Origin of the sequence: Streptomyces sp. NPDC090106 (assembly GCF_044747265.1) — a bacterium.
Lineage (GTDB): Bacteria > Actinomycetota > Actinomycetes > Streptomycetales > Streptomycetaceae > Streptomyces.
In genome coordinates, this window is the sequence record NZ_JBIVDS010000031.1 from 1 (window position 1) to 44,906 (window position 44,906).

Genomic DNA, 44,906 nt, shown 5'->3' on the forward strand with positions numbered 1-44,906 from the left:
TTTCTGGTCGCCGATCTGAAGCATGGTTCCCCCGATTCCCGGCGGACTCCCCGGCCGCCGTGTCCGGCCCACCCATCTGGAGGCGGGACCGCACTCACGTTCCCACGGGAAGGGCTCGGAAGGCACCGTTCCCCCAATAATGTGACATATGTTCTCGGGCGGGGTCTGCAGTGTCTAACGGGTGCACAGCTCATACGTTGACGCCTTGCTCCAGACTCGCTGCTCCTTGAGCACCGTGGCCAGACAGCCTCACGGGCAAGCGTGATATCGACCATGCCTTCACCGGAAGCTTGGTCCCTTCGGTCCCTCAAGTTCATGTGTTGGCGAGGGAGCGCAAAGACCGGCATGAGCACTGCAGGGCGAAGCGCGAGGTGTAGGTGCGCTACCTTGCTGCTCACGCCGAGAGGTTCATCCAACTCTGCTGCTGATGATGAGAAGCGAAAGTATCGGTTAATGAGTCCGATCGTGGTGCGTCGAGTGGTGGTCCTCAGTGCTGTTCAGGCGGGGCGTGACTAGCGCTTTGTTTGAGAGCTGCACCATGTTTAGTATTAAGCTGCTTGTACCCCTCTCTAACAAGAGGACGCTGCTATGGCTCAGCGCATTGTGACCGTCTATACCGATGACCTGACCGGTACCGAGGGTGAGGACATCGCCACCCATGCGTTTTGCCTTGATGGTGTCAATTACGAAGTTGATCTGAATCCTGACAGTTATCAGAAGTTGCTGGATGCCCTGGGGCCGTTCGTCCAGGTGGGACGCAAGGTAGGGGGCGGTTCCCGCCGCGGAGGCGGGAAGAAGGGGGTTGCGGGGCCAGATCCGGTGAAGGTTCGCGAGTGGGCCCAGAGCCAGGGCATCGACGTGAATGCTCGTGGTCGGGTAGCCCGGGATGTCATCGAGAAGTATGAAGCCGCTCACTGACCTTTGACATTGCGTTCAGGTCAGAGGCAGGGTGCTGGAGATTCATTGGCGGTCCGGCCCCCTGTCTTACGCCGCAAGGTGAACTCTGACGTTCATGAGAGATTGATGTCTGACGGATTTGCAAGATGAGCTCGCGCGGCTTCCAGTTCTGCTGCTCACGAAGGAGCGTCCGAGCCATACCGCCCCCGCAGCTCACGGAGGTAGGAACGATCGTTTCGGTGTTCGCGCCCCAGCGACAGATACGTCCTGTGCAGCCGTTCCAGAACGGTTCGGTCCAACTCGACACCGAGTCCCGGTCTGCGGGGGACCGCCACAGAGCCGCCAACGAACTCAAGCCCGCCGGGGACGACGACGTCGTCCTCGGCGTTCCACGGGTAGTGGGTATCGCAGGCGTGGCTCAGCGCCCGAGTGGCCGCCGATGCATGGGTCATGGCGGCGAGACTGATTCCGAGGTGGGAGTTGGAATGCATGGACAGCTCCCAGCCCACGGCAGTGCACACGTCCCCCAGGGCGACCGAAGCCCGTAGCCCGCCCCAGATGTGGTGGTCGCCCAGAACGATACGCAGGGCATTCAGGTCCACGGCGGCTCGCACATCTGGCAGCGAGGTCACACACATGTTGGTGGCCAGCGGAAGGCTGGTGTGCGCGGCGACGGCGGCCATGTCCCGTACCCCGGCCACGGGGTCCTCCAGATACTCCAGCAGCCCTTCGAGTTCCCTCGCCGCTTTCAGCGCGGTGGACAGGTCCCACACGGCGTTCGGGTCCAGGCGCAGCGGCATACCCGGGAACGCCTCCCGCAGTGCGCGGATCGCTGCGATCTCCTCCTCCGGCGCGAAGACTCCACCCTTGAGCTTCAGTGATCGGAAACCGTACTGGTCCACCATCCGGCGAGCTTGGGCGACGATCCCCTCGGGGGTGAGCGCCTCGCCCCAGGGGTCCGGAGTCATGTCTGGGTGACTGGCCCATTTGTAGAACAGATAGCCGCTGAAGGGCACGGAGTCCCGAACGCGCCCTCCGAGTAGATCAACCACGGGCACCCCGGTCAGCTGTCCCTGGGCGTCCAGACAGGCGACCTCCAGCGCGGAGTACACCCGGCCTATGTCGAAGGCCGGAGCCGGCAGGGGGGCCGGGCCTCGCGACTCGGGGGGATCGGCCCGGTCGGACCAGCAGCGCCAGGAAGCCTCGGGGCCGATGTCGACGCCGTCCGCCCGGCCGGAGAGCAGATGGTGCACGAACTGCCGCAGCCGCTCGGTGTCGAAGACGCCGGTGCCGGGCAGCCGGGAGCCGACCAGCTCCAGCCAGTCCAGCTGCCAGGCGTGGCCGGCGCACTCGCCGAGCCCGGTCACCTGCCCGCCCTTGCCGTCGTCGACAACGAGTTCGAGGACGGCGCGCAGCACGTGCGGCTGATGGATGCCGTCGGCATTGAGCAGAGGAGGGTCGGTGAAGGCGATCGGGGTGAGGCGGAGTTCACGGATGAGCATGTGCAGGGATCTCCTGACTGAATCCTGTCCGGTGGTGGTCTCAGCCCTGGGGAACGGTGGTGTTGAACTTCTCGAACATCTCGGCTGCGGCATCGGCGATGCCCTTGCCGAACAGGACATCCTCGTTGACCCGCTTGAACTCGTCCTTGTCCTCGGAGGAGCCCGAGGGCGGCATGGGGTTCTTTGAGAAGCGGCTCTCCAGAGCGGAGACGTATTCGTAGACCAGACGGTCGCCGCCCTCCAGGCCCGACGCGATCCGGTTCATGGTGGTGCGGTTGGGCGGTAGCCCGCGGACCACACCGAGAGCAGACCCGGCAGCGGGGTCGTTGAGCAGGAAGTCCAGCAGAAGGGCGGCCTCTCGCTTGTGGGCGCTGCTCTGCCGGACGCACATCATGCCCGCGCCCACCGTCAGCCCGAGCGGGGCCCCGGAGGACACGGTCGGGAACGGGACGGCGGCCAGTTCGCCGTAGCTGCTGAAGTACGGCGCGGCGCTGGAAGTCAGGTTGAACTCGGCCGTCGTCAGGTGGCGTACCAGTGGGGAGCTCGCGGGTGAGCCGTCGTAGGAGGCGGTGACGGAGGGTTCGGTGAAGACGCGCTCGTCACGCAGGCGTGCGGTCAGGGTCCAGAACTTCAGCAGGTCGGACTTGGTGAAGCCAAGGGAGCCGTCCGCCCGATACATGGATTTGCCGTGCTGGATGAGCCAGACGTTGAAGGTCTCGCTGTAGCCGCCGAAGTCTGTGAGCGGGGCGCGGTCGGGGGATGCCTTGCGCAGCGCGGGTGCCACGTCCTCCACGAGGTTGTCCCAGGTCCAGCCAGGTTTGGGTAGTCCGCCGGCCTTATTCCAGATGACGGGGTCGACCAGCAGGGCTTGTGTGATCAGTCCGGTTGGTACCGCCCACAGTTTGCCGTCGACGCGATTGTCCTCAACGTATGCCTTGGGAACGCCGTTGAGGCGGATGCGGGAGAACTCGGACCCGCCGAGGTTAGCGATCAGCCCGTTAGCTGCGTAGTCGCGCAGCTGGTAGTAGTCCATCTGTAGGACGTCGGGGCCGGTGCCCGCGGCGACCTGGGTGGCGAGCCGCTGAAAGTAGGGGTGGATGCCGCTGAAGGAGGTCTCCACCTTGATCTCTGGGTGAGCCTTCTCGAAGAGCTGGACGGCCTTGCGGGTGGCGAGGTTGCGGGCGTCGCCGCCCCACCACTGGAAGCTGAGCGTGATCTGGCTGTCCGCAGCGCCGGATGAACCGGTGCCGCAGCCGGTGGCGGCGGCACCCAGGCCGAGAGCGCCCAGTGAGGCGAGGATCCGGCGGCGTGAAGGGCCTCGGGGCGGTACGGACGAGGCGGCGGAGCGGTGCTTGGGGGACATCGGTGGCCCTTCGCTCGGTGGTTCGGGCGGCTCGGGGGGAACAAGGTGGCTCCGGAAGGAGCCCATCAGGCTGCAAACGTTGCCACTCTGTTGCGGCTGGCCTGGAAGGTACGGCCGAAAGGAGTCCCGCGTCAACGGTGCCGACCTGGAGGGTCCGGTAAAAATCGGCTCACTGCAGCCCCTTGCGGCATTGACGATCGCATGCAAACGTTGCCGCCGTCATCCATCCTCGATGGAGAGGAGTACTCCACGATGGCCCAGGCGACTGCACCGCCTCGCCCCGTGTCACCCCGGCAAGGCGACCCTGCCGACCGTCCCGCCCGGCGCCGCTCCCAAGGTCTCGCGGCGCATGTCTTCCTCGCACCCTGGCTGATCGGCATGATCGCCCTCACCCTGGGCCCGATGCTCGCCTCGCTCTACCTGTCCTTCACCGACTACGGCCTGTTCACCGCACCCAAATGGGTGGGACTGGCCAACTACCGTTACATGCTGGAAGACGACCGCTTCCTGTCGTCCATCGGCGTCACCCTCCAGTACGTCCTCATCGGTGCCCCGCTCAAGCTCGCCGCCGCGCTCGCCGTGGCGGTGCTCCTCAACCGCGCAAGCCGCGGCGTGGGGCTGTACAGAGCCGCCTTCTACGCGCCATCCCTGCTCGGCGCGAGTGTCAGCGTCGCCCTGGTGTGGCGGTCCTTGTTCGCCACCGACGGGCTCACCGACCGGGGCCTATCCCTCTTCGGGATCGACGTCGGCGGCTTCACCGACAACCCGGACTTCGCCCTCTACCCGCTGATCACACTGACCGTCTGGCAGTTCGGCGCGCCCATGGTCATCTTCCTGGCCGGCCTGAAGCAGATCCCCCGGGAACTCTACGAGGCCGCGTCGCTGGACGGCGCGAGCCGGGCCCGGACCTTCTTCTCGATCACCCTGCCGATGCTGACACCGGTGCTCTTCTTCAACCTGGTCATGGAGATCATCCACTCCTTCCAGTCGTTCACCTCGGCCTTCGTCATCAGCGGCGGCACCGGTGGCCCATCCGACTCGACGTTGCTCTACTCGCTTTATCTGTATGAGCAGGCGTTCACCAATTTCCACATGGGCTACGCGTCCGCCATGGCCTGGGTCCTGCTCGCCGTGGTGTCCTCGGTCACCTATGTCGTCTTCCGCACCTCCCGCAAGTGGGTCTACTACGCACAGGAGGACGCCTCGTGACGACGACTACGGCGGCCGCCCCCGCCGCACCCCGGCACCGCTCGCTGCGCACCGTGCTCTGGCACGTCACCTGTCTGGCCATCGGGCTGGTCCTGCTCTATCCCGTGCTGTGGCTGCTGACGGCCTCGGTCAAATCGGGCACCGAGATCATCTCCAACCTCAGTCCTGTCCCGAAGGCGTTCACCCCGGACAACTACGCCAACGCCGTCGACGGCGTGAGCGGCATCTCGCTGTGGCGGCTGTTCGGCAACTCCCTTTTCATCTCGCTGGCCACGGTCGTTGGCAACGTTGTCGCCTGCTCCATCACCGCGTACGCCTTCGCCCGGCTGCGCTTCCGGGGCCGGGGTATCTACTTCGGCCTGATGATCGGCACCTTGATGCTGCCTATGCACGTCGTGCTCATCCCGCAGTACATCATCTTCCAGAAACTCGGCATGGTCGGCACCTACCTGCCGCTGATCCTGCCGAAGTTCCTAGCCACCGAGGCATTCTTCGTCTTCCTCATCGTGCAGTTCATCCGCTCCCTGCCCAGGGAACTGGACGAGGCGGCCCTGATCGACGGCTGCGGCCCCTACCGCACGTTCTGGCACGTGATCATGCCCCTGCTCAAGCCTGCCCTTGTCACCACGACGATCTTCTCGTTCATCTGGAGCTGGAACGACTTCCTGCCGCAGCTGATGTACCTGGCCGACCCCGACACCTACACGCTGCAACTGGGGTTGCGCACATTCGTCGACCAGTCCGGCGACGCCGCGTTCGGCCCCATGTTCGCCATGTCGGTGCTGGCGCTCATCCCAGTACTGCTCTTCTTCCTCGCATTCCAGCGCCTGCTGGTCGAGGGCGTGCAGACCTCCGGATTGAAGGGCTAGGTGTCGTCGTGCGGAGTCCCCGATTCCAGCTGTTCGCCGACTGCCTCCTCCTCGGTGTCCTGCTCCTGCTCTGCTCGCTGCCCCTGGTGACGGCCTTCGCTGCCCTCACCGCCGGCTGCGCGGCCCTGCGGGAACTGGCCCACGGTGGCCCCGGCGTCACCCCGGCCACACTGCTGGCCGCCCTACGCCGGGTCCTGCGCTCCGGCCCCGTCGTCCTGCTAGCCCCCACGCTGCTCCTCACCCTGCTCTGGCTGGACGCGGTGATCCTTGAGGCCCACGGTGGCACGGGCCTTCCTTTCGTTCTCGCTGGGACCCTCGCGGCGGCGCTGCTGCTGCGGTGCGCCGCCGGCTGGCGCGAGGGCACGCCCTGGCGGCTCACCGTGGCCGCGGCGTTCCGTTCCGTCCCGCAGCAGCCGCTGGTCCTCGTCTTGCTGGCCGGGGCGTGCGCGGCGGTGGCCGCGCTCCTTGCCATGTCGCCGGTCTTGATCGTGATCCTCCTGGGCCCCCTCGCCCTCGCCGCGACTGCCGCCGACGCCTGGCGTCCTCTGAGCGTCGGCCGGCCTCTTTCCCGACGGACTGCCACTACGGCATCCTCCTCACGCTGATCGGAGTTCTCATGCCTTCCGAAGCCGTACGCCGACGAGCCGCCGTGGTGGGACTGGGTGCACGCGCCAGGCTCTTCACCGAGGCACTCACCGGTCCGTACGCCGACCGCTACGACCTCGTCGGGTTCTGTGACGTCAACCCTCACCGCATGGCGGTGCACAACGAGTGGCTGGGGACGTCCGTGCCCTCGTACGCGGCCGAGGACTTCACCCGGATGCTGAAGACCGAACGCGTCGACACCGTCGTGGTGTGCACAGTGGACCGCACCCACGACCACTACATCGTCGAGGCTCTCGAAGCCGGATGCGACGTGGTCACGGAGAAGCCGATGACCACGGACGCGGACCGGGCCCGACGCATCCTCGACGCCCAACGGCGCACCGGCAGAGACGTGCGGGTCGCCTTCAACTACCGATACAACCCCGTGCACACTGCCGTTCGCGAGGCCATTGCCGACGGCCGTATCGGAGAAGTCGGCTCCGTCCACTTCGAATGGCTCCTCGACCTGCGGCACGGAGCCGACTACTTCCGCCGCTGGCACCGAGAGAAGAGCAACTCCGGCGGCCTGATGGTCCACAAGGCCACCCACCACTTCGACCTGGTCAACTGGTGGCTCGGTACCGAACCCGAGAGCGTCTACGCTCTCGGTGACCTCTTTTTCTACGGCGACCGGGCTGGCACCCGCAGAGGGCTGGCCCACGACTACGCCCGAGCCCACGGATCACCCGAGGCCAGCAGCGACCCGTTCGCGGTACGGCTGGCCGACTCGCCCGTGCTGACTGCCCTGTACCTCGACGCCGAGGGCGCCGACGGCTACCACCGCGACCAGAACGTCTTCGCGCCCGGCGTCACCATCGAGGACGACATGGCCGTCCTGGTCCGCTACACCTCCGGCGCCACGCTCAGCTATCACCTCACCGCCTACTCCCCGTGGGAGGGGTACCGGGTCACGTTCAACGGCAGCGAGGGCCGCCTGGAACTCCTTGTGGAGGAGTCCACCTGGGTCCAGCCGGAGGCGCGGATCCAGGGCGACACCGCGGTGATGCACGGCGAGGCGGTCGGCGACAGTACAGGCCGGACGGAACTGCTGCTGCGGCGCTTCTGGGAACCCCCGCTCACCCTCGACGTCTCCGTGGAGGAAGGAGGCCACGGCGGCGGCGACGTGCGCATGCTCGCTGATCTCTTCGGGCCTGCCACCGCCGACCCGTTCGGCCGGGCAGCCGACGCCATGGACGGCGCACGTTCCCTCGTCACCGGGCTCGCCGCCAACGTCTCGTTCACCACCGGCCTACCTGTGCGCACCGAGGACCTCCTCGACCTGTGAACACCCTCGCTGCCCTCACCCGTCACACCCTCCGGACTCCGGAGCCGACACGCGAAAGCACCTCATGACCGAGAAAGCATCGCCCGTACGGGTGGCCGTAGTCGGTGCCGGAGGCATCGCTGAAGCCGCCCATCTGCCTGCCGTCCGGGCCCAGGGCGGCGAAGCGACCACCGTCGCCGTTGTCGACGTTGACCTCGACCGCGCCCGTGCGGTCGCCGCACGCTGGGACGTGCCCCACGCTTACGGATCGGTACCCGAAGTGCTGGCCGAAGCCCGCCCCGACCTGCTCATTGTGTGCACACCCCCGTCCGCCCACCAGGAGGCGATCGTCACTGCGCTCGACGCCGGAGTCTCCGTGTGGTGCGAGAAGCCACCGGCCCTGTCGCTCGCCGAGTACGACGAGACGAGCGCCCACGAGGGCCCTGCCGGACCTTACGTGTCCTACGTCTTCCAGCACCGGTTCGGCTCCGGCGCCCGTGCTCTGCGCGAGCAGGTGACCACCGGTGGACTTGGCCGCCCGCTGGTCGGCATCTGCCACACCCTCTGGTACCGGGACGCCGCCTACTACGACGTCGAGTGGCGCGGCCGGTGGGCCACCGAAGGTGGCGGCCCGTCCATGGGACACGGAATCCACCAGATGGACCTCATGCTGTCCCTGCTCGGCGAATGGACTGAGGTCCGCGCCCACACCGCGACACTGGACCGCGCCATCGAGACCGAGGACGTTTCCATGGCCACCGTCCGCTTCGCGAACGGCGCCCTGGTCTCCGTCGTCAACAGTGTCCTGTCCCCGCGCGAGGTCAGCTACCTGCGCTTCGACTTCTCCGAGGCGACCGTGGAGCTCAACCACCTCTACGGCTACGACAACTCCCACTGGACGTGGACTCCCGCACCCCACCGGCATGGCGCTTCACCAGCCGACCTCGGCGCACCTGACAACGACGAACCCAGCTCGCACACCGCGCAGTTGCGCGCACTGCTGGCCTCGTTGCGGGCCTGTGAACGCCCCGCCGCCAGCGGGACGGACGGACGCCGAGCACTGGCCCTCGTTGCCGCGCTGTACCAGTCGGCGGACACCGGCCAGCCCGTCACCCCGGACGACCTCACCCCCGACAACCCCTACTACCACTCCATGAGCGGGAAACCGGCCACCACGAGGTCCACCGGAGACAAGGAAGCCCACCATGTCTGACACCTCCTTCCGGATCCGCCACGACGAAGCGGCCACCGCGTACACCGTCTCCGTCGCAGACACGGACGTCGCCACCTACGTGTACCGGCCCGACGCCCCGGCCGAGGAGTCGCCCAAGCCCTACTTCCACCCCCTGCGTACCTTGACCGGGGCGCCGCTGACCGTCTACCGGCCCTGGGACCACCGCTGGCATAAGGGACTGCAGATGACCCTGTCCCACGTCAGCGGCCAGAACTTCTGGGGCGGTCCGACCTTCCGCGCCGGAGCACCCGGCACCGGCTATGTCTGGGGTGACAACCACGGCCATCAGTTCCACCGTGACTTCGCGGACCATGCGGCGAGCGCGAGCGACCTGACCGTCACCGAAACCCTCGACTGGGTGGCCTCCCACGGTGAGAAGTGGCTCGACGAGACACGCACCGTCCGCTTCCACAGTGCCGACACCGCCGCAGGCCTGTGGGCCCTGGACTTCACCACGGAACTCACCAACGTCCGGGACACCGAACTGGACCTGGGCAGTCCCACCACCCACGGCCGCCCGGCGGCCGGTTACACCGGGCTATTCTGGCGCGGGCCGCGAGCCTGGACCGGCGCGGAGCTGTTCGCCGCCGACGGCCAGGGCGGAGACGACCTCATGGGCAGGGCCGCCGGATGGGCCGCTGTCACCTCGGAGCACGACGACATTGATGGCGGAGCCACCGTCATCGCCTGCGCGGGCACCAGCAGCGCGGCTCCCTCTCTGACCTGGTTCGCACGCAGCACGCAGTTCGCCGCGCTCAACCCGTCCCCCGCCTTCTACGAGGAGATACGGCTCCTGTCCGGAGAGACCTTGACCCTCAGCCACCGGTTCGTGTTTGTCGACCGAGTGCTGGACCGGGCCGAGACCGAGGCGATTGCGGAAAGGCACGCGCTGTGAACCTCGCATCCCCCACCCCTCGACCCGCCTTCCCCGGTTCCGTTGGGCTGAGCGGTCTGGAGGTCTATCCCTGGCCCACGGCCGACGGGCTGCATGGAGGCTCGCCCCATCTGCACCTCACCTGCACGGAGGGGTACGTGGTCGTCGGCGGCCAAGGGCGCCTGGAGACCCTCAACCATGACGAGCACGCCGTCCACGACCTGTCCGCGGGCGACGTTGTCTGGTTCACTCCTGGCACCATCCACCGCGCCGTAAACGACGGTGACCTGCGGGTGATCGTCGTCATGCAGAACAGCGGGCTGCCCGAGGCGGGCGACGCAGTGATGACGTTCCCGCCGCAGTACCTCACCCACGAGCGTTACGCCAGCACGGCCTCCGTGCTCGGTGCGAACGGCGATCCCGACCCGGGACGGGCCCGGGCCCGACGAGACCTGGCCGTTGAGGGCTTCACCGAACTGGCCCGGCAGTGGGACCGCGGCAACCGGCAGCCGCTCGCCGACTTCCACGCCGCCGCCGCCGGGCTTGTCACGCCACGGCTGCGTGAATGGACCCAGACCGTCACCGATGGGGCCCTCGCAGCGGCGCAAGACTCGCTGCGCCAGATCGATGCCTTGAGCCGGGGTGACCACAGCTATCTGACGCGGGCCACGGTGAGCAGCATCGGCCGGCCGGACACGCAGAGCCTTGGCATGTGCGGCCTGTTGCACGCGTACGACTCGTTGCGTCGAGCGGGCGGGCCGCAGTCCGCATGAGGGACGAAGCTCCGGGGGCAGAGCCGCCAGGAACAGGGACAGCCACGTCCCCGGAAACGGCACCGCGACCGCTGCCGAAGGGCACTGAGTCCGAGGGGCGCGTTGACGCTCAGCAGGGAGAATGCCAGTCTCGGCACGTGCAGGTGACAATTCGAGAAGTTGCTAGAGCAGCCGGGGTCTCGCCCTCCACGGTCTCCCGGGCGCTGGACCCCGACGGTACGGTCAGCGCGGCCACCCGCGAGCGGGTCCAGGCGGCCGCCGAGGACCTCGGCTACCAGCCCAACCGGGCGGCACGAGGGCTTATCACCGGACGCACCGGCCACATCGGGGTGATCGTGCCCGATCTGCTGAACCCCTTCTTCGCGGACATCTGCAAAGGCGTACAGGCCAGGGCTCGTGGCCTTGGGCACGCCGTATTCGTCAGCGATGCCGAACGCGACGAGGGCCTTGAACTGGACGCGATCCGGACGATGACACCAGAGGTCGATGGGATCATTCTCTGTGCGCCCCACCTCAGCGCCGAGGAGTTGGGCTCTCTTCACCGCTTGACGTCCAAACCGGTGGTGCTACTGCACCGCAAGGAGCCGGGCTTTCCCAGCGTCACTGCCGACATGGCCGAAGGCATCGCCGACGCTTTGCGCCACCTCCACGCCCTCGGCCACCGACGGATCGCGTATGTCGGCGGACCGCGCAGCACATGGACAGCCCAGGAGCGCACAGCGGGCATCGACGAGATGGCTGCCGCGCACAACGTCGAGATCGTTCATGTCGGCAGCGTCGCTCCGCACTTCGACGGCGGAATTACTGGTGCCGCTGATGTTGTGCTGGCTTCGGGCGCCACGGCGGTGGTGGCGTTCAACGACATCGTCGCCTTCGGCCTCATAAGCAGGTTCACCGCACGAGGTGTGCGGGTCCCGGACGAAATGAGTGTGACCGGGTGTGACGACATTGCCCTCGCAGGTATGGCAGCCCCGCCCCTGACCACCATTCACGTCCCCAAGGCACATGCGGCTCGCGCCGCCGTCGATCTGCTCTTCCGGATCCTGGGCACACCGGCAGGGGAGGAGCCCTCCGAGCCAGTGCAGCGGGTCCTCCCGACCCACCTAGTGGTGCGCGGTTCCACCGGCCCGATCGAACGGGATTAGGCAGTGGAGAGCGGGATGCACGGTTCGTAGCGGCGCAGGACGCTGGACGGCCGGTCGCACGGTCCGTTCGGGCGGGACCGTGCAGGGTTCTACAGACCGCTCGACACAGAACAGGGCCGTACGCCTCTACGAGCAGCCGAACCGGTCCTGCAGTCGGCTGCAAAGGGTGTGACGACTGGTTGCCGCACCTGCAGACCGGGCGGGGGAGCGGTGTATGGGGTCACAGATGTTGGAGCAAGGCAGTCAGCGCCGGATTGTCGTTCATTCTCCGCCATACGTAGTCCAGCTCGACTGGTCGGGACTGGCCGGGCATGTCCACTGGCCGGTAGACGACACCGGTGTGACGCATCTGTACTGCGGCTTCGGGCACGAGTGCCATGCCCCAGCCTGTGTTCACCAGGGCGAGGATGCTGTGGACCTGGCTGAGGTACTGGGTGAACACTGGCCGCACGTCCGCGCTGCGAAATGTGGCCAGGAGCAGTTCATGGAAGTAGCGGGCTTCCACGGGCGAGTACATCAAGAAGTCCTGACCGTCGAGGTCTGACAGGTTGATGACGCCTTCGCGTGCCGCCAGCGGGTGGTCCGCCGGAAGCGCGGCCAGCAGCCCTTCGCGTACGGCATTGCGGGCCGTGAGGTCGGCGCCGACCGCGGAGGGGCGGATGAGACCGAGGTCCAGGGAGCCCTCGCTGAGGGCTTCGAGCTGATCCCTGGTGACCAACTCCTGGAGATGGATCTCCACCCCAGGCAGTGCGCTGCGCGCGGCTTCCAGTAGTCCGCCCAGTGCGGAATAGGCGCCGACGGCGGTGAAGCCGACAGCGATTGATCCTGCCTCCCCCGCGGAGACCTGCCGCACTGTGAGAGTCGCGTGTTCCGCCTGGCGCATGATGCGCCGGGCTTCCGAGAGGAAGGCGCGGCCGGCCGGCGTCATCCGTACGGTGCGGTTGGTGCGGTCGAGGAGCTTCACCTTCAGTTCGGCTTCGAGGAGCTGGATCTGTCGGCTCAGTGGCGGCTGTGTCATACGCAGGCGCTCTGCAGCCCGAGTGAAGTGCAGTTCTTCCGCTACGGCCACGAAGCAGGTGAGCTGGGTCATCGTGAACACTGATGCACTCCTTGTATGGATACATCTAAAATTTATGTTGGACGTAAATTAATCGCGCACGTAGCGTCGCACGTATTCGACGGCGCCCTTCTTGCCGCGCACTACGCCATGACGGTCTGGGCGGACCGTCACGGAAATACGTGCCATGGGACGACCACGCGGCCGACAGCCGGTCCTCTCGCGGCCTCAAAGGGCTGCACGCTCTCACGCACCGACCCTAGGGACACGATCTGGTGACCATGACGAACCAGCCCACGCATGCCGCAGGTGACGCCACGATCGACCGCATCGCCTGGCTTCGTCTTTCCTCAGTGGCGCTGCCGCTGGCGACACCGGTCAGCGACGCCAAGGTACTCACCGGCCGGCAGAAGCCGATGACGGAGGTGGCCTTCCTCTTCGTGGAGATCACCACCGAGCAGGGGCACGAAGGGGTCGGCTTCAGCTATTCCAAGCGGGCTGGTGGCCCCGGTCAGTTCGCCCATGCCCGGGAGATCGCCGAGAACCTCATCGGTGAAGACCCCAGTGACATCGGAAAGATCTGGACCCAGCTTGTGTGGGCGGGCGCCTCAGTTGGCCGCAGCGGTTTGGCCACGCAGGCCATCGCCGCCTTCGACGTTGCCCTGTGGGATCTGAAAGCCAAGCGCGCTGGGCTGCCCCTCGCCAAGCTCTTGGGCGCCCACCGGGACTCGGTGCGCTGTTACAACACCTCCGGCGGTTTCCTGCACAGCCCTACCGAACAGGTCCTGGACAACTCTTCCGCCTCGCTGGGCCATGGCATCGGCGGCATCAAGATCAAGGTCGGCCACCCTGACGGCAAGTTCGACCTGAAGCGCCTCGCCGCGGTGCGTGAGCACATCGGCGACGCTGTTCCGCTGATGGTCGACGCCAACCAGCAGTGGGACCGACCCACCGCCCAGCGCATGGGTCGAGCCCTGGAAGAGTTCGACCTGGTCTGGATCGAAGAGCCTCTCGACGCATATGACACCCAGGGACATGCCGCGCTGGCCGCATCCCTGGACACCCCGGTCGCCACCGGCGAGATGCTGGCCAGCGTCGCGGAGCACGCGGAACTCATTCGGCATAACGCTGCCGACATCATCCAGCCTGACGCCCCCCGCATCGGCGGTATCACTCAGTTCCTCAAGCTCGCCGCACTTGCCGAGCACCACCAGTTCCAACTCGCCCCGCACTTTGCCATGGAGATCCATCTCCATCTGGCCGCGGCCTACCCGATCGAACCCTGGGTGGAGCACTTCGACTGGCTGGAGCCCCTGTTCAACGAGCGCTTGAAGATCCGCGATGGACGAATGTACGTCTCCTCCCGGCCGGGCCTCGGCTTCACCCTCAGCGACCAGGTCCGGGCTTGGACTCTCACTCAACACGAGGTCGGCTCCCGCCCCTGACCGCAGCCTACGGGCCCAACGCTCGCATCGCGACCGCCGCCGTGTCCGGGCACAGGCACCGCCGTAATGGACGGCCGTGCCCGCATCCACCGTCCTCTGCGGGCATTGGCCGCTCAGCTCGGCCATGTGCCTTATGCAGCCACTTCCTCTGACCTCGTGATTACCAGGAGCGCCCACCCCATGACGTTCTACACCCCGGCCGACCTGCGTACCCGACTCGGCTCCGGACTGCTCTCCTTCCCCGTGACACACTTCAAGGATGACCTGTCCTTCGATGACAGCGCCTACAGGGACAACATCGTCAGATTGGCCAAGTACGACGTCGGCGGCCTCTTCGCCGCGGGTGGCACCGGCGAGTTCTTCTCCCTCACGCCCACCGAAGTCGAAGCCGTCGTCACAGCAGCGGCAGACAGCGCCCCGGACGACACTCCCATCCTGGCGCCGGCCGGATACGGCACCGTAACGGCGACGGAGTACGCCGTTGCCGCCGAACGCGCCGGCGCGGACGGCATTCTGCTCTTCCCGCCATACCTCACCGAAGCCGGGCAGGAAGGACTCGCCCGCCACGTCGAGGCGGTCTGCCGCTCCACCTCGCTTGGCGTCGTCGTCTACAGCCGAGCCAACGCCGTCTACTCCGCCGACACCGTCGCCCGCCTCGCCGAGACCTGCCCCAACCTCATCGGCTACAAGGACGGTGTCGGCGACATCGACACCATGACGCGCATCTACACACAGCTGGGTGAACGGCTGACCTACATCGGCGGTCTGCCCACGGCCGAGACCTTCGCCCTTCCCTACCTTGAGCTCGGCGTCACGACGTATTCCTCGGCCATCTTCAACTTCCTGCCCGAGTTCGCGCTCGACTTCTACGCTGCGGTCCGGGAGCGCCGCCACGGTGACGTCACCCGCATGCTCACCGACTTCGTGCTCCCCTACACAGCGATCCGAAACCGCCAATCCGGCTACGCCGTCAGCATCGTCAAGGCCGGCATGACCGCCACCGGCCGCAGCGCAGGTCCCGTCCGGCCCCCGCTGACTGACCTCACCACACCGGAACAGGACGAACTCGCCGCACTGATCCGCAACCTGCCTGCCCGCACCGTCTGACCGGCTTCCCGCACAGAAAGACGCCACTGTCTGGCAATACCGTCTCCTCAGCCCGTCCGGCCGGAAGACATCCCACCGGTGTGGGCGTCGAAACGCGGCCCTCGACGCCTGCACCGGACAGCCCTCGCCGACCTCGTGCACGGTAGGGGCCAGGGCGAGGCACGAGTCCGTCCTCATTGACCGGCTGCTGGCCACCCGGGTGAGTTCGCGCCCAGGTGAACTGCTCCTCTGCTTCCGTCAGCCGCCCGAGGCGGGCGAGGCTCATGCCCAGTCACGAGGGACGGCTGGCTGCGTGGTGCCGAGGCCCGCCTCGGTGAGGCGACGGTAGATCCGTACGGTGGTATCACCGGCCTCGACTGCACCGGCGAGGTCGCCGCTGTCTGTGGCGTCCAGAGCGACCTGGTAGGCCGCGTCGGCGAGTCGCTCCTCGTCCAGAACTCCTCGGTGCACGGCAGCCTCGACTTCGGAGAAGTTCTCCTTCTCTGCGGCAAATGCCTGCCGTAACAGGCCTTCGTCGTAGAAGAGGTCGGCGAGCGCGTACCGGGTGTGCATCCGTATCTCCGCCTGCTCGGAATCCTCCGGCTCGGTCAGCCGGTCCAGAGCCTGTGTGCACAGGTAGCGTTCCTCGTTCCGTGTGCCGCTGTGGCCGCGCGGAACCGCCAGTTCTCTCAGGAAGGAGGCCGCGACCATGGAACTGGCCGCAGAGGCGGGGTAATCGGGGTGGCGGGTTGCTGCGAGGCCTTCTCGATAGCTTGCCTCGGCTTGTTCGCGTTGTCCGGTTCTGCTGTGAGTGACTCCGGCCTTGCGGTGTCCTTCGGCCAAGGAAATGCCCTACCGTGCCGTTCCCTTGCTCTCCGTCATCCGCGTACACAGGGCCACAGCAGCGTCAGCTGCTTCGCGGGCCGCGCCGCGGAACAGTCCCAGAGCGTTGCTGCCGCATGGCCGCGGACCAGCGCAAGGTCCTTGAGTGGAGGGGCGTGACCCTCCTGCGGCGCGCGGCCCAGATGCTCGTATGCCGCCAGGACCGCGGTGGTCGCCGCTGCGTGGGTGCCGAGTCGAGGAACTGACGTCACGTACCCCTCACTCTCCCGAACTCAGCTCGCCGTGCATTGAGTTCGGACCGTCGTCCCGAGACCACAGCTCCCTGGATCGGGTCCTATTCGACGATCCTGCGGGGAAGCGAACGGTCGAGGGCGGAGAGCAGCAGCAAGAGCAGGCTGCTGCCGAGCATGATCCAAGCGATCAGGTGGAGACCTGAGTCGCTGACGCTCGTCTGGAAGGCCAGCCCGATCACGGCCGACGAGGCGATCGAGCCGACGTAACCGGAAGAACGCAGGAGCCCGGAGGCGGTGCCGAGTTGCTCGGCGGGTGCCTGCGCATACAGTGCGGTCTGATTGCCCGCACCGGTTAGGCCCACCACCAGGCCGAAGCAGACCGTGATGGCCACGACCCAGCCGATCCAGGCGGATGAAGTCAGGAAGAGCATCCCCGCCGAGCCGATGACGCAGGCGATCGCCGCGGCGATGACCGGCCCGCGGACGAGGTTGCGTCGTGAGACGGGCACGATGGTCAGGCCGGAGACCAGTGTCATCGGCAGCAGCATCAGACCAGCCTGCGTCTCGCTCTGGCCCCGCGCGCCGTCGAGCCACTGCGTGATGCCGTACAGCACCACGTACTGACACAACAGGGCCAGGCCGAATCGGAGATAGGTTCTGGAGAGCGGTCTGTTGGCGGCGAGCATCCGTAGGTCGAGCAGGGGGGAGGTGGCGCGCAGCTCCCACAGCACCAGTGCGACCCACAGGACGGCGGACAGGCCCAGCAGAAACCAGTGCGCAGTGGGGAGGGAGAACAGGAACAGCAGGAGCGCGATCATCGCCGCGGCGAACCCGGCGATGCCACCGACATCGAATCGCGCCGCCAACGTACGCCAGGGGAAGGGGCGCTCGAGCGCATCGTCGGGGGCGACCCACAGAAGAGTCGTCGCGAGCGCGAGGAGCGCTGCTGGCACGTTGACGAAGAACACTGAGCGCCAGCCGAGAGTCCCGACGAGTAGACCGCCGACCGGCAGTCCGAGAGCCGCGGTGCCGATACCGGCTATCTGAAGCCCGCCCAGCACACTGCCTGGCGGCTTCTCCAGCCCTGCGTCGCGGGCCCGCCGTCGGATGAGGAGCATGGCGGTCGGGTAGGCGCAGGAGGTGCCCAGACCGATCAGGACGCGGCTGCCCAGAAGCGTCACCAGGTTGGTGGCGCATCCGCCGATCAGCCCTCCGACGGCTACCAGGATGATGCCAGTGAGGAACACCCGGCGCGGACCGAGTACTTCGGCGGCCTTGCCAGCGGTCGGTTGCGCGATGGCGCTGGCGAGGTAGAGAGCGGTCACCAGTGCTGCGGTCTCGCCGACCGGTACGTCGATGCCATGTGCGATGGGCAGCAGCGCGGTGGCGATCAGCGCACTGTTGACCGGGTTGAGTGCTGATCCGATGAAGAGCGGAGTGGTGAACCGCCACGAGAACGCGCGGCCCCGCGGCTTGAGGTCGTCGCGGTCGGTGACCGAGGTGCCGTCCTCGGACGGTGCGTGCATGGCAGCTCCCAGAGCATGTCGAGAGTCGGCGTTGCCCGGTGGATAAGAGACTTATGGTCCGTGTCCAATGGCAGCGTCGACGGCCAGCGTCGTGACGCGAGAAGAGCCTTGTCCGGACCGAACGCGGGGGAGAGCACGGGTCGGGGCTAGGCTCGGATCGTGTGGTCGACCCTGATCAGACCTGTTGGACCACGGAATGCAGCTCGGGCCTGTTCTTGGAAACGCCGGCCCGGTCTGCGGTGCTCCTGGTGACCTCGCCCGTGCCGAAGAACTCGGCGAACACCTGCGTGAAGATCTCCGGCTGGTCGCTCTGCCCCTGATGGCCGCAGTTGGCAGGGTAGAAGAACTGGATATTGGGCAGTGCCTTTTCCTGCAGGTAGCCGTCCTCCACCGGCTGCATCACGTCGTCCTGTCCGTAGAGGTAGATCGCCGGAATCGTGATCCGGTCCAGCCTGCCTTTGGTGCTCAGGCGAACCGCGTTGTTCGTGTCCTGGTCACCACCGCGCGCCGCGGCGAAGGACGCTTCCATGTGCTTCCCGTACGCCTCCTGGTGCGTGTTCGCTGCCAGGGTGCGCATCTCCAGCAGGTCGGAGCTGATGGAGCCCTGACGGTGGGTGATCGCTCTCAGCAGCTTCTCCATGGACTCTGCTGTGCCGTCGAAGATCCCGGCCAGCTGCACCGGTTGGAAGCCGGTCTCCTCCCGGACCGCGATGTACTCCTCCATGCTGACCAGGTCGCCGACCCGGCCGGCGATGAGAGCGAAGCGCAGCACGCGGTCGGGGTGGGCGACGACGTACTGGACCGTGGCCAGGCACCCGGCTGAGTTTCCCGCCAGATGGAATCGGTCCAGGCACAGCGCGGAGGTGAAGTCGTGGACGAAGTCGACGTGTCCCTGGATGCCCGGCTCGTAATAGCCCGTCCGATCCTCGGTCAGTCCGAAGGACGGGAGGTCCGGGCAGTACACGCGGAAGCCTTTGCGGCCGAGTTCCGGAGCCAGATGCTGCCAGCCGGCGGCACCGGACGAGCCCATCAGGCCGCCGTGCAGCAGCACGACCGCGGGCCCTTCGTCGCCGGCCGTCATGTAGTGGGCCTTCACACCTCCGGGCAGCCGCACCCAGCGGCTCGCGAAGCCGTCGACTCTGATGACGCCTTCATCGGTGAGTGCCATCGCAACTGCCCCTTTCAAGACGGCCATGCCACGGTGTCGGACCACTGGTTCGGGTCCGCGGGCAGCCATCGGTCGTAGAGATGGACGAAGGGTTCGTGCCGGTAGAACTCCATGCCGCTGGAACCGGTGCCGCGGTCAGCCACGGGACCTGACGCGGGGCTCGACCCGGTCTGCATCCGCAGCCGCCAGTGGCGGTCGTAGTGCTGCTGGTCGGACCAGAGCTCCAGCAGGAGGCAGTCCTGGGCGAACTCGGTCCCCTGGAACCATTCGAACTGCAGGCACCCTGGTTCACGCAGGGCGGCGACCGAGTTCGCGAGGAGCGCTGGCCGGGCCGCAACCGGGTCCGGCAGAGCGCCCTGAGCGAACACACGGACTGCTCCGCGTCCGGGCCACGAGATCGCGGGCGTCGAGCCGTGCAGTGATTCGGCCAGCCACATTCCGTCCTTGCGGAACTGCTGGTGCAGGTAGAACTCGGATCCTGTCCTGTCCTGATCTCCTTCGGCGGCACACCGACGCAGAGGGTCCTTCTTGTCGTCCCGGTCACCGGAGAGCCAGTACGTCCCATAGGCCTGTTGGTCGGTCCAGAGCTGTACGACCACAACCCGTTCCGGAGCGTCGAGGGAGGTGTACACCTCTGCCTCTGCCACCTCGGACAACAGACGCAGTTCGGAGACCTGCTGTGTCAGGTCGGCCACGTCTGCGGCGGGCTCCGTGAAGCTGTGGATTATCCGTAGGTTGGACACAGGTCGTTTCCCATCTCCCGTATCGGTCAGTAGAAGTTGCTGAGGTTCTTTACGGTGAGAACCGCGACGTCGAAGAGCACGGTGCGCTTCGCGATCTCGAAGCCGAATCCGTTGTGCGCCCGGCGGATGATGTCGTCGCGCCGGCCCACGATGTAGTCCTGGTCGCGTTCGGCCCGGCTGCGGTGATTGATGAAAGAGGACCGGACGGTGAATACCGCCGGATCGTCGGTCTCCGCCACGCGGATGTTGGTCACCAGTTTGCGGGTGCGCGAGGGCGGGTCCTCGGCCCAGGCCATGCGGGTGTAGAGCCGGTCCACACGCTGCTTGAGTTCCTCGAAGTCCTCGTCGAAGTACGCCGATTCGCCGGGGGCGGCGATCTCCAGGGCGCGCTCGCGATAGGTCCTGTTGGTTCGGACCGGTGCCCAGTAGTGAATGTCCTCAGCGAGCATCCCGAGCCAGTCCCGGAACTGCCAGGCGTCCAGGACATCGGCCTCTTCGAAGAGGAACTGCTCGATGTCGCGCTGAACTTCCAGCGAGACCGATGTGGTTGAGCTTTTCGCTCCGGGAGCCGGTGTGATGGGCGAATGTGTTGTCACTTCTCTTCTCCTCAGCTCGCTGGGGACACCTCAGCGAAGGGCCGTTGAAGACGGAGGGCCGCTCAGGACATGGATGAGCGCTGCCTGACGTCAGGAAAGAAGCTTCTCCGTGGAGAAGTCGACCACGTACTCGGGCGGCGTGGGCGGGGACGACGGGTCCGGCATCCGGCGAATGAGCGCGGCCTCCAGAATGAATCCGCCCAGGGCGTCTGCAGTGTCGTAGTAGCAGAAATGACCGGCGCCCTCGTTCAGATCCGCGCCCATGGCGAGTGGAACGTTGATGGAGGCGAGCCAATGCCTGGTGCGGTCCCAGTCTTCGACGTCGGCGCCCACGGTGAGCAGCATGTGATGCAGCCCGGGTCCCCACCGGTCGCGGAACTCCCGGTTGTAGTGGCTGGGACCGAGAGTCGGCTGGATGATCTCGAACCCGAAGTCGGAGACGACCGGCGAGCGGCCGGTGAAGTACTCGTGGTTGACCTGTTCTCCCCGGTAGTACGGCTCTTCGAGCAGTCCCGGTTCGGTCCGCCAGTTGCGTATGTTCCACGCGGGGACACCGAGAATCTCGTGGTACTGCTTGAGGCTCGTCATGAGGTCGTCGACCACCACGCCGACATGGTTGACGCCTCCAACAACGATCGGGCCCACCCCACCGGGCCGCCGGTAGCGGTCGCCGTGGTGCCAGCGCTCGGTTACCTCGACCGTCGTCTGCGCACTCGGTTGCAGGGGGACCTGGACTTCGACGAGGTAGCCCCCGAGTGCCCGCCGTGTGTCGAAGAAATGCCGTTCGAGCGCACCGTCAACTGTCATCGACGCCGCCAGCAGAATGCCTTTGCCGGCCATGGCGGTACGCAAGGTCTCGAACGCGTCCGCACTGCGTACCGCCACGGTGAGGTGGCTGACTCCCTGACGCCTGACGAAGCGAAACTCCTGGAAAGGGCTCTCACCCCGCAACGGCTGGATGAGCTCGAAGGTGACCGGTACGGTCGGATTGCCCAGAGGTTCGACGCCCTTTCCGCCCGCAGGAGGCGTCGTGGTGCCGGTGGCCGTTCGGAAGAAGGGTGTGGTGGGGCGTCCGTAGGACCTGCTCTCTGTCAGCCTGTCCGCACCGAACTCACGGACGTCCCATGCATCGATGCCGAAGATCTCCGCGTATTTGAGCGTCGCTTCCTCAAGGCTGGTCACGACGACTCCGATGGAGTACAGCCTGTCGATCTCTATGATGTCCGCCATGCTTTTCCCTTTTGTCTCGCGTCCCGTGCTCGGGTGGTGACCGGCCTATTCGTCGGGAAGGTCTACGTAGATGCCTCCGTCAACGACGGTGACCGGATAGGTCCGCAGGTCGGTTGTCGCCGGCAGACACATCGCTTTGCCCGTCCGGACGTCGAAACGCGCCATGTGCCAAGCGCACTCGACTTCACACCCCTCGACATAGCCCTCGGCCAGGGAGGACTGTCCGTGGCTGCAGGTGTCGTCGATCGCGTAGAACTCCCCTTCGACCCTGAACACCGCGATCACGGGGAGCGTGTCCGCCTTGAATCCTTCGTCCTCGGGTACATCGCCGACTTCGCAGACCTTGGTCAATCCCATGGACGGTCCTCCTGGTCCGGCTGTCAGTGCTTGCCTGGTGTGTGTTCGCGTCGGCGCGCATGGCCCCACAGGTCGCCCCTGGCGTAGTGGGCGGTGGTCCACGTCGTGTCGTCGACCGGACGGCCGTCCCAGCCGTACTCGACTTCGCACGATGAAGGGGATTTGACATAGAACGACACGACATGGTCGTTGCTGTGCTTGCCCAGCGTGGCCCGCAGCTCGATTCCGTTGGCCAGGACCCTGTCCAGAGCCATCCCCACGGTGTCCAGGTCATCGACTTCGAGCATGAAGTGGTGCAGGCCGGCTTCACCGGGGGCGCGTCCGACGGCCAGGCTGTGATGCCGTGGGTTCACATGGAGGAAGGTGAGGGAGTTCGGTCCGGTACCCAGGGAGTCGCTGACCCGGAACCCCAGTGTCCGCTGGTAGAAGTCGAGCTCCGCCTCCTTGTCCGGCACTCCGATGACGATGTGGCCCAGGCCCTGTTCGGCGGTTCGGAAACGTGCACCGCGGGGGGACACGAACCGTTCGGTCTCCACCAGAGGGCCGTAGAAGATCTCCACCTGGTTGCCAGCGGGGTCGGTGGTACGCACGAGCCCTGCGACCCGCCGCTCCTGTGCGAGGTCGGCGTCGTAGGCGAACTTCACGCCGGCCGTCGCGAGGTCCTCGGCGGCCTCCTCCAGGTCCTCTTCTCCGGAGACCTCCCAGCCGACGTAGCTCAAGGCCCCCTCCCCAGGCGTGATCGCTATACGCCAGGACCGCTCGTCGCAGCGCAGGAGGAGTTGCTCCGGGGTCGTGCCTTCAGCGACCTGCAGTCCGAAGACATCCGTCGCGAACGACCGCCATTCGTCGAGGTCGGGAGCGGCCAGTCCCAGGTAGCCGAGGCTACGGATTTTGGTCCGCCGTATCGTGGTGGGCTTGGGGTTCAATTCAGCAGTCATCGACTTCCTCTGAATCGTCGGCTTTCGGCAAACGGAACTCAGGACGTGGAAGGCATGCGCGCCTCACTGCGGCGACGTTCGGCCGCTACCCGCTGCCGTTTCGTCTCGACAATGTCCGACCAGGGCATTCCGGACATCATGTCCATCCAGTGCTCGTACAGCCCCCGCGGCCCCATCTCGGCGAAGATGTGCGGTGCCGTTTTTCCGGGGAAACCGTTCACGTCGTAGTCACCGGCACCGAGATGCTGCATGTAGACGAGCTGGTTCTGGCGGGCGACATAGCCGCGCAGGATCCGCTGCTCCTCCACCCAGTTCTCCGCATCGTCCTGTTCGAGCATGCCTCCCGGACTGAAGGTGCGGAGAACCTCTTTGCGGATCTCGTCCTTCACCTCGGGAGGTGCGGCGACCGGGACAAAGGTCCAGGACCACACCTCCATCTCTTCCGGTCCGCGGGGATGGGTCACCCGCATGGTGCCGTTCCCGAGCATGCTGAAATTCGGGAAGATGTTGGCGTGCGCGGCCACAGCCACCGCCCGCACGGGCCCTACGCGACTGACCGCTTCGGGGCGCATTTCGCGCCGCCACTTCTGTTCGAGAGGCCCACTGGGCTGGAAGGACGTGTTGAGCCAGCCACCGCCGTGACCGTAGGGAGCGCTGAACTGAGTTCCGAACGGGAAGCCGTCGAACGTGTTGGAATCGTGGTCGGCTAGCTTGTCGCCACCCTCCTCGACTATTTCGTGCCCTAGGACCTGGAACGCGGACGCGTGGGTGATTTCGCCGTGGTAGGCGTCACCGCTGGGCTGCTCCGCGTTGAACTTCCAGTTGCAAGGCATCACCCACTTGTGAAGCGCCACCGCTTCGACGCCGCCCTCATAGCGACCGTGGTAGGCGTCGAAGTACCACGCCATGTCACCGAGATACTCCTCGAACGGAGGTGCGGTGGGGTCCCAGTTGCCGAAGATGAAGCCTTTGTAGTTGGCCATCATCGGGACCTGCCGAGGCCCCAGCCGACTCGTGTCGAGTCCTTGCGGATAAGCCTCCTCCTGGTGCGGGACATGCGTCAGGCTGCCGGCCGTGTCGTAGGTCCAGCCATGGAACGAGCACATGAACGCCTTGGTGTTCCCACGGTCCACGCGGCAGATCCGCATGCCCCGGTGCCGGCACTGGTTGAGGAACGCCTTGACCGAGCCGTCTCGCTGGCGCACCACGACGACCGGGTCCTCACCCATGTACACCTGGATGAAGTCACCGGCCTTCGGAATCATGGAATCGTGCGCGAGGAAGAGCCAGGAACGGGCGAACACCTGCTCCAGTTCTGCCTGGTAGATCTCGGAGCTGTGGAATATTTCGCCCCGTATCAGACCTTGCTCGATATCGACGAGCTGTGAGACATCCGGAGTCGTCACCTTGCCTCCAAATCTCGGGCTGTGCGTGTGGATTCAGACAGCCGTGAGGGCTGTCAGTGCCGATTTGAGTGAGGCGCGAGAAGGAGATACTCGATCTATCGGCAGGATGATCGAGACGGCGTCATCAATTCGCCGCTACTAGATCTCATCGCGTTGCCTGACGGACCAGCAAGTTCCTTGTGCCGTCCACCGGAACGAACTGCGCGGCGGGAGGAGAGCGGGTCGGACGGAACGTCCGGTGAGGCTGACCGCGGCGGCCTTTGGGTGGGCCTATTGACCCACCGATCTGCCTGGGACGAGGGAAACGTCTATCAGTTGCTGGGGATCGACCGGAGCTCCGGAGGCGATGAGCTTGCTCGCGATGCGGACGTGCTTGGGGAAGTTGACCGCCAGCGCACCGCTCAGCCGACCGTTGCGGTGGAAGAGCGCGCAGAGCCGCCCCGAGTCCAGCTCACCGCTGACCACGATGTTGTCGTCCGGGGACGGATGGCCCGACATCTGGAGGTTGAGGTCGTACTGGTCCGACCAGAACCAGGGCACATCGGTGAAAGGCGCGGCGCTGCCCAGCATGGAATGAGAGGCGTGCACGGCCTGGTTCTGCGCGTTCTGCCAGTGTTCAAGGCGCACGTTTCGGCCTAGGGCCAGACTGGGACCGAAAGCGACATCGCCCGCGGCGTACACCTGTGGGACCGAGGTCTGGCAGAACTCGTCGACCACGACGCCGTCACCCGTCGCGAGGCCAGCTTCCTGAGCCAGTTCCATGTTCGGGACCAGCCCGATGCCGACCACGACGCAATCCGCCTCGAACCGCTGGCCGTCGCTGGTTACGACAGCGCGGGCAGCACGGTCGCCTTCGATGCGGGTCACCACCGTGCCGGTGCGCAGGTCGACCCCGCGTGACCGATGGTAGGCGGCGTAGCGGGTGCCGATATGCCTGCCCAGCATCCGCTCCAGGGGGACTTCGCCGGCCTCGAGGAGTGTGACCGAGCAGCCCGCCTCCGCTGCGGAGGCGGCGACCTCAGTACCGATGAATCCCGCTCCGACGACGACGATCGACGCGTCCGCCCTGAGATGTTCACGAATCGCGAGGGCGTCGGCGAGTGTCCGCAGGTAGTGGACACCCGCCAGGTTGGCTCCTGGAACGGCCAGCCGCCGTGTTCTGCCCCCTGTGCAGAGCAGGACCTTGTCCACGCGCAGCCGAGTGCCGTCGTCCAGCACGAGCCGCCGTTCGCCGGGGGAGAGCCGGGTGACCCGTGTGCTCAGGACGAGTTCGATGTCGTCCGCTGCCCAGGCGTCATGAGGTTTGAGCAGTAGTTCCTCGGCTTCCACGGTGCCTTGAAGAATGCCCTTCGACAACGGTGGACGCTCATAGGGCGGTTCGGGTTCGTCGCCGATGAGGAACAGGTTGCCGTCGAAGCCTGCCGCGCGCAGGGCTTCAGCGGCCCGTCCACCGGCGAGGTTGGCGCCGACGATCGCGTATGTCTCTCTGGACGCCACGTCGGGGTCCCTTCCGTTCTGTGCTGGAGCGGCCAGCGGTACGGTGCGGGCCGTGAGCCGGGCTTTGCGGAACGTGCGGGGTTGTCACTCAAGGGCTCCGCTTGCCCCGGCCGCTGTCACTTCGACGTTCGGGGCGTGGCTCTGATCGAGGTCGGTGTTCTTGATGAGCAGGCTGACCAGCGCGACCGCGAGTCCGATGACCGCGCAGAAGAACCACACATGGCCGTAGTTCTCCTCGGCTGGGAACGGTGTGCCCGGAACCGAGGAGGCGACGAGGATGGTGGTGATGATCGCGGGGACGAGGGCCACGATGCCGGCCGCCACTGCATTGGCCGAACCCGTCAGCATTCCCGCCTCACCGGCCCGGGTCGCCCTCAGGAACGTCGAGTAACTTGCGGTGTAGGTGAGGCACCAGCCCGAGCCCATGACCACGCCCTGGAGCAGGACCTGCCAGGGCTGCCCGTAGGTGCCTGTCGCGAACCAGAAGAAGAACACTGACATCAGCAGCCCGCCGAGAGCGGCTGTGTAGCGTTGGCCGATCGCGCGGATGATGGGCGCGGTGACGGCGCCGCCGAAGGCGACGATGACTCCTTGCGGGACCAGGTAGAGCCCTGCGGTGAGCACTGTGCCGCTCAGCCCGTATCCAGCCACGCTCTCCGGTGTCTGCACGTATTGGCTGATCAACAGGCATCCTGCATTGGCCGGAGCGGCAATCAGGCCCGCGGCCACGAACGCTGGCCAGATCTCGCGACGGCCGACGACCTTCAGATCGATGAGCGGATGCGTGGCGTGGAGCTCCCACCAGTACCAGAGGGCCGCGAGAAGAACACCGGCCCCCAGGACGCCCAGGGTGGCAGGCGATGCCCACCCCCATGTGGTGGCCTCCTTGCAGCCCAGGACGATCAGCCCGAGTGAGAGCGCGATGAGCAAGGCCCCGAGGTAGTCGACCTTGACCCGGGTGCGGAGCGGACTGTCGGGGATGAGGAGCCAGACCAGCAGGAGCACGAAGGCGGCGATCGCCGTCATGATCCACAGAACTGTCCGAGCGCTGCCGCCGAATTCGACGATCAAGCCACCGAGGAGGAATGACAGGACGATGCCTGCTCCCACGGCGCCGGTCATCATCGCGTTGTACCGGTCAAGGATCCGTGCCGAGGTGCTCCGCAGCCTGAGCAGGGCGTAGAAGAGGGGGCCCGCTGCGGAGAAACCGACCACGGTCCGGCCGATGAGGAAGGGGACGGGGCTGCTGGAGAGCGCGCAGATCAGATCGCCTGCGACCACGAGCGAGACGCTCAGGAGAAGCAGCCTCCGGATGCCGAACATGTCGCCCAGTCGGCACGAGATGGGCAGTGAGGCGGCGAAGGCGATACCGGTGACCGACAGGGACAGCGCTGCCTCGGTGCTGGTCATCGATGCCATGCGCTGCAACTCGCCGAGCAGTGGAATTACCGCGAGCAGCTGGGTGTCGGCCGACAGCACCAGCAGTGTCCCGACGAATGCGATGACCAGGGGTTCGGGGAGCCCCAGTCGGCCAAGACGTCTGTCGACCTGACTCGATGTCGCTGTACGAACCGGGCGGGCGATGGATGGGTGATCACTAACCATCTCGTCGAACTCCTGCCGTCGGAGGGGTAGGACCAGCGCTTCGGGCAGGAAGGTAGCCAGCGTCGCATCACCTGGCCTAGCAGTGTGTTCCACCGGGCGGCACGCGCCACGGGCAGGTGATTTCCGCCGGCCCGCCCAAGCCTCAGTTGTCTCACCCGACGTGGTGCCGGAGTGGAGAACTGAGCGCCAAGTGAGGTTGCAGCGCCCGCAGGTGTCCGCAGTGGGTGCCCCGCCTTGCGAGGCGTGGCAGGTTTGCAGACCTTTGGCTCCCGGCTTGGGAACCATCTAACTCCGAGGCATGTCGGGACCGTTGCGGCCAGATCACGGCTGGCTTAAGCTCAGGTCGTCCTTGAACCGTGGGGGTGACCGCGGGATGACTAGTCGGTATTCGGACTCGCTGTCTGGCCGGGTCGATCGGTGGCCCGATGGGATCGAGCTGACGCTGTGCGGGGGTGGTCTTGAGCAGGCTGACCGCCATGGCGGCTGAGCAGGAAATCGGGTCCGCAGTTGCCCGAACTATCGCTTCAAGTACGGCTGCTGGTAAGGCGCTGGTCGTACTCAATTCGTTCACGGCGTCGTGCGTCGGCTACGGCGTCAGTGAGCTGGCAAGTCGTTCCGGACTTCCCAAGTCGACGGCATTTCGTTTGCTTGCTCTGCTGGTGGAGCACGGCTATGTGTTGAGGATCGGCGACCGGTATTTTCTGGCTGATCGAATGTTTGCGCTAGGAAACCAAGTGGGAGCGTGCCGTCCAGACGGTCTACGGGACCGTGCGATTCCCTACATGGTCGACCTGCATGCCGAGACGCGCGAAACCGTCCATTTGGCCATACTGCACAACACTGAGGTGTTGTACATCGAAAAGATCTTCGGTCACACGAGCACGGCGTGCGATACGAGCGTCGGTGGGCGGCGTCCCTTGCATAGTACGGCGCTGGGTAAAGTGCTGTTGGCGTATGCGGAGCGGGATACTGTCGCGGCCCTGTTCTCCAAACCGCTGGAGCGTTTCACCTGTTACACGGTATTCGAGGCCGGTCGCTTGGATGCCGCCCTTCGACGCGTGCGCGAGGATGAGGTGGCAACTGACTTCGAGGAGGGGCAACTTGGACTCTCGTGCATTGCCATGCCGGTACGCGATCCGGCTACTGGCGGGGTCATCGCCGCGATGTCGATGACGTCGACGACCTTGCGCGGTGACGTGCGGCGTTTCTCCAGCCGATTGCGTCGGGTGACCTCAGCTCTGTCGGCCCATCTGACACCACGAACGGCCGTTTGAATGGCTCAGCGGTGCTTCAGTGCACGCTGGGAAGTCCGATCTCGTGATCTGTGATGTCCGGAGTGGAGTGCTCGGGAGCGAACTCGTCCGATCTCGCGATGTGACGCGCCTGGCGCTCGGCTGCCGAGCCGCGAGCCGAGTGGCCAGATCACGTCATCAACAGTCGGCTTCACGCCGATGCTGCAGAGAGAGCACGGCCGACTGGATCACACCCTCCTGACGAGCTGATCGGCGTCTCCTTCGCTGGTGGGCGCCTCGGATGTGGGCGCAGCAGATGCCCGCCTGCTGCCACGTGGCCGTCGGACGCGAGGTTCGGATGCTCGGGGTACTGAAGCGCGGGAGCGCCGGTACAGCAGGAAGCTGATCACGATGCCCACGGCGAAGATGCTGACGGACCACCAGTAGGCGCTGCTGTAGCCGTTCAGAGCGGCATGCGCCAGGACCTGGGGGTCATCGGGATTTCTCCCGGCGAGATAGTTCTTGGTCGTATCGGCATACACACTGGTGAGGAGGGCCGTTCCTACGGAACCACCGATCTGCTGGCAGGTGTTCACCAGAGCGGAGGCGACGCCGGTGTCGGCCGCTTCGACTCCGAAGGTCGCCAGGCTCGTGGACGGAGTGACGATGAACGCCAGACCGAGGCCGGAAATCACCAACGCTGGCAGGACGTGCGTGGCGTAGGCACTGTCCAGCCCGAGCTGGGTGAGCAGGATCAGGCCGCCGATGGAAGCGGCCATGCCGAGCGGCACGATCACCTTTGGCCCGAAGCGGGGCAGAGCCGTGGTGGCCAGAGTCGAACCCACCAGGATGCCGGCGACCATGGGCATGAAGGCCAGACCGGTACTGATGGGGCTGTACCCCAGAGTCTGCTGTAGGTAGTAGGTGAGGAACAGGAAGATCCCGAACATACCGGCGCCCGAGATGAGCCTCGCCAGGAACGAAGCAGCGCGGTTGCGGTCGAGGAGGATGCGTAGCGGCAGCAGCGGGTGTTGCGTGCGGGTCTGCCACCACACGAATGCGGTGAGCAGGAGTGCTGAGGCGATCAGGATCCCCCAGGTCGTGGGCGAGTCCCAGCCCTCGGATTCCGCCTGGGACAGGCCGTAGACCAGGCCGAAGAGCCCGGCGCATACCAGCACGGTGCCCAGCACGTCGAGCTTGGCTTTGGTTCTGCGGCCTGCGCGTTCCAGAAGGAACGCGCCTCCCGCCAGGGCGCCCGCGGCCAGGAAGAGATTGACGTACATCGTCCAGCGCCAGCTGGCGTACTCGGTCAGGAGCCCGCCCAGGAGCAGGCCCAGTGCGCCGCCGCCTGCGGCCACGGCACCGAAGATCCCAAAAGCCTTGTTGCGTTCCTCGGGGTCAGTGAAGGTGACCGTCAGCAGAGACAAGGTGGTGGGTGCGAGCAAGGCACCGAACAGACCTTGTCCGACCCTTGCCGCCACCAGGAGCTCGAAGTTGGGTGCCGCACCTCCGATCGCGGACGCGATGGCGAAACCGGCCAGGCCGATGAGGAAGGTCACTCGGCGGCCGAACAGGTCGGCGATCCTGCCGCCCAGGAGCAGCAGGCTCCCGAAGGTTAGTGCGTAGCCCGTGACGATCCACTGCCGACTGGTGTCGGAGAAGCCGAGGTCGGCCTGAGCAGATGGTAGTGCGATGTTCACGATTGTCGCGTCCAAGACCACCATGAGCTGTGCGGTGGCGGCGATCGCCAGGACGGCCCACCGGCGCCGCGCGTTCGCGGTTGTCGGGGGTTCGCCGACCGAGCTTTCTTCGGCAGACTTGCTGAGCATAGGGAGTGTCCTTTTGCGTACACTTCATATGGAATTGGGGGACAGTTGTCAGAGCATCCGTGGGTGCGCCGCCGACTTGGTGCCTTGAGAACGGCGCACCCACCCGGGCCTGGAACGGCAAGAGGGCCGGGCAGCCCCGCAGCTGCCCGGTCCCCGCTCTTCATCGGCTACACGTCGGCCTTGCGAAGGATTTCGTTGACCTTCTCCCAGTAGCTGTAGTGCTGGTTGAACTCGTCCTTGGTGAGGGCCATCTGGTGCATGCCCAGGAACTGGGATCCACCCATGCGCCGGCACTGGTCGATGATCTTCTCCGCCACGGTGGTGGGAGACCCGATGATGAACTCGTCGTTGAAGTCCGCCACGTCCTCGAACTTCGGGGTCTCCGCCTTGCTGTGGTCGGGAAGGTGGCTCTCCTCCGGGCTGCGTTGCGGTGCGGCAGCGTCCTTCACGCCCGACTTCAGTACCGGCGCCATCGCGTTGTCCCCGAGCACGGACTTCAGGCGCTCGTTCACCGGGACGAAGCTCGCCTCCAGCCGCGCCAGGGACACGGGGTTGACCCTCTCGAAGAGCTCCTTTGCCTCTTCGTCGGTCTCACCGAGGAGAACGCTGCGGCGGATTCCGAAGTCGTCGGGCGTCGTCTCGTACCCGATCTTGTCGGCTTCCTCGCGGTAGGCGTCGAAGGCCTTGGTCGCGTTCTCGACGGACTGGGCACCCGTGCACACGCGGTAGCCCAGCTGCGCCGCGAGTCGGCAGGTGCCGGCGCTGTAGACGGTCATCCACTTGCGGCGCCGGCCAACGTCCTTGAGTCGCGGCAGCACGGGCAGCTGCTTGTAGTTGAAGTACTCGCCCTCGAAGTCGACGGTCGGCTGCTTGGCGGCGACGTCGAGGTACTTCAGGAACTCCTGGAAGCGGGGCCGGACTTCGGACTGCGGGATGTCCAGGAAGAGGAACTCCGACGGGACACCACTGGCCACGCCGATTTCCAGGCGCCCTTCGGTGATGTAGTCGAGCATCCCGAGCTCCTCGGTCATCCTCCAGGGCTCGTGGAATCCCAGGACGCTGCCCATGACGCCGAGCTTGAGGTTCCGGGTCCGCGGTGCGGACGCCGCGATGAGCAGGTGCGGTGACGGGGACAGGGTGCTGATGAAGTGGTGCTCGCTGAAGAACACTCCTTCGAAGCCCAGGTCCTCACAGCGCGCGACGTGCTCCAGAGTGTCGTCGAAAGCTCGCTGGACGACCTTCTCGTCCGTGTAGTCCACGATGTCCGGGCCGAGAGGGATGTTGAATTCGAACGCCCAGGTCTTGATCATGTAGTGCTCCTCGGTGAAGCGCGCCTGCCGGCGCTTGTGCGGCGGTGCCGAGCCCGTGGCCGGGCCGGTGTGAGGTGTGGTTCAGAACCCGAAGGGTCCGGGCTGGGCCCGGCTCCGGAAGCCATCGATCGCATCGCGTGTGGCTGCCCAGGGGTCGGTCTCCAGCGACAGCTCGCCCGTGTGGCCGGCGACGAGCATTGCGCGGCCGGTGGAGGTGAACGGCTCCCAGCGCGGGAGATCCGCGCCGTTGGGGTCGCCGGTCCGGGCGAAGTTCGCCCAGTACGAGGACATGCGGTCCGCCAGGTCCTGCTTGGCGGGGGACAGCGGACCGGCTGATACGGCGGAGGCTTCGAGACTGTCGAAGAAGAAGGGGATGTCCGAGGTGTGCGGGGAGTGGATGCGCCCCTCGCGGTTCGTCCCTTGGAAGGTGAAGTACAGGAAGTGCACCGGGGCGCCGCCAGCTTCTGCCTTGGCCATGGCCTGGCCCCAGCTGAAGCTGTTGTAAGACCACTGCGACGCGATGAGCTGGCCGATGTAGGCGTTGTCCAGGCCCGGATAAGCCTCACCGAACACGGCGATGAGCTCGACTGCGTCCTCGTTCGACAGGCCGGTCAACTGCGCTGTCTGCGCCAGCAGGATGTTGTCGTCGATCGGTTCGACCGCGGCCCCCCACGAAGCGATCTCGGTCTCGGTGGTCGACACGATCAACGGGATGTCGTGCTGCAGTGCAGAAACGGGGCTGAACGCGGGCGCAGGCAGGTTGCGGCCGTCGACCACGGGCGTGTAGCCGATCATCGGGGGAAGCACCGAGTTGCTGATGTTGAGGATGTGATCCCAGGACATCTCCTGCAATTGGGCCGCGCTCGTGGCGCCCAGCGCGCCGACCACGAGTTCTGCGCGCTCGGCCGCGACAGCCTGGGGGATGGGCGGCGGGAACTCAGCCCCGCTACTGCAGGCCGCTCGGTGGACGAGGCCTTGAGCCGCGGGCATCCCGAGCAGGGTGGAGACCTTGGAGCCGCCGCCGGACTGGCCGAAGCACATGACCTGGTCGGGGTCCCCGCCGAAATTGGCGATGTTCGACTTGACCCAATCCAGAGCGGCGATGCAGTCGAGCATGCCGACGTTGCCGCTGTCGGCGTAGAGCTCGCCGAAGAGGTCGCCGAGGTAGAGGAACCCGAAGATTCCGAGCCGATGCGTCACTGAGACGACCACGACGTCCTGCTTTTTGGCCAGGTTGCTGCCGTCGTAGGCGGCGCCGTTGCCGGAGCCGGCGAAGTAGCCTCCGCCGTGGAACCACACCATGACCGGCCGCGGTCCCGACTCCGGTTCGGACGATGGCGTGTAGACGTTGAGCCGGAGACAGTCCTCGCCGACTGGGCCTTGCTGTGCCAGCGCGCTCTCCTCGGGCATGGGGGCCATGACCGGGGTGGGCTGCGGGGGGAGGGGGCCGTATTCGATGCACTCCTTCACCCCGCTCCAGGCGGATGGAGCCTTGGGTGGCAGCCAGCGGTTGGTGCCGCCGGTGTCCGCGCCGTAGGGGACGCCGAGGAATACGTCGACTCCTGCGCGTTCGAGGCCGCTGACGTTTCCGTGACTGGTCTTGCGAACAGGGCCTGAGGCTGCGCCGGCCGCCCTTTCCTGCTCTGTTTTGAACCCTTCGGTGCCTTGCACGGGGTGTTCTCCATTCTGGGTCGTCGGCAGCGGTGACTGGGGAGGGACAAGTCGTGCGAGCGCGGCGTTGGGATGCGGACCCGGGCTGCGTGGGGAAACTGAGGCATAGGGGACGGCAGCGTCACGGCGCCGTGCTGGGGGTGCAGGACTGCTGGCGTGGCCGCTACCGGGGAGCGGGGTATCCGCCGCGCAGGAAGATCAGTGGATGGTCGGACGACTGCGACTGCATGGAACGCACCTTGCCGACGACCAGGTAGTGGTCACCCAGCTCGACCGCCATGTCCAGCTCGCAGTCGATCCAGGCGATCACGTCGTCCAGGACGGGAGCCCCGCTGAACTCCGCGGGTGAGTGGCTCAGTCCCTGGAACTTGTCGCCGCCGCTTCGTGCGAACCGAGCCGCTATATCGGTCTGGTTGTGGGCGAGGACGTTCACGCAGAAGTGCCCGGATTGACGGATGAGCGGCCAGCTCGTCGACGTGACGGTGGGGAAGAACCCGACCAGCGGAGGGTCGAGGGAGATCGAAGTGAACGAACCGATCGCCAACCCGACGGGTTGGCCGTCGGCGCCGGTGGCGGTCACCACGACGACGCTGGTCGGCACGTTCGCCAACACGCTCCTGTACAAGGCGGCTTCGCTCAGTGCCGGACTGGCCATCTCGTTGTTTCCCCTCATGGTGCACCTCGCATGTTGATCACCGTTCAGGTGCGGCGTCGGATCTGAACGTCGCCAACGTACGAATATCTGAAATGCATGTCAATATTTGAAGCGAGGATCGATGCTAATCTCAGCAACGTGGTGAAGTCAGATGTGAAGGGCACGGGCCCTGTGACGCTGCAGACAGTGGAGCGGGCCTTCTCGTTCTTGGAGGCCGTCGCTTCATCCGAAGAGCAGATGACGGTCCGGGATGTGGCGCAGCGACTTGGGCTCAACATCACCACCGCGTATCACCTGTTCAACACGCTGACGGCCGCCGGTTACGTCACCCGGCGAAGCGACCTGACCCTGCACATCGGGCCCAAGGCCGCGCTCCTGTATGACGGTTACCTTCGCGGGGTTTCCCCTCAGGAGCACATGAACGACGTTGCTCAGGGCCTCGCGGCCGCCACGCGTGAGACGGCCTGGGTCGCGACCCTCATCAACGGATCGGTCGTCGTGACCGCCTACACGGAAGGCCCGCAGGCCGTCCGTGCGAGCGGGCAGTACATCGGGCTCAGCGGTGACGAGCACGTACGGTCGGCAGGGCAGGCGGTGCTCGCCTACTTGGGCGACGACCGCCGTGAACAGGTGCTGTCCCGATCGCTGGCCGACCTCGACCCTGCCGAAGCGGTCGGCGTCCGAGCGGAACTGAGCAAGACCCTCTCCGTCGTGCGTGAGCGTGGCTGGGCGATCGACGACGAGACCTATGTGGCTGGCGCCGTGGGTATCGCGGCCCCCTACTTCGCAGGTCTTGAGAACGTCGCCGGAGCCGTAGGTATCTGGGCGCCGGCGATGCGGGCGCACGACAACCTGGACGCGCTCGTCAAGCAGGCGGTTCAGGCGGCGATGAAGGCTTCGGGGATCTTCGGCACCTGATCGCGGGTGCTATCTGCAATGCAACGCATCCATCAAGGTGGCGTTGCTGGCCGGTGATCCCTGACCGGCCTGTGGGGGTCACGTTCGCGGCCCTTCCTCGCGTGCTGAGCAGGCTGCTCCTTGAGTGCCCCTTGCTGCCCAGTGTCGGATCTCCGACCTTGGCCTCCGGCTTGTGCTGACCCTTTTGATGGTGTCGATTGATGCCGATGTGCCGCCCTGCCTGCACGTCTTCGCGCGACGGCCTAGGGTGTCTCAACGACTGGGCGCTTCATTATGTGCACCCTCTTTCATTATTTGAACAATCCTGTTAACCTCCCCTCACGGCCGATGGGGCATCTGTCGGCGATCACCTGCCGGGATTCCTTCCGCCAAGTGAGCAGATCGGTACCACGAGGTGCAGCCGTCATGGCGGCACGCCGTGATCACGGCCAGGTCATGGGTCTGTGAGGGTCGACCGCCCCCGCGTCACGTCCTGATGGCGTGGTCGCGAGCGACGGAGGCTGGGAGCCAACCTTGATATCTGACATCACCACCCGGGTGTACGAGGCCCGTGCGCAGCGTGTTCTCTTTGGTGCAGGCCACGCTTCGGAAGCACTGCGCGGAGAGTTGCAACTCATCGGTTCTCAGCGGATCTTGCTGGTTGCCGGGCAGGCCGAAGTCGAACATGCCGCCCTGATCACGGCGGGTCTCCCCGTGGTGGCCACGTTCACTGATGTGCGCCAGCACGTACCGGCGGAGTCGGCCACGCAAGCGCGCCTCATGGCGCGTGAGGCGCACGCCGACGTCGTCGTCTGCGTTGGTGGAGGTTCCACGACGGGCACGGCGAAAGTCGTGGCGCTGACCGAGAAGCTGCCCATCGTCGCAGTCCCGACGACCTATGCCGGCTCCGAAGCCACAGACGTATGGGGCCTGACGCACAACGAGCGGAAGACGAACGGGTCGGATCCCGTGGTCCTGCCGCGCTCCGTCATCTACGACGCCGAGCTCACGGTCACCCTGCCGCCTCGGCTGTCGGTTACCTCGGGCCTCAACGCGCTCGCGCACTGCGTCGACGCTCTGTGGGGACCGTCGCCCAGCGCGCCGGCGACCGGTCTGGCGACCGAGGGAATCCGCCTGCTGCGTCAGGCACTTCCTGCTGTACTGGCGGACGGCGGCGATCTCTTGGCCCGAGCTGAGGCGCAGGAGGCTACCTATGTGGCGGCCTCGGCGTTTGCCTCTGCTGGATCAGGTCTGCACCACAAAATCTGCCATGTGCTTGGCGGGGCTTTCGGGCTGGATCACGCCGCGATGCACGCTGTACTGCTGCCGCACGTGGTGGGCTTCAATGCTCCTGCGGCCGACCAGGCCGCTTCACGAATCGCCGCGGCTCTCGCGCCGTCGTCCAAGGGCACCGCCCTGGAGCTGTTGCTGGACTTCTACGACGAGATTGACGCCCCGCGCAGTCTCGGAGCCCTCGGGCTGAAGGCCACCGATGTCGGGCAGGCAGCGGAGCTTGCCCTGGCCAAGGTTCCCCAGGGGAACCCGCGGCCTGTCCGGGAAGACCAGTTGCGCGACCTCATCGGGAGAGCCCAGGCCGGTGAGGCCCCCGTCGAAGTCGCCTACGACACAGCAAAGGAAACGAGCCGATGATCGACAGTACTTCCGGTGCCAGGGCGGAACTTGAGCAGGCCCGGCGTGAGCAGGAACTCACCGATCTGGTGGTGGCTAGCTTCGGGCTCACTGGTGACGCCCGCTTGCGGCAGGTGCTTCAGTCGGCGACCCGACACCTGCATGCCTTCATCCGCGAGGTCCGTCTCACGGAAGGGGAATGGAACAACGGGATCCAGTTCCTCACCGAGGCCGGGCACATCACTGACGAACACCGTCAGGAGTTCATCCTGCTCTCCGATGTGTTCGGTGCTTCCATGCAGACGATCGCTGTGAACAACCGGGCTCATGGGAATGCGACTGAGGCCACCGTCTTCGGGCCCTTCCACACAGAGGATGCGCCGTACATCGAGTTCGGCGGTGACATCGCTGGAGGTGCGGTCGGCGAGCCGTGCTGGGTGGAGGGAACGGTCACCGACCTTGAAGGATCGCCGATCGGCGGGGCCCGGATTGAGGTCTGGGAGGCTGACGCGGACGGCTACTACGACGTCCAGTACAACGACGAGAGGGTTGCGGGCCGCGCCTGGTTCGAAACCGATGCCGACGGCCGCTATGCATTCTGGGGGGTGACCCCCACCCCCTATCCGATCCCGCACGATGGTCCTGTCGGCCGCATGCTGGAGAGAGCCGGTCGCTCGCCGTATCGAGCGGCGCACCTCCACTTCATGGTGACTGCCAAGGAGATGCGCACCCTGGTCACACACATTTTCGTTGAGGGCGATCCGCAGCTTGAGATCGGCGACTCCGTCTTCGGTGTCAAGGACTCACTCATCAAGCGTTTTGAGCGCCAGTCCGCCCAGACGCCGACGCCTGATGGGAGGGACCTTGCCGGCGGCACCTGGAGCCGGTCGAAGTTCGACATCATGCTTGCGCCTGCCTCGTGACGAGGGACGGCATCCTCAACAGGTGATGACGTCCAGGGCGGCGGTGACCTGACCGTACAGCTTGGCTTAATAGCTTGCCGCCCGGCCGAAGTCCGAGAACTCCGGCCGGGCGGCATGGAACGGCTAGTTGGGCGAGCCGGGAAGGAACGACGGCATCACCGGCGGTTCCTTCTCCCAGGCGAGAGCTGTCTCCTCAGCGAAGTCCGCCATGCTGCGGGGGCGATGTCCCAGAAGGCCCGTGAGCCGTGCGACCTCATCCTCGGTCGCTCGGAGCGCGCCCGTGTGGTAGTGGTCGAACTGCCTGCGAATCGAGTGCCCCAGCAGGTTCTCGGCGCCGGAGCCGAAGCCGTTCTCGATCATGTCGAGCGGGAATGCTGCGTAGTTCACCGCGGTGCCGAGCGCTTCACTCCAGATGCCAGCGATCTGCTCGCCGGTGAGGTTGTCCGGCCCGCAGACCGTGTACACCTGGCCGTAGGCGTCCGGGTTGCCGAGCGACACCACGACGGCGTCGGCGACGTCGCGCAGATCGACGCGTGCGACACCCGCGTCGCCGAAGGGGCCCGGGTAGGTTCCCTGGGCGATCACAGCGCCGAAGCCGAGATCGTTCTGCATGAAGGTCGACGGACGGAGGCTGGTGTACGGCTTGTCGCCGTCGGCCAGTGCCCACTCTGTGATGAGCTTCGGCGCGACCGTCGGGACCGTCCGCATCTCTTCCAGGGCCTGGCCGCCGATGTAGACGATCTGCTGCAGTCGCGAGCTGTGCTGCGCCGCCTCGACGGTGTACAGATTGCCGACGAGCTCGAGCTCGCCGGTGCCGATGAGGACCAGGGCGTCGTACTCGGCCAGCGTGGCCTTCATGAAGGCGAAGTCGGTCATGGAGCCTTCGACGGCGTCCACTGCGGGGGAGATCGCCTTGGCTTTCGCCGCGGAGCGAGTCAGCAACGACACCTCGTGTCCGGCTTCCACTAGTGCCGGGACCAACACCGAACCGATGCCGCCGGTGGCGCAGGTGGCCAAGACCTTCATATCTGAGTTCCTTCCTAGGGTGCCTGACGGGGAGGTAAATGCACCCGGGCATCGATACTTCCTCGGAGAAGGAGCTCCGGGCCGACGCCACGCCTCTTGAGCGGTGCCGTCCTCGCATGCTGAGCGAGGATTCTGTACTCCCTCGGGGCGGCCACGACGATGGTCGCTCGCCGGCTGCCGGCCGCACCGGAGGAGTCGGGGCGTATCCATCCGCTCACTTGAAGTGTGGAGCCGTCCCACCCAGTATATGGTGCATGATTTTGAGTGTACACGATAATGTGTTTCACATTGCTGACGGGGTCATCCGCTGATCTTCACCGGGGTCGTGCCCGAAACGCTGTCGCGGGCGTTCCGGCAGGTGATCGTCTCGTGGAGCCGTCGAGCACCGTTGCGGGCCCGGGTGGTGTCCGCCATGCGCCGTCACGGGGGGAGTGTTCGAACGCGGCGAGGGCTCAGCAGCGTCTGAGGCTGATGAATGTGAGATCAGATGGAACAGACCGCAATGATTCTCGTGGTGGACGACGAACCCAATATGCGGGAGCTGCTGTCAGAGGCCCTGCGGATGTCCGGATTCGACGTCGTTGCCGCTGAGTCGGGCCACGAGGCCGTGAAGGTCGCTGAAGCCGCCCTGCCGGCTTTGGTCGTGCTGGACGTGATGCTCCCGGACCTCAGCGGCCTCGAGGTTGCCCGGCGTATGAGGGAACGGTCGCCGGACCTTCCGATCGTGTTTCTCACGGCTCGCGACGCGGTCGGCGACCGGATCGCAGGGCTTGCCGCGGGCGGCGACGACTATGTGACCAAGCCCTTCAGCCTGCAGGAGTTGGTCCTGCGGATCCGAGCGATCCTGCGCCGAGCGAGCGCGATGCCGATCGAGGGCGTCCAGCAGCTGAAGTTCGCGGACCTTGAGCTCGACCTCCAAGCGCATGAAGTGCGGCGCTCCGGGAGGCTGATCGACTTGTCGCCCACGGAGTTTCGGCTCCTGCACTACTTCCTGGAGAACGCAGGGCGTGTGGTGAGCAGGTCACAGATTCTGGATCAGGTGTGGAAGTACGACTTCTCGGGCGACAGCCGGATCGTGGAGACCTACGTCTATTACCTGCGGAAGAAGATCGAGTCCGACGAACCAGAGCTGATCCATACAGTGCGCGGAATCGGCTACTGCCTCCGGGCCACGCGGTGAGGTGGCCACTGAGGTCACGGCTGTTGCTGGTCGCCGTACTCTTGTCTGCGGTGAGCGTGGTGGCAGTGGGAGGAACCGCGTTCATGCTGCTCCGCACCTATCTCGTGCAACAGGTCGATGACCGACTGGGAGACGGCGTGAAGAGGGCTGCAGCAGTCACACCTGAACGAATGGGAAGGCTTCAGTCCGTGCTGGCGGCGCTGGAACCTGGTGATCTGCCCGGGATGAGCGACGAGGACTTCCAGCTCTTTGTGTACGGACCAACCGGAAGCGTTCGGCTGCTGCCCCTGGGGCCTGTCCGGCTCGGTCCCACGCTTCCGAGCCGGACAGGCTTGACGGCGCACGCAGGAGGCGCCCCCTTCACCGTTGAGGGACGGCCCGGCGAAGCATCCTGGCGGATCCAGGTGTACCGGCCCTCGCACGGGGGCGTGGTCGTGGGGTCGGCTTCGCTGGACGGAGTTGACAGTGTTCTTCGACGCGTCCTGCTTGCCGATGCGGCGGTCATGGCTCTCGCACTGGTGTCGCTCGGCTTGTTGGCGCGAACGCTCATCGACATCGGACTTCGGCCCTTGGCGAGGATGGAGGCGACGGCCGACGAGATCGCGGCAGGTGACTACACCCAACGCGTCATGGATACCGACTTACGAACGGAGCCTGGAAGGCTCGGTACTGCGATCAACGCGATGCTGGACCGGATCGAGCGCGAAGTCAGCGCTCGGCAGGCCTCCGAACGGAATATGCGCCGCTTCCTCGCCGACGCTTCTCATGAGCTACGCACCCCGCTGACGTCCATCAGGGGTTTCGCTGAGCTCGCCAGCTGGGGAGGCGGCGCACGCAAGGCTCTCGACCGGGTCACAGCCGAGGCGGCTCGGATGAGCTTCCTGGTCGACGACCTGCTCCTGCTGGCTCGCCTGGACGAGTCCCGCCCGCTGGACCACCAGCCGGTGGACCTGTTACAGCTCGCGGCCGAACTTGTGCGCGACACTCATCTGCAACATCCCCGTCGGACCATGGTGCTGGCCAGCTGCGATCCCGACAAAGCCCTCTTCGAATCGGTGACGATACGGGGAGACAAACTGAGGCTGCGTCAGGTTCTGGTGAATCTCTTGTCGAACGCGGTGCGCTACACGCCTGACGAGGCCTCCATCACCGTTCGGGTCGGTTTGCAGCCGGGCGGAACAGCGATCGTCGAAGTCGCGGACACCGGTCCGGGGGTGGCAGCTGAAGACGCTCCATACGTGTTCGAGCGCTTCTTCCGGGCCGCCTCTTACCGGAGTCTCGAGGGCAGTGGACTGGGCCTGGCGATTGCACGGGCGATCGTCATCGCGCATCAAGGCCAGATCGAGTTGTCGCCTACCCCAGGAGGAGGCGCGACGTTTCGCGTGATGCTCCCGACTCTCAGCATTCTCTGACACTGAGCTGACTGACTCCTGAACAGCGGCCAACAGGATCCCCTTCCACCGAATCTCAACGGAAGGACCAAGCGATGAAGCTGATCCATATGGTGGCCGGGGCCGCGCTGGCTGTCGCGGTGACGGCGGGGTGTAGCGGCACTGACGAAGCCGGTTCGGATTCAGCGTCGGCGTCCAGTGGTGCGCCTGGTCCGAGCCTCAGCGGCGCGCCCACCAATGCCGCGGAGACCAAGGCACTCAGCCAGTGCCTGCGCGACAAGGGGTTGGAGGTGCCCGACGTCGACCCCGACACCGGAATGCCGGACCAGTCCGCGATGCAGGGCATGGATCAGGCGAAGCTGCAGGAAGCCGTGCAGGACTGTCGGGAGAAGATCTCGAAGGGGAACGGGGCAACGAGCGAGCCCACCACCCTCGACGCCGAGACCAGGGCCACCATGGTCAAGTTCGCCAAGTGCATGCGGGACGCCGGCCTCGACTTCGAGGACCCGGGTCCCAACGGCTTCAACTCCAGCACCTTCGACCAGAGCGATCCGGCGTTCACGGAAGCGGCACAAGCCTGTATGAAGAAGTACCCCGTCACCGACTTGGGTATCAGCCAGTGAGAGGGTGACCCATCAGCGCGGACCTGCTGTGGTCGCGCATGGCACAGGCTGGCGGGGAGCAGCCGCTGGGGGCGGTCACGTACCGCTCTGCGGTTGAACTCAGGCTGCTCCCACACCGGCCGCTGACGCCCGCCTGTACGCCATCCGGACAGGCGCTGAAGCCGTATTCTGAGGATGTGAAGTCTGACTGCGACTGAGGCGTGACCGGTGAAGCCGCAATCAGGACATGATGACGGGCAGCAGGATCTCGTCGACGAAACGGTGGGCGAGCTCGCGGTCGGTGAACGCGCCGTCATCGACGAGTGGACGGAACACCAAGCAGCCCAGGACAAGGCCGGGCAGCAGGCCCAGCACCGGTGGGATCCGGGTGAGTTCACCCCGAACCACTGCACGTTCGATGAGTTGTTGCATGCGGGCTGTCTGAGGTTCGAACAGGGAATCACGCACCGCAGCAGTCAATTTGGCGTCGACCAGAGCAGCATGGGCGACCCCGGCAACGAGCAGCGTGTCTTGCTCGATGTCAGCGACGATGTGCTCGCACAGCTCGCGCAGATCACCGCGGAGCGTTCCGGTGTCGATCTCTGTGCCATGCCAGGGTTTCACCTCGCGCAGGCCTGTCGCGACCAGCTGTGCCTTGTCGCTCCACAAGCGGTACAGGGTGCCCTTGCTGCATCGGGCCCGTGCGGCCACTGCGTCCATGGTCAGTGCCTCATACCCCACCTCCCGAAGCACGTCGACCGCCACGCTGGCGATCTCTACCCTGCGTGCCTGCGTCACCCGCGGCCTCAAGGCCGGCGTGTCGCCCATTTCTTGCACCCCTGTCAGGAAACCAATTCGTACCGTACCGAACCGTACCTGTTCGTGCGGGCCTACGAGGGGTCGATGAAAGAGGAGAGGCCGGGTGCTGGGCGCACCCGGCCTCTCCGTATGGTGCAGGGGGCCGTCTCAGGTGGTCTGAGCTCGGGTCATCCGCTGCATGTCACTGAGACTCCGGCAGAACGGGGCCCGCGGCCGCTACACCGCGTCGGTAGAGAAGCACGGTGACGAGGAAGCCTGCGGCGAACAGCCCGGCGACCCAGGCGAAGACCGTCGTGTAGGAGTCCACGGAGGCGCGCGCGAGGGCGAGCGGGTCGGCCATGGGGTCCTTGCCGGCCAGGTTGTCCTGCATGGCCGTCGTGAAGAGTGTCGTCAGGAGGGCGGTGCCGAGGGAGCCGCCGATCTGGTTCGCGGTGTTCACCGCGGCGGAGGCTGCACCGGAATCGTCATTGTCGACTCCGGTGACGCCCAGTCCCATGGCCGGGGCGACGATGAATCCCAGACCGAAGCCCGTCACGATCAGCGGTACGACGACGCTGGAGGCGTAGGTGCTTTCGATGTCGAGGGTGGTGAGAAGCATGACTCCGATCGTGCTGATCGCCATGCCGACGGGCACGATGAATTTCGGAGAGATGCGCGGCAGCAGTATCGCGGTGGAAATTACGGAACCTACGACCAGGCCGGCGACCATCGGCAGGAATGCCACACCGCTGCGGATGGGGCTGAACTGGAGGTTCTGCTGGAGGAAGTAGGACATGAACAGGAAAACGCCGAACATGCCCACGCCGTTGACGAGCGTCGCCAGGTAGGACGCGCTGCGGTTGCGGTCGAGGAGGACGCGCAGGGGAAGCAGCGGGTGCGGTGCGCGCGTCTGCCAGACCACGAACAAGGTGACGAGCACGACACCGCCCACCATGTAACCCCAGCTGTAGAGGGATCCCCAGCCGTGGGAGGTGACGTTGGACAGACCATAGACGAGTCCGAACAGGCCGGTGCAGACGAGTGCGGTGCCCAGGATGTCCAGTTTCGCTCCGGCATCCCGGGGGATCTTGACCAGCAGGGCCACACCGGCGAAGAAGGTGATGACGGCGAGAACGACATTGGTGTAGGGCACCCAGCGCCAGCTCATGTTCTCGGTGAGGACACCGCCCAGGAGCAGGCCGATGGCGCTGCCGCCGGCGGAGATGGCTCCGAAGAGGCCGAGCGCCTTGCTGCGCTCTTTGACGTCAGTGAACGTCACGGAAACGATCGCCAGTGTGATGGGAGCGAGCAGCGCCGCGAACGCTCCCTCCGCTACGCGGGCCGTGACCAGGACCGCGAAGTTCGGTGCGGCGCCGGCTATCGCGGATGCGATACCGAATCCGGCGACTCCGGTCAGGAAGGTCACCTTGCGGCCGAAGAGGTCGCCGATGCGGCCGCCGAGGAGCAGGAGGCTTCCGAACGCGAGGGTGTAGGCGGAGACGATCCATCCTCGGGCACCGTCTGAGAAGCCGAGGTCGGCCTGCGCGGAGGGCAAGGCGATGTTCATCATCGTCGTGTCGAGCACGACCAGCAGTTGCCCGATGATGACGACGGCGAGTATCCACCAGCGGCGCGATGATTGCCCTGCGAGATGAGCGGGCGTGCTGTGGGCACCCTGCTCGACCAACGGAGAAGACATCCCGTTTCCTCTCATGAGATGCGGTGCGGTGAGGGTGGCGCCAAATGGGCCCTGTGTCTGAGAGCCAGTGCGCGGGACCGTCATCGGACCGGGGTGCCGCTGCGTGTCGACTTGGCGCAAGTCAGACGTTCTTAGGCCTTACGCGTGCCTGCCGCGGTGTGAGGTTTTCGAACGGAGCCCCCGCTCATGACGGGCACCCTCGGGTCGGTACGGGTTCGTACCGTACGAGACCGTACTGCATGCGTTCGGATATGCACCCCGTCGTGCAAGAGATATTCGCCGGCAGGGTTCACCCGATCGATTTGAAGTGTTTTGCCGCAAGACGGGATCTGACCGGGGGCGAGAGGCTGGCGAGCCGCGGGTCTCCTCGCGGGAGGGCGAGGCAGGATCCGCTAAGGCGTGACGGCGATCTGTTGGCGCGGAGCGGAGCGGAGCACGACGGTTTCGCTGAGTAGCGGAGGCTAAGAGGTCCTAACAGAAGCCGTTGATCATGTGACTTTCGGCTTGGGTGGTCGTTGGTCTGGTCGTGGGGAAGAGGGAGTCGCGGCCGTGGATCGTC

Annotated in this window: 39 protein-coding genes; 18 read left to right on the top strand and 21 right to left on the bottom strand. The window is 65.9% G+C overall.

Annotated features, from left to right (window positions below):
• Positions 1-588 precede the first annotated feature (588 nt).
• On the top strand, positions 589-918 hold the full coding sequence (locus ACIPSE_RS46060) for an Lsr2 family protein (protein WP_401675962.1): 330 nt from the start codon (positions 589-591) through the stop codon (positions 916-918).
• Positions 919-1,073: 155 nt separating this feature from the next.
• Here ACIPSE_RS46060 and ACIPSE_RS46065 read toward each other — a convergent pair whose 3' ends face one another.
• Together ACIPSE_RS46065 and ACIPSE_RS46070 are read right to left on the bottom strand one after the other, a co-directional pair.
• Positions 1,074-2,399: an enolase C-terminal domain-like protein gene (locus tag ACIPSE_RS46065; RefSeq protein WP_401675964.1), complete on the bottom strand. Its 1,326-nt coding sequence runs from the start codon at positions 2,397-2,399 to the stop codon at positions 1,074-1,076.
• A 40-nt stretch (positions 2,400-2,439) separates the two neighbouring features.
• On the bottom strand, positions 2,440-3,762 hold the full coding sequence (locus ACIPSE_RS46070) for an ABC transporter substrate-binding protein (RefSeq protein ID WP_401675966.1): 1,323 nt from the start codon (positions 3,760-3,762) through the stop codon (positions 2,440-2,442).
• A gap of 252 nt (positions 3,763-4,014) precedes the next feature.
• On the opposite strand from ACIPSE_RS46070, the gene ACIPSE_RS46075 reads away from it, so the two are divergent.
• The 8 genes from ACIPSE_RS46075 to ACIPSE_RS46110 all read left to right on the top strand — a co-directional run bounded on the left by ACIPSE_RS46075 (position 4,015) and on the right by ACIPSE_RS46110 (position 11,775).
• Positions 4,015-4,971, top strand: a complete 957-nt coding sequence (locus ACIPSE_RS46075) for a carbohydrate ABC transporter permease (protein WP_401675968.1) — start codon at positions 4,015-4,017, stop codon at positions 4,969-4,971.
• Entirely contained in the window at positions 4,968-5,840 is an 873-nt protein-coding gene (locus ACIPSE_RS46080; RefSeq protein WP_401675970.1) for a carbohydrate ABC transporter permease, read from the top strand. Before ACIPSE_RS46075 ends, ACIPSE_RS46080 begins: the two co-directional genes overlap by 4 nt.
• Before the next feature lie 8 nt (positions 5,841-5,848).
• A complete protein-coding gene (locus ACIPSE_RS46085; RefSeq protein WP_401675972.1) occupies positions 5,849-6,445 on the top strand; it encodes a hypothetical protein in 597 nt (198 codons plus the stop codon).
• 11 nt (positions 6,446-6,456) lie between these two features.
• Positions 6,457-7,770 carry a Gfo/Idh/MocA family protein gene (locus ACIPSE_RS46090; protein ID WP_401675974.1) on the top strand — a complete coding sequence of 438 codons (1,314 nt, stop codon included), beginning with the start codon at positions 6,457-6,459 and terminating at the stop codon, positions 7,768-7,770.
• 64 nt (positions 7,771-7,834) lie between these two features.
• Positions 7,835-8,962 (top strand): Gfo/Idh/MocA family protein, encoded by a 1,128-nt coding sequence (locus tag ACIPSE_RS46095; protein WP_401675976.1) that lies wholly within the window; start codon positions 7,835-7,837, stop codon positions 8,960-8,962.
• On the top strand, positions 8,955-9,878 hold the full coding sequence (locus ACIPSE_RS46100) for a PmoA family protein (protein WP_401675978.1): 924 nt from the start codon (positions 8,955-8,957) through the stop codon (positions 9,876-9,878). Before ACIPSE_RS46095 ends, ACIPSE_RS46100 begins: the two co-directional genes overlap by 8 nt.
• Complete coding sequence (locus tag ACIPSE_RS46105; RefSeq protein WP_401675980.1) at positions 9,875-10,630, top strand: cupin domain-containing protein; 756 nt, start codon at positions 9,875-9,877, stop codon at positions 10,628-10,630. Before ACIPSE_RS46100 ends, ACIPSE_RS46105 begins: the two co-directional genes overlap by 4 nt.
• Positions 10,631-10,767: 137 nt before the next feature.
• The gene (locus ACIPSE_RS46110; protein WP_401675982.1) at positions 10,768-11,775 is read left to right on the top strand and encodes a LacI family DNA-binding transcriptional regulator; all 1,008 of its coding nucleotides are present in this window, start codon (positions 10,768-10,770) and stop codon (positions 11,773-11,775) included.
• Positions 11,776-11,995: 220 nt separating this feature from the next.
• On the opposite strand, the gene ACIPSE_RS46115 is transcribed toward ACIPSE_RS46110, so the two are convergent.
• A complete protein-coding gene (locus ACIPSE_RS46115; protein WP_401675984.1) occupies positions 11,996-12,874 on the bottom strand; it encodes a LysR substrate-binding domain-containing protein in 879 nt (292 codons plus the stop codon).
• A gap of 239 nt (positions 12,875-13,113) precedes the next feature.
• Here ACIPSE_RS46115 and ACIPSE_RS46120 point away from each other — a divergent pair, with 239 nt between their 5' ends.
• Entirely contained in the window at positions 13,114-14,277 is a 1,164-nt protein-coding gene (locus tag ACIPSE_RS46120) for a mandelate racemase/muconate lactonizing enzyme family protein (RefSeq protein WP_401676036.1), read from the top strand.
• 180 nt (positions 14,278-14,457) lie between these two features.
• Positions 14,458-15,384, top strand: coding sequence for a 5-dehydro-4-deoxyglucarate dehydratase (kdgD, locus tag ACIPSE_RS46125; RefSeq protein WP_401676038.1), 927 nt, complete (start codon positions 14,458-14,460; stop codon positions 15,382-15,384).
• Positions 15,385-15,645: 261 nt separating this feature from the next.
• Here kdgD and ACIPSE_RS46130 read toward each other — a convergent pair whose 3' ends face one another.
• The 11 genes from ACIPSE_RS46130 to ACIPSE_RS46180 all read right to left on the bottom strand — a co-directional run bounded on the left by ACIPSE_RS46130 (position 15,646) and on the right by ACIPSE_RS46180 (position 27,505).
• Positions 15,646-16,206 carry a hypothetical protein gene (locus ACIPSE_RS46130; RefSeq protein ID WP_401675986.1) on the bottom strand — a complete coding sequence of 187 codons (561 nt, stop codon included), beginning with the start codon at positions 16,204-16,206 and terminating at the stop codon, positions 15,646-15,648.
• 334 nt (positions 16,207-16,540) lie between these two features.
• Complete coding sequence (locus tag ACIPSE_RS46135) at positions 16,541-17,965, bottom strand: MFS transporter (RefSeq protein ID WP_401675988.1); 1,425 nt, start codon at positions 17,963-17,965, stop codon at positions 16,541-16,543.
• Positions 17,966-18,140: 175 nt separating this feature from the next.
• A complete protein-coding gene (locus ACIPSE_RS46140) occupies positions 18,141-19,160 on the bottom strand; it encodes an alpha/beta fold hydrolase (protein ID WP_401675990.1) in 1,020 nt (339 codons plus the stop codon).
• Positions 19,148-19,828 (bottom strand): putative quinol monooxygenase, encoded by a 681-nt coding sequence (locus ACIPSE_RS46145; protein ID WP_401675992.1) that lies wholly within the window; start codon positions 19,826-19,828, stop codon positions 19,148-19,150. The genes ACIPSE_RS46140 and ACIPSE_RS46145 overlap by 13 nt, the downstream gene beginning before the upstream one ends.
• A gap of 74 nt (positions 19,829-19,902) precedes the next feature.
• On the bottom strand, positions 19,903-20,472 hold the full coding sequence (locus tag ACIPSE_RS46150; RefSeq protein WP_401675994.1) for a 3-phenylpropionate/cinnamic acid dioxygenase subunit beta: 570 nt from the start codon (positions 20,470-20,472) through the stop codon (positions 19,903-19,905).
• A gap of 90 nt (positions 20,473-20,562) precedes the next feature.
• Positions 20,563-21,702 (bottom strand): hypothetical protein, encoded by a 1,140-nt coding sequence (locus ACIPSE_RS46155; RefSeq protein ID WP_401675996.1) that lies wholly within the window; start codon positions 21,700-21,702, stop codon positions 20,563-20,565.
• A 45-nt stretch (positions 21,703-21,747) separates the two neighbouring features.
• Positions 21,748-22,059 carry a bifunctional 3-phenylpropionate/cinnamic acid dioxygenase ferredoxin subunit gene (locus ACIPSE_RS46160; protein WP_401675998.1) on the bottom strand — a complete coding sequence of 104 codons (312 nt, stop codon included), beginning with the start codon at positions 22,057-22,059 and terminating at the stop codon, positions 21,748-21,750.
• Positions 22,060-22,082: 23 nt separating this feature from the next.
• On the bottom strand, positions 22,083-22,985 hold the full coding sequence (locus ACIPSE_RS46165) for a VOC family protein (RefSeq protein ID WP_401676000.1): 903 nt from the start codon (positions 22,983-22,985) through the stop codon (positions 22,083-22,085).
• A 50-nt stretch (positions 22,986-23,035) separates the two neighbouring features.
• Positions 23,036-24,403: an aromatic ring-hydroxylating dioxygenase subunit alpha gene (locus tag ACIPSE_RS46170; protein WP_401676002.1), complete on the bottom strand. Its 1,368-nt coding sequence runs from the start codon at positions 24,401-24,403 to the stop codon at positions 23,036-23,038.
• Positions 24,404-24,673: 270 nt separating this feature from the next.
• Positions 24,674-25,900 carry an NAD(P)/FAD-dependent oxidoreductase gene (locus ACIPSE_RS46175; protein WP_401676004.1) on the bottom strand — a complete coding sequence of 409 codons (1,227 nt, stop codon included), beginning with the start codon at positions 25,898-25,900 and terminating at the stop codon, positions 24,674-24,676.
• A gap of 84 nt (positions 25,901-25,984) precedes the next feature.
• The gene (locus ACIPSE_RS46180; RefSeq protein ID WP_401676006.1) at positions 25,985-27,505 is read right to left on the bottom strand and encodes an MFS transporter; all 1,521 of its coding nucleotides are present in this window, start codon (positions 27,503-27,505) and stop codon (positions 25,985-25,987) included.
• Between the two features lie 476 nt (positions 27,506-27,981).
• Between ACIPSE_RS46180 and ACIPSE_RS46185 the strand changes: the two genes are divergently transcribed.
• Complete coding sequence (locus ACIPSE_RS46185) at positions 27,982-28,779, top strand: IclR family transcriptional regulator (protein WP_401676008.1); 798 nt, start codon at positions 27,982-27,984, stop codon at positions 28,777-28,779.
• 206 nt (positions 28,780-28,985) lie between these two features.
• Here the strand turns inward: ACIPSE_RS46185 and ACIPSE_RS46190 are convergent, their stop codons facing one another.
• From ACIPSE_RS46190 to ACIPSE_RS46205, 4 genes are all read right to left on the bottom strand, one after another.
• A complete protein-coding gene (locus ACIPSE_RS46190) occupies positions 28,986-30,566 on the bottom strand; it encodes an MFS transporter (RefSeq protein ID WP_401676010.1) in 1,581 nt (526 codons plus the stop codon).
• A 167-nt stretch (positions 30,567-30,733) separates the two neighbouring features.
• A complete protein-coding gene (locus ACIPSE_RS46195) occupies positions 30,734-31,876 on the bottom strand; it encodes an LLM class flavin-dependent oxidoreductase (protein WP_401676012.1) in 1,143 nt (380 codons plus the stop codon).
• Positions 31,877-31,957: 81 nt separating this feature from the next.
• A complete protein-coding gene (locus tag ACIPSE_RS46200; protein WP_401676014.1) occupies positions 31,958-33,547 on the bottom strand; it encodes a carboxylesterase/lipase family protein in 1,590 nt (529 codons plus the stop codon).
• 163 nt (positions 33,548-33,710) lie between these two features.
• Positions 33,711-34,148, bottom strand: a complete 438-nt coding sequence (locus tag ACIPSE_RS46205; RefSeq protein WP_401676016.1) for a flavin reductase family protein — start codon at positions 34,146-34,148, stop codon at positions 33,711-33,713.
• Between the two features lie 192 nt (positions 34,149-34,340).
• On the opposite strand from ACIPSE_RS46205, the gene ACIPSE_RS46210 reads away from it, so the two are divergent.
• From ACIPSE_RS46210 to ACIPSE_RS46220, 3 genes are all read left to right on the top strand, one after another.
• Positions 34,341-35,120 (top strand): IclR family transcriptional regulator, encoded by a 780-nt coding sequence (locus ACIPSE_RS46210; RefSeq protein WP_401676018.1) that lies wholly within the window; start codon positions 34,341-34,343, stop codon positions 35,118-35,120.
• A 513-nt stretch (positions 35,121-35,633) separates the two neighbouring features.
• Positions 35,634-36,749: a maleylacetate reductase gene (locus tag ACIPSE_RS46215; RefSeq protein WP_401676020.1), complete on the top strand. Its 1,116-nt coding sequence runs from the start codon at positions 35,634-35,636 to the stop codon at positions 36,747-36,749.
• The gene (locus ACIPSE_RS46220; RefSeq protein WP_401676022.1) at positions 36,746-37,651 is read left to right on the top strand and encodes a dioxygenase; all 906 of its coding nucleotides are present in this window, start codon (positions 36,746-36,748) and stop codon (positions 37,649-37,651) included. Before ACIPSE_RS46215 ends, ACIPSE_RS46220 begins: the two co-directional genes overlap by 4 nt.
• A gap of 123 nt (positions 37,652-37,774) precedes the next feature.
• On the opposite strand, the gene ACIPSE_RS46225 is transcribed toward ACIPSE_RS46220, so the two are convergent.
• A complete protein-coding gene (locus ACIPSE_RS46225) occupies positions 37,775-38,677 on the bottom strand; it encodes an SDR family oxidoreductase (RefSeq protein ID WP_401676024.1) in 903 nt (300 codons plus the stop codon).
• A gap of 487 nt (positions 38,678-39,164) precedes the next feature.
• Here ACIPSE_RS46225 and ACIPSE_RS46230 point away from each other — a divergent pair, with 487 nt between their 5' ends.
• The 3 genes from ACIPSE_RS46230 (at position 39,165) to ACIPSE_RS46240 (ending at position 41,871) form a co-directional block, all read left to right on the top strand.
• A complete protein-coding gene (locus ACIPSE_RS46230; protein ID WP_401676026.1) occupies positions 39,165-39,857 on the top strand; it encodes a response regulator transcription factor in 693 nt (230 codons plus the stop codon).
• A gap of 50 nt (positions 39,858-39,907) precedes the next feature.
• Complete coding sequence (locus ACIPSE_RS46235) at positions 39,908-41,269, top strand: sensor histidine kinase (protein WP_401676028.1); 1,362 nt, start codon at positions 39,908-39,910, stop codon at positions 41,267-41,269.
• Positions 41,270-41,343: 74 nt separating this feature from the next.
• Positions 41,344-41,871 carry a hypothetical protein gene (locus ACIPSE_RS46240; protein ID WP_401676030.1) on the top strand — a complete coding sequence of 176 codons (528 nt, stop codon included), beginning with the start codon at positions 41,344-41,346 and terminating at the stop codon, positions 41,869-41,871.
• 219 nt (positions 41,872-42,090) lie between these two features.
• Here ACIPSE_RS46240 and ACIPSE_RS46245 read toward each other — a convergent pair whose 3' ends face one another.
• Together ACIPSE_RS46245 and ACIPSE_RS46250 are read right to left on the bottom strand one after the other, a co-directional pair.
• The gene (locus ACIPSE_RS46245) at positions 42,091-42,678 is read right to left on the bottom strand and encodes a TetR/AcrR family transcriptional regulator (protein ID WP_401676032.1); all 588 of its coding nucleotides are present in this window, start codon (positions 42,676-42,678) and stop codon (positions 42,091-42,093) included.
• A gap of 172 nt (positions 42,679-42,850) precedes the next feature.
• A complete protein-coding gene (locus ACIPSE_RS46250; protein WP_401676034.1) occupies positions 42,851-44,335 on the bottom strand; it encodes an MFS transporter in 1,485 nt (494 codons plus the stop codon).
• Between the last annotated feature and the right edge of the window lie 571 nt (positions 44,336-44,906).

Bases quoted from the DNA above. Each gene is read 5' to 3' on its own strand.
- ACIPSE_RS46190 (WP_401676010.1), bottom strand. From the start codon at position 30,566: ATGCTCAGCAAGTCTGCCGAAGAAAGCTCGGTCGGCGAACCCCCGACA.
- kdgD (WP_401676038.1), top strand. From the start codon at position 14,458: ATGACGTTCTACACCCCGGCCGACCTGCGTACCCGACTCGGCTCCGGA.
- ACIPSE_RS46220 (WP_401676022.1), top strand. From the start codon at position 36,746: ATGATCGACAGTACTTCCGGTGCCAGGGCGGAACTTGAGCAGGCCCGG.
- ACIPSE_RS46135 (WP_401675988.1), bottom strand. From the start codon at position 17,965: ATGCACGCACCGTCCGAGGACGGCACCTCGGTCACCGACCGCGACGAC.
- ACIPSE_RS46060 (WP_401675962.1), top strand. From the start codon at position 589: ATGGCTCAGCGCATTGTGACCGTCTATACCGATGACCTGACCGGTACC.
- ACIPSE_RS46120 (WP_401676036.1), top strand. From the start codon at position 13,114: ATGACGAACCAGCCCACGCATGCCGCAGGTGACGCCACGATCGACCGC.
- ACIPSE_RS46180 (WP_401676006.1), bottom strand. From the start codon at position 27,505: ATGGTTAGTGATCACCCATCCATCGCCCGCCCGGTTCGTACAGCGACA.
- ACIPSE_RS46185 (WP_401676008.1), top strand. From the start codon at position 27,982: ATGGCGGCTGAGCAGGAAATCGGGTCCGCAGTTGCCCGAACTATCGCT.
- ACIPSE_RS46240 (WP_401676030.1), top strand. From the start codon at position 41,344: ATGAAGCTGATCCATATGGTGGCCGGGGCCGCGCTGGCTGTCGCGGTG.
- ACIPSE_RS46160 (WP_401675998.1), bottom strand. From the start codon at position 22,059: ATGGGATTGACCAAGGTCTGCGAAGTCGGCGATGTACCCGAGGACGAA.
- ACIPSE_RS46095 (WP_401675976.1), top strand. From the start codon at position 7,835: ATGACCGAGAAAGCATCGCCCGTACGGGTGGCCGTAGTCGGTGCCGGA.
- ACIPSE_RS46140 (WP_401675990.1), bottom strand. From the start codon at position 19,160: ATGGCCGTCTTGAAAGGGGCAGTTGCGATGGCACTCACCGATGAAGGC.
- ACIPSE_RS46155 (WP_401675996.1), bottom strand. From the start codon at position 21,702: ATGGCGGACATCATAGAGATCGACAGGCTGTACTCCATCGGAGTCGTC.
- ACIPSE_RS46245 (WP_401676032.1), bottom strand. From the start codon at position 42,678: ATGGGCGACACGCCGGCCTTGAGGCCGCGGGTGACGCAGGCACGCAGG.
- ACIPSE_RS46070 (WP_401675966.1), bottom strand. From the start codon at position 3,762: ATGTCCCCCAAGCACCGCTCCGCCGCCTCGTCCGTACCGCCCCGAGGC.
- ACIPSE_RS46225 (WP_401676024.1), bottom strand. From the start codon at position 38,677: ATGAAGGTCTTGGCCACCTGCGCCACCGGCGGCATCGGTTCGGTGTTG.
- ACIPSE_RS46195 (WP_401676012.1), bottom strand. From the start codon at position 31,876: ATGATCAAGACCTGGGCGTTCGAATTCAACATCCCTCTCGGCCCGGAC.
- ACIPSE_RS46230 (WP_401676026.1), top strand. From the start codon at position 39,165: ATGGAACAGACCGCAATGATTCTCGTGGTGGACGACGAACCCAATATG.
- ACIPSE_RS46100 (WP_401675978.1), top strand. From the start codon at position 8,955: ATGTCTGACACCTCCTTCCGGATCCGCCACGACGAAGCGGCCACCGCG.
- ACIPSE_RS46075 (WP_401675968.1), top strand. From the start codon at position 4,015: ATGGCCCAGGCGACTGCACCGCCTCGCCCCGTGTCACCCCGGCAAGGC.
- ACIPSE_RS46090 (WP_401675974.1), top strand. From the start codon at position 6,457: ATGCCTTCCGAAGCCGTACGCCGACGAGCCGCCGTGGTGGGACTGGGT.
- ACIPSE_RS46065 (WP_401675964.1), bottom strand. From the start codon at position 2,399: ATGCTCATCCGTGAACTCCGCCTCACCCCGATCGCCTTCACCGACCCT.